At 39.0% G+C, this 57,671-nt stretch carries 49 protein-coding genes (2 of these 49 cut by a window edge); 33 read left to right on the top strand and 16 right to left on the bottom strand.

Going from position 1 to position 57,671, the window contains the following annotated elements:
- From gyrA to IE080_RS00445, 6 genes are all read left to right on the top strand, one after another.
- Positions 1-872, top strand: the final stretch of a protein-coding gene (gene gyrA / locus IE080_RS00470; RefSeq protein ID WP_189578333.1) for a DNA gyrase subunit A. 1,636 nt of this gene lie to the left of the window's left edge; the window shows 872 of its 2,508 coding nt (coding positions 1,637-2,508); its start codon lies beyond the left edge, outside the window; the stop codon is at positions 870-872.
- 45 nt (positions 873-917) lie between these two features.
- Positions 918-2,129: a tetratricopeptide repeat protein gene (locus tag IE080_RS00465; protein WP_189578331.1), complete on the top strand. Its 1,212-nt coding sequence runs from the start codon at positions 918-920 to the stop codon at positions 2,127-2,129.
- Between the two features lie 224 nt (positions 2,130-2,353).
- Complete coding sequence (locus IE080_RS00460) at positions 2,354-3,886, top strand: M20/M25/M40 family metallo-hydrolase (protein ID WP_189578329.1); 1,533 nt, start codon at positions 2,354-2,356, stop codon at positions 3,884-3,886.
- Positions 3,887-4,066: 180 nt separating this feature from the next.
- Positions 4,067-5,224, top strand: a complete 1,158-nt coding sequence (locus IE080_RS00455; protein ID WP_189578327.1) for an acyl-CoA dehydrogenase family protein — start codon at positions 4,067-4,069, stop codon at positions 5,222-5,224.
- 670 nt (positions 5,225-5,894) lie between these two features.
- On the top strand, positions 5,895-7,574 hold the full coding sequence (locus IE080_RS00450; RefSeq protein WP_189578325.1) for an AMP-binding protein: 1,680 nt from the start codon (positions 5,895-5,897) through the stop codon (positions 7,572-7,574).
- A 338-nt stretch (positions 7,575-7,912) separates the two neighbouring features.
- Complete coding sequence (locus IE080_RS00445) at positions 7,913-9,514, top strand: GMC family oxidoreductase (RefSeq protein WP_189578323.1); 1,602 nt, start codon at positions 7,913-7,915, stop codon at positions 9,512-9,514.
- A gap of 214 nt (positions 9,515-9,728) precedes the next feature.
- Here IE080_RS00445 and IE080_RS00440 read toward each other — a convergent pair whose 3' ends face one another.
- Complete coding sequence (locus tag IE080_RS00440; RefSeq protein WP_189578698.1) at positions 9,729-10,190, bottom strand: hypothetical protein; 462 nt, start codon at positions 10,188-10,190, stop codon at positions 9,729-9,731.
- Between the two features lie 129 nt (positions 10,191-10,319).
- Between IE080_RS00440 and IE080_RS00435 the strand changes: the two genes are divergently transcribed.
- Together IE080_RS00435 and IE080_RS00430 are read left to right on the top strand one after the other, a co-directional pair.
- Positions 10,320-11,072 carry a DUF2490 domain-containing protein gene (locus IE080_RS00435; protein WP_189578321.1) on the top strand — a complete coding sequence of 251 codons (753 nt, stop codon included), beginning with the start codon at positions 10,320-10,322 and terminating at the stop codon, positions 11,070-11,072.
- Positions 11,073-11,193: 121 nt separating this feature from the next.
- The gene (locus tag IE080_RS00430) at positions 11,194-13,710 is read left to right on the top strand and encodes a glycogen/starch/alpha-glucan phosphorylase (protein WP_189578319.1); all 2,517 of its coding nucleotides are present in this window, start codon (positions 11,194-11,196) and stop codon (positions 13,708-13,710) included.
- A gap of 26 nt (positions 13,711-13,736) precedes the next feature.
- On the opposite strand, the gene IE080_RS00425 is transcribed toward IE080_RS00430, so the two are convergent.
- The 11 genes from IE080_RS00425 to IE080_RS00375 form a co-directional block, all read right to left on the bottom strand.
- A complete protein-coding gene (locus tag IE080_RS00425) occupies positions 13,737-14,282 on the bottom strand; it encodes a hypothetical protein (RefSeq protein ID WP_189578317.1) in 546 nt (181 codons plus the stop codon).
- Positions 14,283-14,537: 255 nt separating this feature from the next.
- The gene (locus IE080_RS00420; RefSeq protein WP_189578315.1) at positions 14,538-15,221 is read right to left on the bottom strand and encodes a LytR/AlgR family response regulator transcription factor; all 684 of its coding nucleotides are present in this window, start codon (positions 15,219-15,221) and stop codon (positions 14,538-14,540) included.
- Between the two features lie 15 nt (positions 15,222-15,236).
- Positions 15,237-16,667: a sensor histidine kinase gene (locus tag IE080_RS00415; protein WP_189578313.1), complete on the bottom strand. Its 1,431-nt coding sequence runs from the start codon at positions 16,665-16,667 to the stop codon at positions 15,237-15,239.
- A 94-nt stretch (positions 16,668-16,761) separates the two neighbouring features.
- A complete protein-coding gene (locus IE080_RS00410; RefSeq protein WP_189578311.1) occupies positions 16,762-17,565 on the bottom strand; it encodes a queuosine precursor transporter in 804 nt (267 codons plus the stop codon).
- Positions 17,566-17,583: 18 nt separating this feature from the next.
- Positions 17,584-18,501: a ribonuclease Z gene (locus IE080_RS00405; RefSeq protein ID WP_189578309.1), complete on the bottom strand. Its 918-nt coding sequence runs from the start codon at positions 18,499-18,501 to the stop codon at positions 17,584-17,586.
- Positions 18,502-18,503: 2 nt separating this feature from the next.
- Positions 18,504-18,884: an STAS domain-containing protein gene (locus IE080_RS00400; RefSeq protein WP_189578307.1), complete on the bottom strand. Its 381-nt coding sequence runs from the start codon at positions 18,882-18,884 to the stop codon at positions 18,504-18,506.
- Between the two features lie 7 nt (positions 18,885-18,891).
- On the bottom strand, positions 18,892-19,845 hold the full coding sequence (locus IE080_RS00395; protein WP_189578305.1) for a phosphoribosylaminoimidazolesuccinocarboxamide synthase: 954 nt from the start codon (positions 19,843-19,845) through the stop codon (positions 18,892-18,894).
- A gap of 39 nt (positions 19,846-19,884) precedes the next feature.
- The gene (locus IE080_RS00390) at positions 19,885-20,982 is read right to left on the bottom strand and encodes a toxin-antitoxin system YwqK family antitoxin (RefSeq protein ID WP_189578303.1); all 1,098 of its coding nucleotides are present in this window, start codon (positions 20,980-20,982) and stop codon (positions 19,885-19,887) included.
- A gap of 29 nt (positions 20,983-21,011) precedes the next feature.
- Entirely contained in the window at positions 21,012-22,190 is a 1,179-nt protein-coding gene (locus IE080_RS00385; RefSeq protein WP_189578302.1) for an acetyl-CoA C-acyltransferase, read from the bottom strand.
- Between the two features lie 32 nt (positions 22,191-22,222).
- Positions 22,223-23,068 (bottom strand): hypothetical protein, encoded by an 846-nt coding sequence (locus IE080_RS00380; protein WP_189578300.1) that lies wholly within the window; start codon positions 23,066-23,068, stop codon positions 22,223-22,225.
- A 3-nt stretch (positions 23,069-23,071) separates the two neighbouring features.
- Positions 23,072-24,037, bottom strand: coding sequence for a VWA domain-containing protein (locus IE080_RS00375; protein ID WP_189578298.1), 966 nt, complete (start codon positions 24,035-24,037; stop codon positions 23,072-23,074).
- Positions 24,038-24,154: 117 nt separating this feature from the next.
- Here IE080_RS00375 and IE080_RS00370 point away from each other — a divergent pair, with 117 nt between their 5' ends.
- From IE080_RS00370 to IE080_RS00355, 4 genes are all read left to right on the top strand, one after another.
- Positions 24,155-26,533: a TonB-dependent receptor gene (locus IE080_RS00370; RefSeq protein ID WP_189578296.1), complete on the top strand. Its 2,379-nt coding sequence runs from the start codon at positions 24,155-24,157 to the stop codon at positions 26,531-26,533.
- A 1-nt stretch (position 26,534) separates the two neighbouring features.
- Positions 26,535-27,377 (top strand): DUF4249 family protein, encoded by an 843-nt coding sequence (locus IE080_RS00365; RefSeq protein WP_189578294.1) that lies wholly within the window; start codon positions 26,535-26,537, stop codon positions 27,375-27,377.
- 26 nt (positions 27,378-27,403) lie between these two features.
- Positions 27,404-28,567 (top strand): THUMP domain-containing class I SAM-dependent RNA methyltransferase, encoded by a 1,164-nt coding sequence (locus tag IE080_RS00360; protein WP_189578292.1) that lies wholly within the window; start codon positions 27,404-27,406, stop codon positions 28,565-28,567.
- Between the two features lie 79 nt (positions 28,568-28,646).
- On the top strand, positions 28,647-29,855 hold the full coding sequence (locus IE080_RS00355) for a hypothetical protein (RefSeq protein ID WP_189578290.1): 1,209 nt from the start codon (positions 28,647-28,649) through the stop codon (positions 29,853-29,855).
- Positions 29,856-29,952: 97 nt separating this feature from the next.
- On the opposite strand, the gene IE080_RS00350 is transcribed toward IE080_RS00355, so the two are convergent.
- The gene (locus tag IE080_RS00350; RefSeq protein ID WP_189578288.1) at positions 29,953-32,052 is read right to left on the bottom strand and encodes a M28 family metallopeptidase; all 2,100 of its coding nucleotides are present in this window, start codon (positions 32,050-32,052) and stop codon (positions 29,953-29,955) included.
- A gap of 178 nt (positions 32,053-32,230) precedes the next feature.
- Here IE080_RS00350 and IE080_RS00345 point away from each other — a divergent pair, with 178 nt between their 5' ends.
- A complete protein-coding gene (locus IE080_RS00345; RefSeq protein ID WP_189578286.1) occupies positions 32,231-33,049 on the top strand; it encodes a hypothetical protein in 819 nt (272 codons plus the stop codon).
- A 262-nt stretch (positions 33,050-33,311) separates the two neighbouring features.
- Here IE080_RS00345 and IE080_RS00340 read toward each other — a convergent pair whose 3' ends face one another.
- From IE080_RS00340 to IE080_RS00330, 3 genes are read right to left on the bottom strand one after another with little or no spacing between them, the layout of a single operon-like run.
- Positions 33,312-34,064: a LytR/AlgR family response regulator transcription factor gene (locus tag IE080_RS00340; RefSeq protein ID WP_189578284.1), complete on the bottom strand. Its 753-nt coding sequence runs from the start codon at positions 34,062-34,064 to the stop codon at positions 33,312-33,314.
- Positions 34,061-34,882 (bottom strand): sensor histidine kinase, encoded by an 822-nt coding sequence (locus IE080_RS00335; RefSeq protein WP_189578282.1) that lies wholly within the window; start codon positions 34,880-34,882, stop codon positions 34,061-34,063. The genes IE080_RS00340 and IE080_RS00335 overlap by 4 nt, the downstream gene beginning before the upstream one ends.
- A gap of 11 nt (positions 34,883-34,893) precedes the next feature.
- The gene (locus IE080_RS00330; RefSeq protein ID WP_189578280.1) at positions 34,894-37,053 is read right to left on the bottom strand and encodes a TonB-dependent receptor; all 2,160 of its coding nucleotides are present in this window, start codon (positions 37,051-37,053) and stop codon (positions 34,894-34,896) included.
- Between the two features lie 289 nt (positions 37,054-37,342).
- On the opposite strand from IE080_RS00330, the gene IE080_RS00325 reads away from it, so the two are divergent.
- From IE080_RS00325 to IE080_RS00230, 20 genes are all read left to right on the top strand, one after another.
- Positions 37,343-38,326 (top strand): TlpA family protein disulfide reductase, encoded by a 984-nt coding sequence (locus tag IE080_RS00325; protein WP_189578278.1) that lies wholly within the window; start codon positions 37,343-37,345, stop codon positions 38,324-38,326.
- Between the two features lie 13 nt (positions 38,327-38,339).
- Complete coding sequence (locus IE080_RS00320) at positions 38,340-38,804, top strand: hypothetical protein (protein WP_189578276.1); 465 nt, start codon at positions 38,340-38,342, stop codon at positions 38,802-38,804.
- Between the two features lie 493 nt (positions 38,805-39,297).
- Positions 39,298-39,801 (top strand): winged helix-turn-helix domain-containing protein, encoded by a 504-nt coding sequence (locus IE080_RS00315; RefSeq protein WP_189578274.1) that lies wholly within the window; start codon positions 39,298-39,300, stop codon positions 39,799-39,801.
- 138 nt (positions 39,802-39,939) lie between these two features.
- Positions 39,940-40,716: an ABC transporter permease gene (locus IE080_RS00310; protein ID WP_189578697.1), complete on the top strand. Its 777-nt coding sequence runs from the start codon at positions 39,940-39,942 to the stop codon at positions 40,714-40,716.
- A gap of 256 nt (positions 40,717-40,972) precedes the next feature.
- The gene (locus IE080_RS00305; RefSeq protein ID WP_189578272.1) at positions 40,973-42,187 is read left to right on the top strand and encodes an ATP-binding protein; all 1,215 of its coding nucleotides are present in this window, start codon (positions 40,973-40,975) and stop codon (positions 42,185-42,187) included.
- Positions 42,188-43,536: 1,349 nt separating this feature from the next.
- On the top strand, positions 43,537-44,286 hold the full coding sequence (locus tag IE080_RS00300; protein WP_229800434.1) for an FkbM family methyltransferase: 750 nt from the start codon (positions 43,537-43,539) through the stop codon (positions 44,284-44,286).
- Between the two features lie 9 nt (positions 44,287-44,295).
- Positions 44,296-45,798, top strand: a complete 1,503-nt coding sequence (locus IE080_RS00295) for an MBOAT family O-acyltransferase (RefSeq protein ID WP_189578269.1) — start codon at positions 44,296-44,298, stop codon at positions 45,796-45,798.
- A 2-nt stretch (positions 45,799-45,800) separates the two neighbouring features.
- Positions 45,801-46,844 (top strand): alginate O-acetyltransferase AlgX-related protein, encoded by a 1,044-nt coding sequence (locus IE080_RS00290; protein ID WP_189578267.1) that lies wholly within the window; start codon positions 45,801-45,803, stop codon positions 46,842-46,844.
- Positions 46,845-46,938: 94 nt separating this feature from the next.
- The gene (locus IE080_RS00285) at positions 46,939-48,171 is read left to right on the top strand and encodes a glycosyltransferase family protein (RefSeq protein ID WP_189578265.1); all 1,233 of its coding nucleotides are present in this window, start codon (positions 46,939-46,941) and stop codon (positions 48,169-48,171) included.
- Positions 48,172-48,203: 32 nt separating this feature from the next.
- Entirely contained in the window at positions 48,204-49,442 is a 1,239-nt protein-coding gene (locus tag IE080_RS00280; protein ID WP_189578263.1) for an ABC transporter ATP-binding protein, read from the top strand.
- A complete protein-coding gene (locus IE080_RS00275; protein WP_189578261.1) occupies positions 49,439-50,176 on the top strand; it encodes a class I SAM-dependent methyltransferase in 738 nt (245 codons plus the stop codon). The genes IE080_RS00280 and IE080_RS00275 overlap by 4 nt, the downstream gene beginning before the upstream one ends.
- Positions 50,173-50,970, top strand: coding sequence for a glycosyltransferase family 2 protein (locus tag IE080_RS00270; RefSeq protein WP_189578259.1), 798 nt, complete (start codon positions 50,173-50,175; stop codon positions 50,968-50,970). Before IE080_RS00275 ends, IE080_RS00270 begins: the two co-directional genes overlap by 4 nt.
- Positions 50,971-50,994: 24 nt before the next feature.
- Positions 50,995-51,885 carry a glycosyltransferase family A protein gene (locus tag IE080_RS00265; RefSeq protein WP_189578257.1) on the top strand — a complete coding sequence of 297 codons (891 nt, stop codon included), beginning with the start codon at positions 50,995-50,997 and terminating at the stop codon, positions 51,883-51,885.
- Complete coding sequence (locus IE080_RS00260; protein ID WP_189578255.1) at positions 51,882-52,871, top strand: glycosyltransferase family 61 protein; 990 nt, start codon at positions 51,882-51,884, stop codon at positions 52,869-52,871. The genes IE080_RS00265 and IE080_RS00260 overlap by 4 nt, the downstream gene beginning before the upstream one ends.
- A 4-nt stretch (positions 52,872-52,875) precedes the next feature.
- Positions 52,876-53,550 carry an FkbM family methyltransferase gene (locus tag IE080_RS00255; RefSeq protein ID WP_189578253.1) on the top strand — a complete coding sequence of 225 codons (675 nt, stop codon included), beginning with the start codon at positions 52,876-52,878 and terminating at the stop codon, positions 53,548-53,550.
- A gap of 19 nt (positions 53,551-53,569) precedes the next feature.
- Positions 53,570-54,559: a hypothetical protein gene (locus IE080_RS00250; RefSeq protein WP_189578251.1), complete on the top strand. Its 990-nt coding sequence runs from the start codon at positions 53,570-53,572 to the stop codon at positions 54,557-54,559.
- Complete coding sequence (locus IE080_RS00245) at positions 54,560-55,543, top strand: glycosyltransferase (protein WP_189578249.1); 984 nt, start codon at positions 54,560-54,562, stop codon at positions 55,541-55,543.
- The gene (locus IE080_RS00240; RefSeq protein WP_189578247.1) at positions 55,533-56,390 is read left to right on the top strand and encodes a glycosyltransferase family 2 protein; all 858 of its coding nucleotides are present in this window, start codon (positions 55,533-55,535) and stop codon (positions 56,388-56,390) included. Before IE080_RS00245 ends, IE080_RS00240 begins: the two co-directional genes overlap by 11 nt.
- Complete coding sequence (gene wecB, locus IE080_RS00235) at positions 56,387-57,508, top strand: non-hydrolyzing UDP-N-acetylglucosamine 2-epimerase (protein WP_189578245.1); 1,122 nt, start codon at positions 56,387-56,389, stop codon at positions 57,506-57,508. Before IE080_RS00240 ends, wecB begins: the two co-directional genes overlap by 4 nt.
- A protein-coding gene (locus IE080_RS00230) for a glycosyltransferase (protein WP_189578243.1) crosses the window boundary here: on the top strand, positions 57,498-57,671 show its beginning. It continues 957 nt past the right edge of the window; the window shows 174 of its 1,131 coding nt (coding positions 1-174); the start codon lies at positions 57,498-57,500; the stop codon falls past the right edge of the window. Before wecB ends, IE080_RS00230 begins: the two co-directional genes overlap by 11 nt.

Here is a 57,671-nt window from a genome sequence, read left to right as displayed (position 1 = left end):
ATTTGTTTACAGCTTCTACCCACAATTACCTCTTGATCTTCACAGATCATGGGAAATTATTCTGGTTGAAAACCTATGCGATTCCAGAAGGTTCTAAAACTTCTAAAGGTAGGCCTATCCAAAATTTGATCAACATTGAATCAGATGATAAGATACGTTCTATCATTCAGGTTGCCGATCTAGGTGACGAGGATTATATCAATAACAATTACTTGGTGATGGTAACCAAGCAAGGTATCATCAAAAAAACGACACTTGAACAATATTCAAGACCACGTACCAATGGTATCATTGCCTTGAATATCAGAGAGGATGATCAGCTACTAGCAGTCGATATGACTGATGGAAACTCTCATATTATCATTGCTGCTAAGTCAGGTAGAGCGATACATTTCCCAGAATCCACGGTAAGACCGATGGGTAGGACTGCTACCGGGGTAAAAGCCATTACGTTAACAGATGTTAATGATGAAGTGATTGGCATGGTATGTGCCTCCAGAGAAGATGCAAACCTATTAGTAGTATCAGAAAATGGTTATGGCAAACGTTCTCCAATTGATGCATACAGAATTACCAATCGCGGTGGTAAAGGTGTCCGTGCAATGAATGTGACGGAAAAGACAGGTTTGTTAGTTGCAATCAAAGAAGTGGTGGATACCGACGATTTGATGATTATCAACAAATCAGGAATCACCATCCGCACACCTGTTTCCGAATTAAGAGTCATGGGCAGAGCCACACAAGGAGTGCGCTTGATCAAACTGAGTGAAGGGGATGCCATTTCTTCTGTTGAGAAAATCAAAAAAGAAGAAGAGGAGGAAACAGAAGGTGGAGAAGCTTCTGCTCCAACAGAACAACAACCGACGGAATAATTTGAACTTAATCAGAACCAAACAATTTAGCAAATCAGTAATCAAATGAAAAAGTTAATCTTATCATTGGCACTTGTGGTTTTCGCTACCACTGCCTTTGCCCAAAAGAAAGTAGTTAGATCCGCTAACTCCAATTTCAAGAAAGGAAATCTTGAAGTTGCCTTGGAAGAGGTTAATACAGCCTTGACCGATGCAGAAACCCAAGATGATCCTTCTACTATGGTTTTAAAAGGCCAGATTGAGACAAAAATGTTTACCCAAGATGAAGACCTTGCCTCATCAACAGTTGCTATTGGAAGGTCTGCCTTCAATTCATTTACAAAAGCCATGGAAATGGCAGGGGGTGATGTAAATAGCAAAATTGGAAAGGATGTATGGAAAGAAGAAATTCCAGGAATGCCAGAAAACTTGAGACCTTATTCCATGGTATCATTAAAATTAGCATCTTTCGATAAAGCTATCAGATCTTATGAAGATGAGGATTTTGCTATGTCTTATGAGTTCTTTAACTTGGTTTCTGATATTGACCCAAAAGATACAACCGCTAACTTTAATGCTGGCTATTTGGCGTATACTGAGATGGGGAATGTAGAGGCTGCCAAAAAGCACTTTTATAGATTGTTAGAGATTCCTGAATATGACAAATTGAACACATATTATTTTTTGATCCAAATAGCTTCATCTGAAGAAAAGGATGCCGAAGCTGCATATAAATATGTAACGATGGCTAAAAAAGATTTCCCAGATGACAAAACTTTGTCAGAATTTGAGGTTCAGTTGTTACTTCAGATGGATAAAATGGAAGAGGCAATGATTTCAGTTCAAACTGCGCTAAAAGATGATCCACAAAATGCTGGACTTTTATTAAGATATGGATATTTGCTTGAACAGTCTGGTAATATTGATGGCGCATTGGAACAGTATAAAAAAACAACTCAAGCTGATCCTGAATTTTTTGAAGGGAACTATTATACTGGAGCAATCTATTTAGATAGAGCGAGAGCTATTTTAGCAGAAGTGAATAATTTGTCAGATGAAGAATGGGAAAAAAGAGCTTCTTCCATGAGTGCTGAGGCTGATGGTCTATACAAGGACGCTGTGCCGTATTTTACTAAAGCATCAGAATTGAGACCTGATAACACTGAAATAATGGAAATCCTTTTCCAAATCCATACTCGTTTAAAAAACACTTCAGAAGCTGAAAAATACAATCAAAAACTAATTGCAATTCTTGGAGAGGGTTGGATGGAAAGATAGTATTATGACGTTTGTATAGTAATTATTAAATGAATATTCGTTTAATCAATTACTACGACTATAATATCTAGCGTTGGATAGTTTTTCAACGGTTAGGCTTGATAGTTAAAACCTGGTTTTATAGCCAGGTTTTTTTATTTTCATACCAGAGTTTTACATCATTGGTTAACTCTCAATCCATATTTTTCGACAATTTTGGAATTGAAAATAAAAATCAACAGCTTATGAATTACAAAACCAAGATATCAAGCCTGATTTTGGTATGGCTTCTAGCCATGGGGCAGGTATTTGCCCAAGAGACGGTGAATCTCGAAATGATGCATCGCATCAAAAATGAAGGAATGAGGAATTCCCAAATTCAAGATCTTTCCTTTCATCTAACAGACTTCCTTGGTCCGCGTTTGTCTGGGTCTACTAATCTTCGCAATGCTAGAAACTGGACTGCGGAAAAATTCAAGGAATGGGGTTTGAGCAATGTGAAAATTGATACTTATGGCGAGTTTGGACGGGGATGGGATGTGAAGAAAGCCTATATCGCTATGAAAGAGCCTTATTATGCGCAGATCATTGGATATCCAAAAGCTTGGACAGATGGAACCAATGGTCTGGTTTCTGATGAAGTGATGTTGATAGAAATTTCTTCGGATGCAGACTTTGATAAGTATAGAGGCAAATTGAAAGGGAAAGTTGTGATGACCCCTGCAAATTTGACCGTTAATCCAGCATTTGAAGCTGAAGCTAGACGTTGGACAGATGAAGAGTTGGAAAACAGAAAAACCATTCCTGTAGGCAATATGCCATCGAGATGGACGCCGGAGCAAATGGCCCAAATGAGAACTGCACGTGAATTGGATGCGAAATTGAATGCTTTCTTATTAGAAGAGCAAGTAGGTCTTCGTTTGACAGGTACCCGTGGTAGTTTCGGTACAGTATTCCATACCCGCTCAGGTTCATTTTCTACAGATAAAAAAGTAACTGTACCTGAAATGGAAATTGCTGCAGAGCACTATGGCCGTATTTATCGCTTAATCAAAAACGGTAAAAAAGTAAGTATAGAAGCTGAAATCGATGTGCAATGGTTGGATGATGACTATGCAGGATACAATGTTATTGCAGAAATTCCAGGAACAGACAGAACGCTTAAGCCTGAGATTGTCATGTTAGGTGGTCACTTAGATAGCTGGCATGCTGGTACTGGCGCTAATGACAATGCTGCCGGTGTAGTCGTTATGATGGAAGCTATCCGTATATTGAAAGCCTTGGATGTTCAACCAAAAAGAACCATTCGCATTGCACTGTGGGGCGAAGAGGAGCAGGGTTTGTATGGTTCTAGAGGGTATGTTCAGAAATATGTAGCTGATAGAGCTACCAAAGAGAAAAAAGGAGAGTGGGATAAAATTTCTGCTTATTACAACCTAGATAATGGTTCTGGTAAAATCAGAGGTATTTATTTGGAAGGTAACGATATGTTGGTTCCTATTTTTGAAAAATGGTTTGAGCCATTCCACGAGATGGGCGCAAATACCATTACTAGAAGAAGCACAGGTTCCACGGATCACGTAGCATTTGATGCAGTTGGTGTTCCTGGCTTTCAGTTTATCCAAGACCCAATTGATTATGGGAAAGGCTACCATACGAATATGGATGTGTATGAGCGTATGCAATTTGGAGATATGACCCAAGCTGCCATCATCATTGCGGCAATGGTATATAATACCTCTGAAAGAGCAGAGAAACTACCAAGAAAACCTTGGTAAATTTTAGCAACTATTTAATGAAAGCTATGAACAATTCGTTCATAGCTTTTTTTATGGCATTTATACAGAATGCCAAATTTTGATTGGTTAAACAGGGTTATTTTTTTAACTTTCGGGAGATTTCTATCGTTTACTTAAGAATAGTTTTTCTAAAATTTTGAAATATAAACCCAAAAAGATATGTATAATGTCCCAAGAATGATTTTTACGGAGGAGCACGAACTCTTTCGCCAATCCGTAAGAGACTTTATTGCTAAAGAAATTGCTCCCAACAATGCTGATTGGGAAAAAAATAAAATGGTTACCCGTGAGTCCTGGAAGAAACTTGGAGAAAACGGTTTTCTATGTATGCAGGCCCCCGAGGAGTTTGGAGGGTTGGGTTTATCTGATTTTCGTTACAATGCTATTTTTACAGAAGAGTTGGGGCTTTCTGGTTGTTCAGGTCCAGCGATTGGCTATCCTTTGCATTCGGACATTGTGTTTCCTTACCTCATGCATTATGGAACGGATGCTGCTAAAGCCAAGTATATTCCGGGAATGATTGCAGGAGACTTGATTGCTGCTGTAGCTATGACGGAACCGGGTGCAGGCTCCGATTTGCAAGCTATTCGTTCCACAGCCGAGGATAAAGGAGATCATTACCTGATCAATGGTTCCAAGACTTTTATTACCAATGGATACCTCTGTGATGTAGTAGTGGTAGCGGCAAAAACCGATCCTAGTTTAGGAGCCAAAGGAATCAGTTTATTCATTGTTGACAAAGATATGGCTGGTTTTTCCAAAGGGGTGCCTTTTGAAAAAGTTGGATTGCATGCACAGGATACCTGCGAATTATTTTTTGAAGACGTTAAGGTTCCAAAGGAAAATTTATTGGGTAAAGTAGGAGAGGGCTTTAAGTATTTGATGACCGAATTGGCTCAAGAGCGATTGGTGGTGGGTTTGGCAGCTATTGCATTGGCTGAATCTGCCTTTTTGAGCACAGTGGATTATGTGAAAAACAGACCTGCTTTCGGAAAAATGGTTTCAGACTTCCAAAATACCCGTTTCAAAATCGCAGAGATGGCAGCTAAGTTGGAACAAGGAAGAATTTACGTAGATCAATTGGTCTCTCTCCACAACGAAGGAAAGCTGGACTCTGCGATGGCCTCTGCGGCCAAGTATTTGTTGACTGAATTGCAATGTTGGGTTTCTGATGAGTGTGTGCAGTTGCATGGTGGCTATGGATACATGTGGGAATACTCCGTTGCACGTGCTTTTGCCGATGCCCGTGTACAGCGTATCTATGCAGGTACCAATGAAATTATGAAAGAATTGATTGCAAGGAAGATATTGAAGTAAATAACCCTATTCAAGATTTTAAGCCAATCCATCCAACGGGTTGGCTTTTTTGTGGAAAATAAAATTCCCCAAGGAATTCAACTCCTTCTGGAGTTGGAATAATCGATTCTTCATATCCTTTCTTAAACCCCGAGTAGCAACTCGGGGCTAATACCCTTCGGGATTGAACTCCATCTGGAGTTTTTAATATCAATTAAAATCTGTTAAATGAAATTTCCCATATTTTTTTTCTGCGAATTCCGAGTTTTCCGCGAGCTACCATTTTCGGGATTGAACTCCATCCGGAGTTCTTTCAAACCATTAAAACCTGTTATATAGAGATTTTTATAATTTTTTGCGTATTCAGCGCCTTCTGCGAGCTACCATCTTCGGGATTGAACTCCTTTCGGAGATTATTCTACAGGTGGAATCTGATAAATAAAATCATATATTCTGATCAAACCCATTATCTATTTTTTCATTAGAACAATTCAAAAAAATGGAACTTACTAATCAACTAAGAATTAATGATAAATTGAATTCAGTGGTTTCAGCGCTTTCTGAGAGAAACCTTAAGCAAAAAATTCTGCGTATTCCGGACCTTCTGCGAGACATTTTTTGTGGCTTTAAAACTTTTATGCTTTATATTTAGTCCTTCTAATGTTGTAAACCCAAAATCAAAAAACTACTTATGCATAATTTCCCGTGGTTTAAATTTTATCCATCAGCAGTAGATACCGAGGTAAACGTCACCCAATACAGTTCGGTCGTCAACTTGTTTGAAGAGAGTGTGAAGAAATTTGGAAACGCCATTGCTTATGAATGCATGGGCAAAACAATTACTTTTAACGAGGTAGATGAGCTTTCCAAAAAGTTTGCCTCCTATCTTCAAAATGATTTAAATATGAAAAAGGGGGACCGTGTGGCCATTCAGATGCCCAACTGTCTCCAATACCCTGTAGCTCTTTTTGGTACCTTGCGGGCAGGAATGGTCGTTGTTAATACCAATCCTTTGTATACCGCACCAGAAATGAAACATCAATTTCAGGATGCAGGAGTCGAAGCCATCGTAATAGTTGCCAATTTTGCTTCTAATCTTGAGAAAATCCGTCATGAGCTAAATGCTAAACATTTCATTGTCACTGAATTGGGTGATATGTTAGGTGGCCTGAAAGGCACGATTGTAAATTTCGTTGTGAAGCATGTCAAAAAAATGGTTCCTGCTTTCAACCTTCCTCGAGCTATCCGTTGGAAAACTATGATGGGCAAGGCGGATGCATCCAAATTTAAGCGTCAGGAAATGACTTTGGCGGACACCGCTTTTTTGCAATATACAGGAGGTACTACAGGGGTGTCTAAGGGTGCTGAATTGACCCATGGAAACATCGTAGCAAACATGCAGCAAATTTCTGCTTGGATGAAGCCAAAGTTGGTGGAAAAAGAAGAAATTGTCATCACTGCTTTGCCTTTGTATCACATTTTTGCTTTGACTGTTAATTGTTTGGCAATGATGAAAATTGGTGCACATAATGTGTTGATTACCAATCCTCGGGATATGCCTAGTTTTATCAAAGAGTTAAGTAAAAAGAAATTTACGGTGATGACTGGTGTGAATACCTTATTCAATGGTTTGTTGAATCAGGAAGCTTTTACCAAACTGGACTTCTCTTCTCTTAAGATTTCCGTAGGTGGCGGAATGGCCGTGCAGCAGGCCACAGCTGAAAAGTGGGAGAAAGTAACAGGAACTCCTCTTGCTGAAGGCTATGGACTAACTGAAACCTCACCTGTGGCTACCTGTAATCCAATTGATGGTACGGAAAGAATAGGAACTATTGGGATTCCACTTCCCAATACAGATGTAAAAATTATTGATGATAACGGAGCAGATCTTCCTGTTGGAGAGCGTGGTGAATTATGCATCAAGGGACCTCAAGTAATGAAAGGCTATTGGAACAGACCTGAGGAAACCGAAAAAGTCATGGAAGGTGCTTGGTTTAAAACGGGTGATATTGCAGTGATTGATAAAGATGGTTTTGTGAAAATCGTTGATCGAAAGAAAGAAATGATCTTAGTGTCAGGTTTCAATGTCTATCCAAATGAGGTAGAAAATGCAATTGCCTTACATCCAAAAGTATTAGAAACCGGAGTAATTGGCATGCCGGATGATAAGTCTACAGAGAAAGTCGTTGCTTATGTAGTTGCTAAAGATAAGTCCTTGACTTCTGGAGAAGTTATTGCGCACTGCCGTGAAAATTTGACCAATTATAAAGTCCCTCGTGAAGTGTACTTTGCAGATGAACTTCCTAAGACAAACGTAGGAAAAATCCTACGTAGAAAAATCAAGGAAATGCACGAGAAGAAGGGGGTATAGAGGGTATTAAAAGTGAGCAGTTGACAGTGTATAGTGAACAGTTAGTGAGTGGAAGACCCGGCAGTTTTTGAAAACTGCTGGGTTTCTTTTTTGGGGATATCCGAGACTTGGGGTTTAAAAAACTCTGACGAAAAACTTTTCCAAAGTTTCGAACTTAGGAAAAGTTACTCTTGATGGTATAAAAGTGCCTACTTTTTTTATATAGAACTTACCTTATGGTTTATTGTACTTGAAACTTAATACAATATAGAACTCCTTTTTAGATATCTCATTAAAAAATACTTGCACAAACATCTCTTTTTTCCTAATTTTTATCGCTTATTAACTCAAAATACCAAATGATTTTTGATTACATCATCGTAGGAGCAGGTTCGGCAGGCTGTGTCTTAGCCAATCGCTTATCTGAGAATCCACGCAACCAAGTTTTACTCCTTGAAGCAGGAGGTCCCGATAGCCAAACAGATATTCACATTCCTGGCGCCTACAGTCAATTGAACCGTACGGCTGTAGATTGGTCATTTTGGACCGAACCACAAGCCCATGTAGATGGCAGAAAAATTTATATTCCAAGAGGAAAGGTTTTGGGAGGAAGTAGTAGTACCAATGCCATGGCTTATGTACGAGGCAATCCAAAAGACTTTGACGAATGGGCATCCTTAGGGAATGAAGGTTGGAGTTATCAGGATGTATTGCCCTACTTCAAAAAATCAGAATATAATGAAAATTTTTCAGGAGACTTTTATGGAAATAAAGGTCCTCTGCATGTAGCCCACAGTCATCAACCCCATTCTTTGGGAAAGCACTTCATCAAAGCTTGTGTACAGACGGGTATTCCCGAAAACCCTGAATACAACGCAGGACAACAGGAAGGGGCATCCATGCTTCAGTTTACAATTAAAAATAATGAGCGCCACAGTACCGTAACGGCTTTTTTGAAACCTGCCATGAAGCGAAGTAATTTGACTGTCATGACGCGTATACATGTGACAAAAATCATCCTAGAAAATAAGGTAGCCAAAGGTGTACAGGCGATTAATGGAGATGGGAAATTACGGGAAATATTTTGTTCTAAGGAGGTCATCCTTAGTGCGGGAGCCTTTCAAAGTCCTCAGATATTACTACTTTCTGGAATTGGAGGTGCGGCGTATTTAAACACTTTTGGGATTGTTTGTCAACATGAATTGAAGGGAGTAGGACAAAATTTGCTTGAGCATGTATGGTCAGGTGTTTCTGCCAAGTCCACTGTCCCAACAAACAACGATACCCTAAAACCTTTGGTAAAATTCCGTGAATTGGCGAATTATATCTTATTCAAAAAAGGAGTTTTGGGCAATAGTCCTCTGACTGCAAATGCCTTTATCAAAACCGAACAAACATTAGACAGACCGGATATTCAATTTCATTTTGCACCGACAGGAGTAAACAAAGATTATAGCACGGATCTCTATGATGTCACTACTTTTCCTAAGGAGTCAGGCTTTTCAATCATGTGTATATTGGTAAGACCCAAAAGTAAAGGATATGTAGGCTTAAATTCGTCTAATCCCTTGGATCCACCCAAAATCCAACCAAATATCTTTTCACATCCAGATGACTTGGAAACACTCAAAAAAGGTATGCTTGTAGCCAAACAAGTCATGGAAACCAAAGAATTACAATCCTTTCAAAAAGATGGGATTTACCTTCCTTCAAGTTTTGACGACGAAACCTTGGAAAAGCATATGAAGCGTAGTTTGGAAACCCTTTATCATCCCGTGGGCACCTGCAAAATGGGTAAAGACGAAATGGCCGTAGTGGATGATCAACTTCGTGTTCATGGTATTCAAAAGCTGCGTATTGCCGACGCTTCCATCATGCCTACCATCATCACGGGCAACACCAACGCTGCTTGTATCATGATAGGGGAGAAAGCCGCGGATTTAGTGTTGGGAAAGGGTTAGTCAAGTGATTGATAGATTTTGTGATTTTTGAACAGTATGTTTCGGTAGTGGTAGAATAACGATCATTACTTTTTATTCCCTTATATCATAGCATAAAATTTTAACCTCAAAAAAATATAGCTGAGGCCCTCTTGTTTAACGCTTGCTTGACTTTTAGTCAATTAAATAATTTAAAAAGGCTTGTAAAAAAACCGCTTAAAAAGCGGTTTTACTCTCAATAAATAGCTTTCACAAGAATAGATTTTCCTCTAAAATCAGAAGATTCTCCCTTTTTCCTGCCCCATAAGGCCTGTACTAAAGGAGAGTCTTGGGATACTAATTGATAATCTTTTCCATCCAATGTGAGTTTTCCATAAGGAATAGACACCCAAATATTACCCATCATAACTTCGAAAATACTCCCCTCTTGAATAGTATCAGTTGGTTTTACAGATACAGCATTTAACTGAGCCAACATAATTTTGGATGTTGCCAATCTTTTTTGCAGGATATCCCGATTTTGATTAAGCATTTCCTGATGGGTCTCATATTTATCACCCGCAGAGCTTTTTTCTTCTATTTCGGAAGATTCCTGCAGATCGCTAAGCTGTTGTTGGATGTCTGTGATTTGTACTTTCAGCGCTTCCTGACCAGCCGCTAACAACTTTATTTTGATTGGATGTTCTATTACTGTCATGGCTGCAAAATTCATATTTTTTTATGGATATTTATATGCGGAAGCATAGATAAATTATACAGTTAGCGCATAATTTTGGGATTGAAAATTAGTTATTTTCCAGTGTGAAGATTACTTTTAAGTTTTGGTATGAAAAAATTAGTCGTAATAGGTTTTTTAGTATTGTTGGGCAGAACTTCCTTTGCACAACGTGAGACAGTAATCAATACGGAAGTTTGGTATGGATTAATGACTTCTGGTCAGTTAGCAAAAAACTGGTCTCTTTGGTTAGATTCTCACTATGTTCCAGAGCTTTTTTTAATCGTAAGAGGAGGTATGACCTATCATACTAACAATCAGCAATGGGCCATGACCGCAGGCTATGCGGGATTAGGTTTGACCACTCCATTTTCAGAGGGTGGCTTAATCCGTGAGGAAAGAAGGCCATGGGGACAAGTAGTTTTTCGTCCGCAGAGTAAATCCAATCTTTCTGCTTCTTTTCGCTATCGTCACGATATGCGTTATCGTCAGCAATTTTCTAGTACGGAGCTGTTGGATAGTTTTCAGTTGAATCACAGAGCAAGATTCAACATGAGTTTACGGTATAATTGGAAGGATTTATTAAGTCCTCATTTCAATTTTGCTACTACCTTATTCAATGAATCCTTATTCACCGTGGGTCCTGCACCTGCGGATAATCCTTTTGAGCACAGGGTATTTATGCTGTTTTCATTTCAGAAAAACTCAGTAGTAGTCTCTCCTGGATACCATATCCGTATAGCTACTCCAAACCCTGAGACTTTACGTATCAATCATGGGTTATTTTTGTGGGTGAATATCAACTACCGAGTAAAAGATTTTAGAAGAAGTAGGGTCAAGATATATCCTGAGGACAGAATTTAAAATTATTTTTTTTCCGCAATCGTTTGATTTTGAATTGCTTTTTTGATTCGCCTACGAATTCCGTAACTTTCTGCTCTTAATAGTAGTCTTTTATCAAATTGAGCTATCAGAAATTAACGATATGAAATCAAGCACCAAGGATACTGAAAGTATCTTAACTAGAGAAGAAACTAGAACGGGTTTAGGTCCTGAAACTTTAAAAAGGGCTATTTTGAACCATCTTTTTTATAATCAGGGAAAGTTTCCTGAGATTGCTACCCGAAATGATTATTACATGGCCATGTCTTTTGCTGTCCGTGATCGCTTACTGCAGCGTTGGGTAGCATCCGTTAAAAAATATTTAAATGCTGACCAAAAGATCGTTTCCTATTTATCCGCAGAATACCTCTTGGGTCCTCATTTGGCCAATAATCTGATCAATTTGGGGATATATGAAAATATGGAAAAAGCTTCCAATTCCCTTGGAATGAATTTGGACTGGTTAATTGCAAAAGAGCAAGAACCGGGCCTAGGGAATGGAGGATTAGGTCGTTTGGCAGCTTGCTATATGGATTCATTGGCAACCTTGGAAATCCCTGCGATTGGTTACGGTATCCGCTATCAGTTTGGGATTTTTGAGCAAGATATTAAAGATGGTTGGCAGATTGAAGACACAGACAACTGGCTTAGAAGAGGGAATCCATGGGAAATCGCCAAGCGGGAATTGGGATATGATGTGAAATTGGGTGGCTATGTTCAGCATTACACCGATATCAATGGTAAGTTTAAAGCCAATTGGATACCGGGAATGATTGTTAAAGGGATTGCTTATGACACCCCGATTTTGGGCTATCGTGTCAATACCTGTAATACCTTACGCCTATGGAAATCTGAAGCACCTAAATCATTTGATTTTCAAACTTTTAATCAAGGATTATATTCTGGCGCTGTAAGTGATAAAACAGTATGTGAGAACATTTCCAAAGTACTTTATCCTAACGATGAGCAGCGAGAGGGTAAAATCCTCCGACTGCAACAGCAGTATTTCTTTGTTAGCTGTTCCCTGCAGGATATGATCGCAATTCACTTAAGTCAGGGAGGGAAAATTGAAAGGTTCTATGATAAGTTTGTTGTTCAATTGAATGATACTCACCCTGCCATTGGTGTAGCAGAAATGATGCGCTTGTTGGTGGATGTCTACGAAGTAGAGTGGGACTTGGCTTGGGATATCACCAAAAAGAGTTTTGCATACACTAATCATACACTTCTTCCAGAAGCTTTGGAAACATGGGATCAAGACTTATTCCAATCGGTTCTTCCAAGACATTTAGAAATCATACAGGAGATCAATAGAAGATTTTTGGATGAGGTAACTATACGTACTTATGGAGATCAAGACTTAATCAGCAGTCTATCCATTATCTCAGATGGCCCGTGGAAAAAAATCCGGATGGCTAATTTGGCTTGTGCAGGTTCTTTTGCAATCAATGGGGTTGCAGCCTTACACTCCGAATTATTGAAAAAAACTGTTTTGAAAGATTGGTATCAATTATGGCCAGAAAAGTTTTCTAATAAAACGAATGGGGTGACTCCTAGAAGATGGATGGTTCTAAGTAATCCTAAACTTTCTTCTTTGATCAGTTCTAAAATTGGAGAAGGCTGGATCAAAAATTTGGATGAACTGACAGGCTTAGAACAATACGCAGATGACCCTAGCTTCCAGCAGGAGTGGATGGTTGTGAAACATGAGATGAAGAAAGATTTGGCAAAACGAATCCTTCAGCGTACAAAAATCAAAGTAGATCCTTCGTCAATTTTTGATGTTCATGTGAAGCGTATTCACGAGTACAAACGTCAGCATTTGAACATTTTACATGTCATCGCATTATACAACCGCATCAAACAAAATCCGGATGCGGAAGTAGTGCCGAGAACATTTATTTTTGCTGGTAAAGCTGCTCCAGGTTATCATTTGGCTAAATTGATGATCAAATTGATTACTTCCGTAGCAGATGTAGTCAATCAAGATCCAATTGTCAAGGATCGTATCAAGGTGGTGTTTTACCCGAATTACAACGTAACCAATGCACAGCGGATTTATCCTGCGGCAGATGTTTCAGAACAAATTTCCACTGCTGGTAAAGAGGCCTCAGGTACAGGGAATATGAAGCTTTCCATGAATGGAGCACTTACCATCGGAACCTTGGATGGAGCCAATGTTGAAATAAGGGATTGTGTAGGAGCAGAGAACTTCTTCTTATTTGGACTGACAGAGGAAGAGGTGCAGCAGAAGAAAAGTGAAGGTTATAATCCATTTGATTATTATATGGCTAATCCTGAATTGAAATTAGCAATTGATCAAATCAATAGTGGTTATTTCTCTCACATGAATGGCTCTGTATTCAAAGACTTGATCAACTCCTTGCTATATCATGATCAGTATCTGGTACTTGCTGATTTTGAGTCATATGTAGCCGAACAAGAACGAGTAGCTGAAGCTTATAAAGACAAGCAGCGATGGGCAAAGATGTCTATCTTAAATGCTGCACGAATGGGTAAGTTTTCATCTGATAGAAGTATCAAGGATTATTGTGATGATATCTGGAAAGTAGGTCCTTCTCCTGTGGAGTTGGTTGATTTCCATCAAAAAACACAATAAGTTCAACTTGATTTAAAATTGCTTTTTTAATACCTCCAAGTCCCTAAAGCAAAAAATAGACCTACGTGGAATATTGGGCGACTCATAAAATTTGTCACTTGATTAGATGATGAATCTATGAATAGACTAAGACTTGGAGGTGCAATTTCTTCAAACCTTTGAGGACCCGTTCGAATAGATTGTCTTTGATAGCTTATCGTTTGGATTGATAAATTTACTCCAATAGATTGTGTAATTAGATAACCAATTCCCAAGTCGAAGCCTGTAGTTACATGAATATCTCTCACAGATCGTTTTGAAATGTTTTGATTCAAGCCATTAGTTAAATCCAATGCATCACTTATAAATTCCCCATTACCTTGTTCAAGATTAATACCTGCTGATAATATTAAATATATTTTTTCACTAAAGCTGATATATTGAGTTGCAAATGGTCCCATACCCCATAAAATATTCTCAATTCGTTGTTCATACTGCTGTAGAGGTTGAGACTCGATGTTGATTGCTGTTCTTTCCTCATATTTTCTAATGCTTGAGTTTATTCCAATAAACAAGTTGCCAAATGTCCGCATACCAGCACGAGACCTGATTGAATAACTAGAAGAAAGGGACGGAGAATTAAAAATCCTGAATTTATCTACTGGAAATGAAGGACTGAATTCGGTACTGAGAACAATCCTTGAGTGGTAATCCTGTGCAAATATTGATATCGGAATAAAAAAAAGGAATAAACAGATTAACTTTCTGATCTTTGATGGGTGCTCCATATAACCTAACTAGCGCTCAAATTTAGCTAGATAAAAGCAATCAGCAAGAAGTTTAATTACTTATCTTTTAATTTGTAAATAGAATTCTTCTGAATAGTTATTTCCTATTGGTATCGTTCGGCCTTTAACGGTTACCAGCTGTTTTTCTACTTTTTCTATTAAAATCGAATTAATTATAAAAGAACGGTGGCATTTCAAGAATTGAGTTGGTAAGATACTTTCTGCCTCTTTAAATGTCATACGACTGATAAATGAACCATGGATTAGTTCAAAATGCACATAATTACCTTTAGCCTCACAGAAAACCAATTCATCAAACTTCACACGAATCTCTTCATTGCCTGATTTGATAAAGACATGTTCAAAAGATGTTTTTATAGGATTCTTTAGCCGATAAGTTTCCAATGCTTTATCACATGCCTTTATAAACCTGCTTAGACTAAAAGGCTTCAACAGATAATCCAGTGCTTCCAATTCAAATCCAATAACAGCATGCTCTGAGTAGGCCGTAGTAAAGATCACCATGATATCCTTGGATAGTAGAGATTTCAGCTCCAATCCATTAAGGTCAGGCATCTTGATATCCAAAAACAAGATATCTACGGAGTTGGATTTTAAATATTCCAAACCTTCCAAAGGATTGGTGAAGGTTTGGAGCAGGTTGAGATAGGAAACCTTTTGAGCGTGAGATTTGATTACCTCAAGGGCCAAGGATTCATCATCTATAGCGATAGCTCTGAGCATAGTACTTGTCAAAAATTAAATCGTACGAAGTTGGATACTCAAATGTACAAAGTATTCGGATTCATTTTCCCGGATGACGAGGTCATGCCGATTAGGATAGAGCAATTTTAAGCGTTGCTTGACATTGCTTAGGCCTATTCCAGAATTTGGCTTCTCAGGGTCTGATTCATCGCTTCTGTAAATACTGTTATTCACATCCAAATGAATGGAGCCAGCTAAGCAGCGAAGGCTGATTTTTACCCATGATTTATGCTGCATGCTAATGCCATGTTTGAAGGCGTTTTCTACGAATGGAATCAATAACATGGGAGCAATTATTCCTTCACATGTATTTTCTGATTTATTAAAGGTGACTTCTACATGGTCCTGATTTTTTAATCTCAGCATCTGTAAGTCCACATAATTGATGAGGTATTCTTTTTCCCGCTCTATCAAAATGCGATCCTGATTGTTTTCATGGAGCATGAAGCGCATCATGTCTCCCAATTTTTGAATCCCTTCGGCAGTTTTCTCACTTTGTTCCATCAGGGCAGTGCCATATAAGGTATTCAGAGCATTGAAAAGAAAGTGAGGGTTAATCTGTGATTTGAGAAAATCAAGATTGGCATTTCCTTGATCTACTTGTAAGGTTAAAGTGTTGATCTGCCTGACATAGCCATCAAATTTGTTGAAAAAGAAATTGGATAGGGGAAGAAGAATGACAAGGATAACAAACAACGCAACAATTCCAGTCATGATCACTGAAAGTTCTTCATGTCGGCCTACTGTAATGGTGAAAAATATCGTCAATACAACCACAAGACCAATTAGGAAGTAGTACATACGCCAAGCCAGTTCTGTATTGCCGTTTTTGCGATTACTGTAGATAAAGAAAAAGTTATACAACACAACAGCCACAATCCCAGGAAGGAAAACAATAAATATAACTTGTATGCCATTACCAATAAATTGGAAGCTCTGAATCAAAAACAACACGATAAAAATGTATAGTGTCAACAATCGAATGCTATTATAAATCGTAAAATCACGGATTTTTGGTGGCAGGAGCCCCTGATTGTAAACATAAACGAAAATCATGTATCCAATATAAATGGAGAGGGTACCGAAATATTGAGGATTGAAGGGTGTGTTGTACCAATCTGTCATAAAGCCAAAAACACTTGACATAATCCAGCCTAGGAGTAATAATAAAAAGCTTTGAAAATAGAATTTTCCTGATTTTTGAGACTGTAGGTAAGAAGGTAACCAGCGGATATGGAATAAGTAAAACGAAAGGTAAAGCGTTAATGGTAGGAATATATTGGAAAAGTATCTTGCTAATCGGACATCATTGTGCTTGAATTGAAAAACACTCGTGTCTAAAATATTGCCTAGAAGAATAATTGTAAAAAGAACGGTGACCGTCCACCATTCGATTTGCTTAAAGGGAAGTTTTTTATTTTTCATAGTTGCATAGTTGATGCAACAAGGTTAAGAGATTTCATTTTTTTCCACAAAATCTTGTGACTAATCCAAGGGTTTTAGGGATGGAAAGCTGATTTTATAAAAATGAAGTGTCTGAAGAAGCTTCCTGCGTCATTTGTTGGGCTACTTCTTTTCCTAAATATTGATCAATCAAATGATGTCCTAAATAAAGCAATGGAGTCAATAAAATAGCCACTCCAAACTTATAGATATAATTGATGATACCTACAGAGACTACCTGTGCCCAAGACCAATTGCCAAAAATATAGAAAGCAATCCCTAATACTACAAAGGAGTCAATGAATTGCGATACCAAGGTGGAACCTGTTGCCCGTAACCATATCATTTTGGCACCTGTGATTTTTCTTAGCTTTTGGAAGACATAGACGTCCACTAATTGTCCTAAAAGGAATGCAATCAAGGAACCTATGATAATGCCTAATCCTTGTCTAAAGATTACGTTGAAAGCATAATTAATATCAAAAGCATTTCCATTAGGGTCAGGGGTGTTGACATCCAACCAAAAGGCAGCCGGAGGTAAAACCGTCACCATGGAAATCACAATAAACATATAGACTATAAAGAAGGCCGTGATGAAGCTGATTTTCCGAACTCCTTTCTTACCGTAATACTCGTTGATGATATCTGTAGTGATAAATACAATGGGCCAAATAACTGCACCCGCTGTCAGGTTAAAGTCCAAGATGTATTCACCGAAGAAGGTCCAACCAGCAGGCTCTAAGCCGATGGTTTTTTCTCCTGAGAATATTTTAACTCCAATGATTTCAGCTAAGATGGCGTTTGTAAGAAAAATCCCAGCCAAAATGATGAACAAATTCGTCTTTTTGGACTGATAGGTTTTACTGTCTACGATGCTCATAGGTGATTTGGCGGTGTTTTAGCTAATAGGGTAGGTAATTCCCTCTTCACTCAAAAAGACGGAAGGAAAATGTTCTTTGGCCTGTTCCAATAAAGGAGTAAGGTCTAGGTATCGGGTGGAGTAATGTCCTAACATTAATTGGTTGACTGATGCTAACTTTGCGATTTTCCCTGCTTGTGCGGCTGTACTATGAAACGTAACAGCAGCCCTATCAGCCTCATCTTCTCCAAAGGTAGCCTCGTGATATAATAAACTCACCTTCTCTATGTATTGTTTAATGCTAGGATCGTAGATAGTATCCGAGCAGTAGGCGTAAGATCGGGCTTTTTTTACAGGGTGGGTATATTCTTTTACTAAAAATATTTTTCCGCTCTCTTCATCCGTATAATCTCTGCCCTCCCGTAAGGAATTGATAGCAGCAAGGGGAAGTTTTTGTTCTTGTAGTTTTTCTTTTATCAAGCTGCGGAAAGCAATTTTTTCCTCTATTCTAAAGCCTGTACATGGCAAGCGGTGCTTTAACGGGAAACTAAAAACACGGAAGTTTTTCTCTTCCAAAATGAGCTGTTGATTTTCTGGATCTGTCTGAACAAATCTTAGAGGGAAATTTAATTTCGAGTTGCTGTGCTTTAGCTGTACCGTTATAATTTCATCCAAGCCAGCTGGACCAAAGATGGTTAAAAGTCTTGAGCGTTTGGCTAGGTGAAAACTGGAGATCAAACCCATTAAGCCTAGGTAATGATCTCCATGAAGATGTGATATGAAAATAAAATCAATTTTGGAAAACTTGAGCTTAAATTTTCGAAGCTGGATCTGGGTAGCTTCTCCACAATCCAATAGCAAACTGCTATGTCCAATCGTAACCAATTGGGCTGATTGGTTCCTGCCATGGGCTGGAATAGCTGAATTGCTTCCCAGAATTGTTACTTCAAACTCCAAAATCAGTCTTCCTCTTCTTCGCTATCAACTGAATCAATGGTGTGCATGAATACTGCCTCAGCAGCTTCTTCCAGTGTATTTACGATGGTAAACACTTTATCAAGCATAGAAATTTTGATCAACTTCATCACGTGATCCTGAGGATTCATTACAATGAAGATTCCTCCATTTCTGCTAAACTCACGATTTCCTACCAATAAAGCTGAAAGACCACTGGAATCGGCATACTTCACATTGCTCATGTCAATCACAAGCTTGTCATAACCTTCCGCATGTACGGTCAATAACTCTGACTTCAATTTTGGTGAAAGAAGCGTATCTAACTTTTCTTCCATGGGTGTGAACACCACGTACTGTTCTTTTTTATCTACAGTGTATTTCATACAATGTTTATGGTTGGTTTAATTTTGTTAAATACTCATTAACTGCTTTTTCGATATCCTCAGACAAGTGATTGCTGGTATTTTTTGTAAAGCGATCACCCGTGATTTTCTCGAAGAGCTCAATATACCTATCAGAAATTTCTTCTACAAATTCCTGTGGAATTTCAGGGATTCGCTGACCTTCTTTTCCTTGAAAATCATTAGCAATTAGCCACTGTCGTACAAACTCTTTTGATAATTGTTTTTGTGGCTCCCCTTTTTCTTGTCTAGCTTCATAGCCATCTGCATAGAAGTATCGGGAAGAATCAGGTGTATGGATTTCGTCTATCAATAAAATTTCTTCACCAAATTTCCCAAACTCATACTTGGTGTCTACCAAGATCAATCCTTTTTGCTTGGCCATTTCAGTGCCTTTTTGGAAAAGTGCATGGGTGTATTGTTCCAAGACAGCATAATCATCTGCACTTACGATCCCTTTTGCTAGGATATCTTCCTTGGAGATATCTTCATCATGTCCTTCGGAGGCTTTGGTTGTAGGAGTGATGATAGGGAAGGGGAGTGGGTCGTTTTCTTTTAGGCCTTCGGGGAGACTGACGCCACAAATACTGCGTTTGCCTGCCTTATACTCTCTTGCCGCATGTCCAGCCAAGTAGCCTCTGATGACCATTTCAACTTTGAACGGCTCACATTTTTTTCCGATGGTAACCTGGGGATGTGGAACATCCAAAACCCAATTTGGAACAATATCAGCAGTCGCTGCCAAAAATTTAGCTGCGATTTGGTTCAATACCTGTCCTTTGTACGGAATTGGCTTGGGCAGTACCACGTCGAAAGCTGAGATTCGATCACTTGCAATGACAACAAGTAATTCCGGGAAATGATAAACATCCCTGACCTTACCCTTATAAAAACCGGTTTGACCGGGAAATTGAAAGGCTGTTTCTTTGATTGCTTGATTCATGATTGGATGAGTTCTTACAAAAGTAAGAAAAGTATTGATTTAATTTTCGATGTCTTTGCTCCCCAAGAGTCTTCCATCTTTGAAATATCGCTCCATCAATAGCACACCGGATTCATCAAAGACTTGTTGCGTGCCATTGAGTCTCCCCCTCCTATAGTGCCATGTTTCTTTGACCTGACCATTTTGATGATACATAGTCGATACTCCATCTTCTAAGCCACTAAGAAAGAATACATCTCTTGCTAGTGCTCCTGTAGGATAGTATTCAAGAAGTTCGGCTATTTGGCCAAATTTGTTGTAGGTACTTTTTTCTTTAAGATTCCCATTTTCGTCGTATGCGAGAATACTACCTTTTGGGCGTCCTTTTTTATAACTAGCAGTTTCTGCTATTGCGCCATTCGGATGATAGGTAACAAAGTCACCTGTAGGGTCTCCATTTTTATATTTTCCTTTTCTAAACAATTGCCCATTTTCAAAAAAGCTTTCCATTGGACCATGCTGATAACCATTTTTGTAGGTAAAGCGGGATTTTAAATTGCCATTTGGGTAAAAGCTTTTTGATTCTCCGTTGAGAATTCCGTTTTTATAAGTAGCAAAAGACAACAGTGCTCCATCGGAGTAAAACTCCTCTTTTTTACCGTCGATAAATCCGTCTTTAAAGAATGCCTTTTCTAGTAAAACTCCCGTAGAATCGTACTCAAAGGTAAATCCATCCGGTCTGTTTTGTCTGAAGGTTGCCTTTCTCATCAGGGTTCCGTCTTCATAAAAGGTTTCTATCTCGCCTTCGATTTCGTTGGACACATAATAGACTTTCTGGGAAATATTGCCATTTTCAAAATAGGAAATGGAAGGTCCTTGTCTGAGGTTGTTTACAAAAGTTGTGGTACGAAGTGTATCTGATGTGCCTGGATAGAAGTCAACGAAAAGTCCCTCTTTTTGTCCCTTGATTAGTGTGCCTGTGACAGCAAGACCACCGTCTTCATAATAAAGACGGTAGTCACCTTCTGCCACATCATTGATTGTAGTGTATACCTCCTTCAATTTCAATTGCTGTTCATCGTAATACGTTCTTACCTGCTTTTGAGCATGAACATGACTTACGATCAATAGAAAAAATAATAAAGCAAAGAATTTCAAGGGTATAGTGTTTATGTTTTAAAGTTTATTTAAACCTTTTCAATGACGATTGCCGATGCTCCACCACCGCCATTGCAGATCCCTGCCACTCCAATCTTGCCGTCTTTTTGATGTAAAACGGAGTTCAATGTAGCGATAATTCTAGCACCGGAAGCACCAAGTGGATGTCCTAAAGACACGGCTCCACCATATACATTCAGACGCTCACCATCCAAGTTCAATTCTTTTTGGTTGGCTAAAGCAACAGCAGAGAATGCTTCATTGATTTCGTAGTAATCTACATCTGCCTCTGTAATTCCTGCATTTTTGATTGCTTTTGGAATCGCCAAAGCAGGGGCAGTGGTAAACCATAATGGATCTTGAGCCGCATCTGCAAAGCCTCTGATTTTTGCAATCGGAGTTAAGCCAAGCTCTTCTACTTTTTCTTTGGAGGCCAAAATCAAGGCAGAAGCTCCATCATTCATGGTAGAAGCATTGGCAGCAGTCACCGTTCCATCTTTTTCAAACACTGGACGAAGACCTGGGATTTTGTCAAACATGACATTTTTGTATTCCTCATCTTCATCGATGATGATGGTTTCGCCTTTTCTGCCTTTGAGCTCTACAGCTACTACCTCGTCTTTAAATGCGCCGGATTTCCATGCGTCAGCTGCACGTGTGTAGGATTGGATAGCGTAAGCATCCTGCTCTTCACGGCTGATATTCATTTCACGAGCAGTATTGTCTGCACAGTTACCCATTGGGAACTTATAGTATGCTTCAAATAAGCCGTCTTTTACAAGACCATCTACAAATTCTGCATTCCCATATTTATAACCGAATCGTGCTTTAGGGACATAATAAGGTACATTTGACATAGACTCCATACCACCTGCTACTACCAAATCATTTTGACCGGTCATGATGGATTGTGCGGCAAACATTACAGCTTTCATGCCTGACGAACATACCTTGTTAATGGTCGTACATGGGACATTGTAGCCTATGCCTGCACCTATGGCAGCCTGACGTGCCGGAGCCTGACCAAGGTTAGCTGAGATTACATTGCCCATCATTACTTCCTGTACTTCTTTCGGATCTACTCCTGCCTTTTCTAAGGCGCCTTTGATAGCAAAACTTCCAAGTTCTACAGCTGTCAAGCCACTTAATTTACCACCAAAGCTTCCTAAAGGAGTTCTTACAGCGGATACAATAAATACTTCTTTCATTGGGTTTATATTATATGTTTATTGAATATTGATTACCACTCCGGCAAACCTCGATTCGGTCGCTGTGTGGCTTTCTTTCGGTTTTGTTGGATAAAGCGTAATTCGGCCGCATTCATGGCTTCCAAAATCTGAGCAGCCTGCTCGGGAGTTAGATTCATTTCCTGCAAACGCTCGCGCATTTTTTCCATGGCTTTTTCCCGATCACTTAGATCGCTTTCCATGTCGGAAGCTTCGTCAGAATCACGCTCTTCCTGTGACTTATCTCCAGATTTATCATCTTTCTTTTCGGACTCAGAGGCGTTATCTTCTTCACTTTTTTCATCGCCTTCGCCATCTTTACTGTCTTTGGAATCTTTTTGTTGATCTTGATTTTCCTGATTTTGATCCTCGTCTTGATTTTCCTGGTCTTCACCCTCGGAATCATCTTGATTTTCCTGATCCGGATTTTCTTGCAGCCACCTGCTCAATAATTCATAATTGTAACGAGCTTCCTCATTTCTTGGATCCTTGATTAAGGAAAACTTGAATGACTCTAAGGCTTCTTGGTATTTTTTCTGGGACGTTTGGATAACGCCTACCTGATTACTGGCAAAAGAAGCAATGGTTTTATTGGCATCACTGAAAAGGCTTGAATAGGTGCGCTGTGCTTCTTCCAGCTGATTATTGTAATGATAGCTGAGAGCCAAATTAAACGTGAGATTGGCTTCATTAATGTTGAATTCTGTACTCAATCGGAGGTGTTTTTCCACAGAACTCTCATAATCAGCAGTTGCATAAGCCTTATTAGCTTCTCGGATGGCTGTATTTTTTCTACCAATTTCTGACCAAGAACTTGGAAATATCAGTAATATAAGCCAAAACAAACGTATCAATAGCATAGCTTACAGTTTTATGGTTCTTAGTGGTAAAATCATGTCTACAATAGCCAACCCCAATGCTGCTAGCAGAAAGTAGAAAAACTTATTTGCAGAAGCTTCTATCATTCTTGAGCCTGTCAGGGTTCCTTCCTGTCTTTCAATGGCGGCGATTAAGTCAGGTATTTCTTGTACTTCATCACTTAATTCGAAATACTCCCCATTTGTTTGGTTAGCAATCAGCTTGAGGTTATTACTTTCTAATCGTGTAATGGCAGGTTGGTTGGTAGAGGGGTCGATTATTACAGAGTTTCCGCGAGGAATGGTACTCCCTTGGGAAGTTCCCACACCCAGACTAAAAACCTTAATACCTTCATTGGACATTTTGGAGGTTGTTTCCTTAAAATTGTCGGCAAAATCTTCTCCATCGGAGATAAGAATGACAGATTTAGATTTCATTTCTAGACTTTCATCTTCAGAAAATTTTGTCAAAGCCATGGCCAAAGGAGCATTCAAATCTGTTCCTTGGTTAGGTACTAAACCTGTATTAAGCCCATCAATATGTAACTGCAACACATTTTGATCAAAGGTCAACGGGCATTGAATAAATGCTTCCGATGAAAAAATAATTAAACCAATACGGTCACCAGAAAAGGTTCTTACCAAGTTTTTGAGCTCAAATTTTGTCCGCTGCAATCTGCTAGGACCAATATCCGTAGCATTCATAGATTGAGAAAGGTCTATCGCGATGAAAATATCTTTGCCCTCTTCTTTGATTTCTTTCATGGATGTACCTATCGAAGGACCTGCCATAGCTATCAAAAATAAAACAAAGTAACTGGTCCTTAGCAACATTTTCATCAGTAACCGATGCTTGCTGACGTCCAGCTTTTTGTTTATTCTATAAAACCTGTAAAGATAACCAATGTAAAGCAGCCCAAAACCTATGGCAAGCCAAGTGTATAACGTAATATCCGGATATGCCCAAATCATGGCCTGAAATTACTAATTATCGGACAAAAGAAAAGTAATTGAAGTTTAATCATAGAATTTTTAACAGTTATCGGAAAATATACGTTATTGAAATGAATTTCATAAGAGCTATTTGTTTTGTCACGACTGATTCTCCTTTTCCTGCTTTCTATCCCTGTTGTTTTACGAGCCCAAAATGCCAAAGTTTTGGAAGGATACGTATTTGAGCTTCCATCAGAGGCCTCACTTCCCGGTGCTAATATTTACTGGAAATCCAATCCTCAGAGCGGAGTGGTTTCTGATATCAATGGAAAGTTCAGTATTCCGGTAATTTCCCTTCCTGCTACGTTAATAGTGTCATTTGTAGGTTTTGAGCCTGCGAGTAGACAAATAACAGCCAAAGATGTGGAGAACTCGGTACGCTTTTTTCTGAGAGCGGAAGAACTTTCTCTCGAGGAGATTATTGTAAGAGAACGAGCACCTGATCAAAACATTCGAGGTTTGGAAATGGGAAAATCTTCTGTTCCCATAGAAACGATAAAAAACATTCCCGCACTATTTGGGGAGGTGGATTTATTAAGAAGCTTACAGCTACTTCCCGGTGTACAGACGGCTGGTGAAGGAACAACGGGCTTGTTTGTGCGTGGTGGCTCTGCCGACCAAAATTTGGTGCAACTGGATGGAGCACCCATCTATAATCCATCCCATTTCTTTGGGTTTTTCTCGGTATTTAATCCGGATGCCTTGTCGGGTGTTGATTTCTACAAAGGAAATATCCCCGCTAATTTGGGTGGGAGGATATCATCTGTCATTGATATAGGCCTGAAGGAAGGAAATTATCAAAAGATCAAGGGCGAAGGAGGAATTGGGACTATCAGTTCCCGATTAACAGTTGATGGTCCACTTTTTTCAGATAAATCCTCCTTTGTCGTTTCAGGAAGAAGAACGTATGCAGATTTATTTTTAAAACTTTCCAGTGATGAAAATATCCGGAACAACTCACTATACTTTTATGATCTGAGCGGAAAATTTACCTTCAAGCTAAGCGATAAAGATAAACTGTCTGTATCGAGCTATTTCGGTAGAGACTTCTTAGGAATATCTGAGCAATTTGGTTTTGGATGGGATAATTGGATTACATCAATCACATGGAATAGGGCGATTCGTGATGATTTCTTTTTGGATGTCAATGGTTACCATAGCTATTACAAGTATTTGGTATCCTTCGAAGATCCAGATTCGGGTTTTCTCTGGGATAATATATTGGAGGAAACTGGCTTGAAAGCCACTTGGACTTGGTTGCCTAATCAAGCTTCTAGTTTGGTATGGGGCTTCCATTCACAATTGTATCGGTTTGCACCTATTTCTTTGAAACCCGAACCGGGCTCCGTGATTGAACCAATAGCAACAAATCCCCGCAATGGCCTTCAAAATAACTTCTTTGTCTCGTATGCACGTGAGCTTACTGATAGGATTTCTTTGGAGGCGGGACTTCGTGCCAATACCTACAATCAAGTAGGGAGGGGTGTGAAATATATTTATGAAAATGATATTCCAGCGCCAGAGTCCCAACTATTAGATACGCTGAGTTTTGGTGCTTTTGAGAGCATGAAGTTTTTCTCAGGCTTAGAGCCTCGGGTGGCTTTCAGGTATTTGATAGACCCTATGACTTCTTTAAAAGCTTCCTATAATCGAACCAATCAGTACATTCAAGTAGCCAGTAATTCTTCTGCAGGTTTGCCATTGGACAGGTGGATTCCAGCAGGATTTTACATACCTCCGATTATTGGTGATCAGTTTTCTCTAGGAATTTTTAAGAACCTTCAAAACAATACTTGGGAATTGTCTTTAGAAGGCTATTACAAAAACTTTCAAAATATTATAGATTTAAGACAAGGGGCTTCCATCATTTTTACAGATAATGTAGAAACTGAAATTCTTGCCGGAAGAGGCTACGCTTATGGAGCAGAGTTTTTGTTGAGGAAAAATGTGGGAAAGACCACCGGATGGTTGTCATATACGTATTCCAGAACATGGAGAGTGATTGAAGGTATTAGCGAAAACCTGCCATTCAATCCGCGCTTTGATCGACCACATGATATTGCCTTGGTGGCGAATCATCAGTTTGACAAACGATGGTCAGCAGCCTTGACTTTTATATACACTACGGGACAAGCGGTTACTTTTCCCATTGGAACTTACATGGTAGATAATCAGCGCTTGCCTTTGTATGGACCATTAAGAAACGAAGATAGGTTCCCAGATTATCATCGTATGGACGCCTCTGTTACCTGGAAAAATAGAGATCAGGGGAAAAAATGGAGAGGAAGCTGGAATTTGAGTGTTTATAATCTGTATGGAAGGAAAAATCCATTCTCGTATCAGTTTACTGAAATTTTGAATGAAGATATTCGATTTGATCCTAATACTGGTCCTGTCACCTCTAGAAGGCCAGGAGTGGTAATGACTTATCTCTTTACTTTCTTACCAGCATTAACTTATAATTTTGAATTTTAACATGCATAGATTCATTTGGATATTTCTTTCGATTGGCTTTTTTTCCTGCCAGGAGGAGGTCTTTTTAGATCTCCGCACCACGGAGCCAATACCTGTCATTGAGGCTGTATGGACAAATAACTCGCAAATGAATTTTGTTCAACTATCCCGTTCGAGAGACTTTTTCGATGCAGAGCCTAATGATTTTATCAAAGATGCGCAGGTGTATATCCGAAATAAGCGCACCAATGCTCGCTTGAATTTTAGGTTTTCAGAACAGTTGGGATTGTACCTGCCTGTCAACAACTTTGTGGGCTCGATTAATGAAAGCTACGAGTTAAATGTTCGGATCGGAGAGAATGAATATCAAGCGGATGGCACAATTTTACCACCACCTACACTTGATAGTATTCGGGTTGAATTTAGAGATCAGCGGTTTTTCCGAAGCGAGGGCTACTATCTGACATTATTTGGAGATATCCCATTTACAGAGGATAACAATTACAGAATTCGGATTATCCGAAATGATACCTTGCTGAACAGTAGAACAGACTATCTATTGTTTGATGATACCTTTGGTACCAATATCCTGAATCAGGGATTTGAACTGAATGTTCCCTTTCGTGCCAATGACCGGGTGCGATTAGAATTATTTCGTCTGAATCAAGATGCATTTGATTATATGAATCAATTGGTAAGCTTACTTTTTAATGATGGCGGACTGTTTTCACCTCCTCCGCAAAATCCTGTTTCGAATATTCGACAAATAAGAGGGTCGGGAATGTTTGCTGGTTATTTTAAAGCAAGTCCCGTGTTGGTGGAAACTGTTCTTATAACCCCTATTGAACAAGTAGGGGATGAATAGCCATTTTATTTGACTACCTTTGCCCCATGTTGAATTATGATGAAAAAGGTAAAATAGTCATTACCTGTAAAGATCGTTTCTCCGCCTATTTGGAAGAAGAAGTGATATCCTTGGGCTTCAAACCTGTACGTGTAGAACGTACCTATGTGGAGATTTTTGGTTCATTAAATGATTGCATTGACTTGAATCTTCATTTAAGAACTGCCAGTCATGTCTTGTATGAAATTAAATCTTTCTATTTGCATAAAGCAGATGATATTTATAGAAGGGTAAAAGCACTTCCTTGGGAGGATTATTTGGAACCTGATACCTATTTTTCTGTCATTTCAACAGTGGATAATCCAACGGTAACCAATCCTCTTTTTGTCAATGTACGTGTCAAAGATGCGATTGTGGACCGTTTTCGGGAGAAGTTTAATAGAAGGCCAGATTCAGGTTCGGACTTAGATGGTGCTGTGTTGCAATTGTTTTGGAAAGACACCCAAGCTACCTTGTATATCAATACCTCTGGAGAAACTTTAGCCAAACATGGCTATAGAAAAATTCCAGGACATGCCCCTATGTTGGAAGCCTTAGCATCAGCGACGATTTTAGCTTCTGGTTGGGATATGATGTCTCCTTTTGTGAATCCTATGTGTGGTTCTGGAACCTTAGCTATTGAGGCTGCGATGATGGCGACTGGAAGATATCCAGGACTGCATCGGGATCATTATAGTTTTATGTACTTCAAAGGTTACGATGAGGCTGTTTACCAGAAGATAAAAGCCAAAATGGAGCGGAAAGTATTCAGAGCACCTAATTTGAAAATCATTGCTTCGGATATTTCAGAGCAGGCGGTTTTATTTGCCCGGGAAAATGCAGCAACTGCTGGGGTAGAAGATCTCATTGACTTTCAGGTGTGTGATTTTAGAGAGACAGTAGTGCCAGAAACTGGAGAAGGAGCCGTATTTTTCAATCCTGAGTACGGAGAGCGACTAGGAGAAGAAGGTGATCTGGGTGAGATTTATAAAGCTATGGGGGATTTCATGAAACAAAAATGTCCGGGATACACGGGTTTGATTTTTACAGGGAATATGGTTTTGGCAAAGAGAGTAGGATTACGTACTTCCCAACGAATTGAGTTTTATAATGGGACGATTGATTGTAGACTATTGAAATATGAGTTGTTTCAAGGAAAAAAAGTCGGTTAAATTTACCGATTTTTTTTCTTAGAAGGTTTACCTAGAGGAAGTATGTGGATTAAGTAGTATAACTTAACCATATCGATCCATGAAATACACTATTTTAATTCTTAGCTTTTTTCTTCATATAACTCATAGTTCGGCGCAATTTTCTATCGATGGAATTTGGACCAACAATGTAAAGCATTCAAATGGGAGTTTTGTTGTGGCAAGTAGACTCCAGATTACCAATAATCAAGGATTGCGAGCAGGGCAATTTAACAATTTAAACTTTGAATGGCTCCGGATTATTGGAAGTGATTGGAGTTATCCAAGTGGGATTAATTTTGGAGCCAATGGTTTATTGCAATGGAATTCAACAGCCACACGTCACACCTTTGATGCACCAAACAACAGACATATTTTAGCTATTCCAACAGGGACGAGAACATATGTAAAACCTGGGATCAACAGGCAAGTAAGAGAAACTTGGTATGTACTGTTCGCATTTTATAAGTTGCCATTCAATAATCAATTGCTTCCTGTAGCCATGAGAGAGACAAGCACTTTTGCTACAGTAAGCGGTACGCCACAAATACAAGAGATAAGTAATCCATTGCTTTTATGGAATGCTATTCAAACAGTCAAAAGGGACTCTGTCCAATTCATCGCATCTGGAACTGCAAATACAGGTCCAAATAGCAACTTTCAAAATGCCAGTGTAGATTGGAAAGGTTCTTTGCCACAGGATGTAACTGTAAACCGTCCAATTAATGTGCCTTCAAACTTGTCTATGCCCCCCTTAAAACTTGATCAAACCAAAAATACTGTCACTATTCAATTTACCGGCATCCAAACGTTGACGGTAGATCAAGAAAGTTGTAATGGTCAGCAAGTTACAGCTTATAGGCAAAGTGCTGAATACGTTGGGATATTAGAAACTTGGATGGCTACTAGCACCTCTTGTGCACGACCAAGTGGAGCTTTATTCGGCGGTATTCTTTTAAATAGGCCTGGAAATCAAGGGCTTTCAGGGGTTTTGCAACTTACGATGAATCAGCAGTTTCTAATCAATCAAACAAAAACATACACTATTCCAAATGGTCAATTCCAAAACGCCAGAATTGTAATTGGGGGGAGTTGGTCAGAAGTGAATCCGTGTACTTCTTTAGAGCAGGCTTTTTCCATTAAGAGTACTCTTTTACAGTCAAATACCTGTAGGTCAATCTTCATAAAAGACCTCACATTAGGAGATAACACGATAGAAATTGGAAACAATACAGATAGAGTGAGGCTACATTTTAAAGTGAGTCAATAGTAAAATCCCCACAGATTGCGCCCTTGTAACCTGTGGGGATTTTAATATCAATTCATAGTTGAGACTATCTAATACTTTTATTTTCCTATAAATCAACTTACAAAAGAGCAGCAACCTTTTCGATACGCTGTTGTAAATCCTTGATCGCATTGGCGTAGCGGGTATCCCACTCTTCTAATCTTTCGGATGATTTGAGTTCAATCTCATATTGAATACCAGGCAGAATCCAGGAAGCATACCCACTAAACGGATCATTAGCAGCATATAAAGAACGATACCAACTGCCAAAATACATGCCTTTTGGATCAATAAAAGCCTTTTCCAAGGCGAGCATGGCTTGATTGATGCGTTGGGCTTTCTTGTTATCCAATTGATTGGAGATCAATGCTGCTGCAAGCTGCTGATCCAAAGATTCAGCAGCATTTTTCATAGAAGCTATTGCGGCGCGGGATTGTTCAAAGCCTAAAAATGTTGGATTGAAGTTTTTCACTCCTCTTTCCGAAGATGTAAAGTGCCCATCCAAATCTTTGGCATAACGTGATACCTGATAAGGAATGATATCTGCATTTGCCAAGCGTAAACTCATGATTCCTACCAATTGCTCAACTGTTCCTCCCATTTTAAAACTAGGGTCAGCGAATTTTTCATAGAAATGAAGATTGTCATAGTTGGTATGATACAAGGTTGGTCCCGAAGCTCCTCCACTAATGGAAGGAACACCCACATGCATGTAAAAAGCAATATGGTCTGAACCGCCTCCTAGATTACCAATCGTAGGTTCATCCCTTCTGCCAGACCATACTTCATATACCGTTTTAGCTGAGTCAGGGAAGCTAACTGCTTTGGCTGCATCCATGATTACTTTTTTCAAGGTAGGAGAGGAGGAAGCTCCAAAGTTTCTTCCAGATACAGCTGCATCCAAATTGATATAGGCGACGGCTTTAGCTTTCAAGTCTTCTCTAAATTGCTCAACCCATTCAGTCGAGCCAATGACTCCATGTTCTTCAGCATCCCAATGGGCTATCATGATAGAACGGGATGGCTTGTAACCTTCCGCTACCATTTTTCCCAAGGTTTCACTCAAAGAAAGTAACATGGCTGTGCCTGAATTGGGATCTGTTGAACCAAAACTCCAAGCATCGTAATGACATCCCAAAATCACCCACTCATCAGGGAACTCGCTGCCTTTAACAGTTCCAATAACATTGTTGGCACGGACAAAGCCTTTATCTTGGTGTACTTTCAATCGAACTTGAAGATCTGGGCCTCCTTCCAATCTGTACGTGTAAGGCAGTCCCCCTTGCCAGCCTGCTGGAACTGGTCTGCCTGTCATGCGCCCGATGATTTCTTTGGCAGAACCATAGGAAATTGGCGTGACTGGAATGGTATGTAATCCAACTTCTTCAGGCTTCAGACGATTTACTTTGGTTTTGCTATCCAAAGGCAAAGCCGGTTCAAAGGGAGTCAAAGCATCACCTGTCCAATCAACTGTAAGGAGTGAACCTCTTTGAATAGAACTTTCATTGTAAAAAATTCCATCTGGGTAGACCAAGCCTCTCATGTAGCCCGAATCTCCAGGGTCGGTGAAAATAATCAATCCGGCGGCCCCATGCTGTTCCGCAAACTTAGCTTTGAATCCACGGAAATTTCCTCCGTATCTAGCCAAGACGATTTTCCCTTTCACGTCTATTCCTAATTCCTTGAGTCGCTCAAAATCAGCTTTTGTCCCATAGTTGGCATAGACTACCTCGGCGGTTATATCACCATTGCCTGTAAAGGCATTCCAACCTTTCCATAAGTCTTTATGAGCTGAATATGGATCTTCTGCTAAAATATTTTCTTGCTGATTGAGTGGCATGCGGATTGGAGTTACCAATTCAATCAGGGATTCTCCGGCTCCAATGGGTAAGTAGACATCGTATGGATAGACTTTGACATCTAAACCAGCTTTTTTCATTGTCTCTACCATATAGTCTTTGACCTTTTCATTGGCCACTGTACCAGCAGGGTGGGGATCTGAAGTGATTTTCTCTAAGTGCTTGCGAAAAGCCGAAAAGTCAACAGTCTGAAGGAATTTAGTTTCCATAAGTTGCTGCTTTTCTAAAGAGGATTGCTTAAATCCATCCAAGCTTTGTGCATGCAATGAGCCAAAGGAAAAAAATCCAGCGAGTAGTAATGGGTAAAGTTGTTTCTTCATAGATGGGTAAATAAGATTTTAATCTTGGTAAGTAAACAAATATACTTTTCTCAAACGGAGGAAGTGCAATTTTTTTTAAACGGGGGATGTGATTGACAAATAGATTTAACAAAACCCTTTTTGACTTTGTGACGTTAGTTTTATAAATTAATCCAACATTTTAAGATTCTACTGTTTTATGAAGAAGTTGCCTATTTATCTTTTGTGCTTATTGGTTTTGGGTTCATGTATGAATGCTAAGCCAAATAAGATTTACGCGTATAATCCTGATGAAGAGTTAGGGGTGGAAGCCAATGAGGCTGTATTGTCCAAAGTTGCCTTGGATGATAAAAGCGCTGAAATACGTCTCATGGCAGTGGATCAGTTGAGTAATCAGTCTGTTCTTGCAACTGTTGCCTTGAATGATCGGGATGCAAATGTACGTATGGCAGCTGTCAGAAGACTGAGCAAAGAGTCTATATTGGCAGCGGTTGCACTTAATGATAAAAATCAAGAAGTGCGCAAATTGGCAGTAGAACGCTTGGACAATGAAAACGCACTTTGCTCGGTAGCTATGCAAGACAAAGATGCAGATGTCAGGAAACTAGCTTTGCGAAGAATTACCAATGAATCTGTGATTGCTTCAGCAGCATTAAATGACCGTAGTGATGATGTAAGGAAATTGGCTGTCGAGTTGCTTTCTAATGAATCAGTACTGGGACAGGTAGCATTGCAAGACCGGGATGCAGATATCCGGAGAAAAGCACTGAGAAAAATTTCCAACGAGTCAGTTATTGCAACAGCAGCCTTACAAGATAAGGATCAGGAAGTTAGAAAATTAGCCGTAGAAAAACTCTCAAATCAGTCAACCTTAGCTACTGTGGCATTGCAAGATAGAAATGCTGATGTACGTAGACAGGCAGTTAGAAAAGTGACCAATCCATCGGTACTCTCCAATATCGCTATCAATGATACAAATGAAGAAGTACGTAAAGAAGCATTGAGGCTATTACAATAAATATATTATTTATCCCGGAGTGGTCTTCTCCTTTTCTGGAGGCTGCTCAAGGCTTTTAAACTCTGTTCAAAACCAAGTTTATAGCTCTGATGAATGCCACAGCTGTAAACTTGGTTTGTTTTTTGGTCTTTGGTAAAAGTTGGTTTAGCTATCATCGTATTAAGATTTAATAGAATAAATTTCTGCAATTCGTTCAAAAAAATGAAAATAGCTATCCTAAAAATCGTTAATCAGATTCTTAATTTTCTTTAAAATTTTCTACTTATGAATCTAACCAGTTTTTAAAGTCCACGACTTTTTCTCTGCTGATAAGAATATCCTGATCGGAACTACCTTTCAGCTTGATTTTCAGTCTACTATTGGAATAAGTAATGATCTCTTCCACAGCTTTGATACTAGTGAAATATTTTCTGTTAAGTCGAAAAAAGTCATTGGGGTTGAGTTGATCCTCCAATTGTTCCAAAGTGTAATCCAAAATATGGCGTTTACCATTAAAAGTTACCGCAAAAGTAATCCGCTCTTCGCTGAAAAAGTATAAAATGTCACCTACCTCAAGGGCACTGATTTTTTCTCCGACTTTTACCATAAATCTTGTTTTATAGGTTTTTTGAGATTGCAGGAGCAATTGCTGGATTTGAGCAAAATCAATGCTTGGTTTTAGTTGAAGTTTATGGAACTTATCCATTGCTTGAGCCAATTCATTTGGATCGATAGGTTTGAGAAGGTAATCGATAGCATTGACTTTAAAGGCTTGTATGGCATATTGATCATATGCCGTAGTAAATATTAACGGACAATCTACCGTAACCTGCCTGAAAATCTCAAAACTTAAGCCATCGGCTAACTGAATGTCACAAAAAATCAAGTCTGGGTGGGGATGTTTTTCAAAATATGCCAATGCACTTTTGATGCTATCCAAACGTCCTTGAATGCTTGCCGAGGAAACTTGCTCTAGAATAAGCTTTTCTAATCGCTTCGCAGCTGGTGCTTCATCTTCTATAATGAGGATTTTCATAAGATGGAAATTCGAAGTAGGGGTAAGGTAACGGTAAACTCGGTTGCAGTTGAAAGGATTTGTGGTCTTTTATCGCTGAGCAATTGATACCTCCTGTCAATATTGCGTAAGCCAATCCTAGTTGAACCCTGTTCAATGGAAGTTTTTGGTTGCAAATTGTTGCTAACTACCAAAGCCTCATTCTCTAAATAAATATGAATATTCAGCGGCTGTTCTTGGGATGCAATATTGTGTTTCAGGGCATTTTCCAGCAATAATTGCAGGGATAATGGAGGAATGTAAGCTTGGGGGATAGAAGGGATATCGATTTGGTAGGTAAAGTTATCTTCCAATCGGATTTTTTGCAGGCTTAAGAAGCTGCTGGCAAACTCCAATTCCCTTTTCAATAGCACCAATTCTTCTGCCTGCACATCCAGCACATAGCGGTAAATTTTCGCCAATTGCTGGATAAAGGCCGCTGACTTATCAGGACTTTCATAAACTAAATTGGAAAGCACATTAAGGGAATTGAACAAAAAATGGGGATTGAGCTGATCTTTGAGTGATTGGAATTGAGAGGAAACGTTCTCTGTTTTAAGGCGTTCTGCCTCCAAAGCCGCATGCCTCCATTCGTACAACCAAGACCGGGCTATGAAAATACTGATGACGATGATCGCTACGATGATAGGGTAGAAGGTGTTGTTGAGGACGAGCATCCAATTGATATTTCCAAGATGCACCTCATCCACAGTGATTAGTATGTATCCCGAAATCAAGACAAAGCTTAGATTCCATGTGAAAATCATGAGGATGGCGGAAAGGGAAAGGTACGTTTTCATAGGTGTTTAGATTATAAGTTATTTAATTGATTTGCTGATTTGTCTTTACTAAGGGTGATAAATATGCCTAGAAACAGGAATCTAGGGGCTGTTTGTCTGATGGGGAGTCGGTCAAATTGGCCAGCCTCATTTGGTGTTGGACTGAAATTGTATCCGAAAATATTATCTCTCCCTAGGATATTGGAACAAGCTAAATGGATGATCAAATGCGGCTTGGGGAGGTAACTCCAGCTCAGACTCAGGTCTTGAAATCCCCGAGTTTTGCTATTCATTTCACCGGGAAAATTGGGGTCTGTGTAGGTATAGCCATCATTCATACTCCAAGATGTGCCTAGTTGGGATTTTAATGAGGGAATGAAATGTTTGACCACCACCGCAAGGGTGTGTTTGGGAGCAAATCCCGGTTGCACCTGTGATTGGAATGTGTAGAATTGCCGTTGGCTATCGACAAAGCTATAAGTGACCCAATAGTCTGTATTCTCAAAAGTTTGTCGGTCACGGAAGAAGAGGTCAAATCCTCTGGCAAATCCTGACCCATTTTGTTGGATATTCTGATAGGCAAATCGACCTCCATCGTAAGTGATCAAGCCATCATAGGTTTTGTAAAAACTCTCTGCTCGAATGGTACGTCCATTTTTACTCAGGAAGTAATTGAGTATGTAGTGACAAGCTTCTGTGTTTTGCAAATTGGTCTGGTTTACACGGATTTCCTCTACGGGCATTTGGCTGTATTTTCCGGCAGCTATGGAGAGTTGGCCTTCGTGTTCAAATTTGTAGGCAAAGGATACCCTTGGATCTATCCATGTTTGGGAGGCAAGTGCGCTATACCCAGTCCGTAAGCCAATTCGGAAAATCAGGCGATTGCTGAGGTAAAGGTCTGCTTCTGAGAATAGCGCTAACTGCTGATCTTCGAAACTTCGCTCCATTCCTTCCAAGGGTAAGGCTTCGCTATAGTCAAATCTAAAATGCTCCAATCCCGATTTCAGGGAAAATTGCTCAGAAAAATCTTTGATGGCCACCCCTTTGGCGTGAAAAACCCGGTTCGTATTGCGGATACTTAATTGATCAACTGTAAGGAAGTCGCTATTGGTGGAGAAAGACATCCCCCCGTACATACTCCAGTCTTTTTTCCCTGTATGCTTAGCAGACACCTGTGCAAAGGAATATCGGTTGTCTACGCCTAATAGGATGCCGCGCTCCTGCGGTATGCCGGGTTGGGCTTGCCAGATTTTCATGGTGCCTCGTTCGGTGCGGGCATATGCTTTGAGCAGGGTGTTGCTCCCTAATTTTTGCCTACCGAGAATTTCCGCATCCCAACTCGCAGGTGCTTGTTCCCAATCGAAGTTTTGTCGGACCATGTTTTGATAGGGACCAAGGTTCATATAGTTTGCACCAGCAGTTAAGCTGTTTTTTGTACCAACTAAGGTCTGATTATATCCAGCACCGATACCCATGATGCTGATATCTCCTTGACTTCTGAGGGGCATATCTACTGAATTTAGCGAAAGGGCAGAGGAGAGGGCATTCCCAAATTCGGCCGAGTATCCACCAGTGCTGAAAAAGGAGCCTTTGAAAAGGTTAGGGTTGAAGCGGGTACGTGTAGGCACATTGCTGGCTGTAGTACCAAAAGCATTGCCCACTTGTAGCCCATCGATAAAAATGGCTGTTTCGCTGGCATCCCCACCGCGCACAAATAAGCGTCCATCGTTGCCTACAGTGGCAGTTCCCGGAAGGGTTTGAAATGCTCCAATGATATCCCCCATGGCGGCAGGAACAGTGACAATATCCAAAGGCCGGAGTACCACTGCCTTTTTTTCATCCGAAGCTTCCAAGGCCCCTGCTGTAATGGTGACCGCTGTCATTTCGTTGATTGCATCTTTGAGTGTGATGGATAATTCCATTGTTACTTGTCCCTGCTGAACAGGAATTTCCTGTGTTCGGAATCCCAAAGCCTGAAAAATCAGAACAAAACCCTCATTTCCTTCCACCACCAATTCATAAGTTCCATCCAATTCCGAGCTAGTGCCTGTATAGGTTCCTTTGATGTAGATATTTACGCCGGGGATGGTTTCTCCCTGTTGGTTGTGGACTGTTCCTCGGACAGTCATTTGGGCCCAGGCACCTTGGGAGAATAGCAATAGTAAGAGTAATAATAGTTGGTAAGCTTTCATAGCCTTTGATTTTATCCAAAGGTGATGCATAGAAACGAGCTAGGAAAAAATACCTGACTGAGGTGTAGGATGAACTGACTGAAGTGTAAAGATTGCGTATTGAGTTTTTGGTGAGAAAGGGGAATAAGAGAGTAGAAATACCCAATTTTGGGTATTTATATAGTTGGTATGAATGAGTAGCTTTAAAAAAATATTTCCGTTATGCTGAAGGGAAACATTCCCAAAAAAGATGCGTTTTGACATTAAGGAAAGGAAAACTATTTTTAGTAGTTAAAAAATCACAGACAAAATGAAGAAAGTACTTTTATTACTTACCTTGTGTTCAGTACTATTTCAGGCCAAGGCTCAAAATAATGTTAATTTCAGTGGAGAAATTAGAAATTTGAATCCGGGAGAGTTAATCTATTTAGGCTTAGATGGTTTTATTTTGCCCTTAAAAATATCAGAAAATGGGGCTTTTTCGGTGAACGGAAATATTTCGCAAACGCCTTCTTTTGCGTATGTTGCGAAAATTTCAAAACGTGGTAAAATAGAAAAGCAGACTCCGTTGATTTGGTTTGAAAGTGATAGTCTTAACTTAACCTTAGATTGGGCTGACAAATCTTTCCAAGTTCTTGATTTGTTGCCATTTCAATCCATTTCCGAAAATATTGAGAATTTAAAAGGGAAATCACAAATCGAGTTCCTGCTGAAAAACCCTAACACTATACCTAGTTTATATTTTGCTGAAATGAATAAAGAAAATATGTCAATTTCAGACTTGAAAATGTTTTCTCAAGGAGTCAGTGAAGAAAATAAACAGACTATTTATTACAAGAGAATTTATAATTATTTGTCTGCGAAAAATCTTGGGGCATTAAAGAAAGGTCAAAAAGTTGAAGACTTTACATTACCAAATAAGGAGGGAAAACATGTTTCAGTTACAAATGGGAATACTAACAAAAGAATTATCAGCTTATTTTCCTCGGGATGCTTATTCTCTATTGCCAGTATTGACTTACTTGAACAACTCTCTCAAATGAATAATGATACAATAGAACTGATTACAATTTGGGAAGATCCAACCAAAGAAACATGGCTTAATACATATCAAGACCCTAAAGAAAAAATCACTTGGACAAACCTATGGGATGAATATGGATTTGCATCAACTTACTTGAATAGAACCATGTGGCCAATGTTTTTTGTCATCAATGAAGAGGGGCAATTGACCGAAATTATTAAAGGTTACAATAAAAAGTCAGCGAAAAAATTGAAAAAAATAGTAGAATAATGGACAGGAATTTATGGAAATCAAAGACATAAATGATTTTTCTAAAAGTTGGTCTGACGAGAAGCCAGCCAAGGTTTATATGCAATTTGTAGAGCTTCTAAGTGAGCTAAAGGCAAGAGATTTACCTGATCACCTTATTAGTTTTATAAACCTTAGTGTAGATAAAATCAATGCTTCAACAACTGAGGGTATACAATTGATAAAGCTGATCAAACAGGAGCAAAATCTCATTCTAAAGCAACTTGAAAAAAAAATGAAAATTGTCCCCATCAATTATTACCGTAATTTATGGTTAGTTTTAGGAATGACAGTGTATGGATTGCCTCTTGGGGTTTCGATTGGTATAAGCATTGGAAATATTGCACTTTTGGGGATAGGGCTACCCATTGGGATGGTAATCGGAATGGCTGTTGGTCTCAGTTTGGATAAAAAAGCACTCCAAGAGGGGAGGCAATTGAGTTTTGAAGTAAAAGATTAAAAAAACACCCTTGTAAAATGGACCTTAGCACATAGCTTATTCCAAAAAGTCTCATATGAAGCTATAGAAGCAATCGTTCGTCGTATCCTAACATATGACTCAGGATGCCTGAAAAAAATATGTTCCCCAACTGGAGGCAAAATAAATTGAGTAGGGCAAAGGATCTCCTTTCCAAAATAACAGTCTTTTGAAACAGTCAAATAAGATTAAAAAAAATTTGTTATCATCTTTCGAACATATAATTTTGTTTTAATGAGTAAAAAAATTACTCAATTCAATAGTGCTAAGTTTGGGACTGAGAGGGCGAAGCTGTAGTAAATTAAGCATGTGGAATTAAGAATGATCTGAAGTAATTTTTGCTTATCCATTAATTCTACCAATCCTCAGTTTTACGTGCCTTTTTTGCAGCAAATTCTTTGTAATTAAAAATAATATCTATAAAGCTGTTCCGGATTCTTAATACTTCATTTATAATTCCTAATTCTTCATTCCATTGCTCGATAGTCTAGTAACCTCCAAAACCCGGATTAAGCTTTTGCTGAAGTTGTTTTCGAACAATAATTCAGGCTATTTACGGTCTTTGGCAAAGGATTTTGATGAATCTACTAACTCGGTAAGGGTTGAATTAAATCGATTGACAGAAGCAGGCTTGCTTACCGCAGAAGATGAAGGCAAAACAAAGGTGTATAAAGCCAATCAGAAGCATCCGTTTTATGAGGAAATTTCACGGATGGTATCTAAATTTCTGGGTTTGGATGAGTTGCTCGGTCAAGTAGTCCGTCGCATGGGACCAGTGGAACGGGCCTATATTGTGGGTGATTATGCGATGGGAATAGATTCTGGGACTATTGAGTTAATCCTTATTGGCAAGGATTTGGATCTTAAATACATGGATTATTTGAAAAATAAAACCTATGAAAAACTCAATAGGCAGGTTAATGTACAAGTGTTAGACGCTGATCCAGGAAATATCGGCGGTATCCTCGTATTTGGATAATTATCTAATATCATCTAATCACCAATCACTAATCACCAATAACTAATCACCCAATAACTAATCACCAATCACTAATCACTTAATAACTAATCACTCTTGTCTCATTATAAACTCATCGAGCCTTCTTCAGGATGGAAGATGGTGGATTTAAAAGAACTCTGGAAATATAAGGATCTCTTATATTTTTTGACGCTTCGGGGTATTAAAGCCCGGTATGCCCAATCAGTATTGGGAGTATCTTGGGCGATCATTCAGCCTTTGTTTACGACCATCGTATTTACGATTGTTTTTGGAGGCTTGGCAAAAGTAGATTCTGATGGGATGCCATACCTGCTGTTCAGTTATTTGGCTTTATGGCCATGGAATTATTTTTCGGGTACCTTGACTGAATCAGCCAATTCCTTGATCCAAAATGCCAATATGATCACTAAGGTATATTTCCCACGGATGGTTTTACCTCTATCGTCTGTTTTGTCTAAGTTGTTGGATTTTATCATTTCCTTTGTTGTCGTCATCGGCATGCTTATTTATTTCAAGCAAATGCCCGGTTGGGGGATCATGGTACTGCCTATCCTAACCCTGCAATTGCTGATGTGCAGTCTTGGAGTAGGCATGGTCTTATCTGCAATGGCCGTCAAATACCGGGATGTCAAACATGCCCTTACATTTGTTGTTCAGATTTTATTGTATGCAGCGCCGGTAGTCTACAGTACCTCTGCTATTCCGGAAGCATACCTTGATTGGTATATCCTAAATCCTATGGTTGGAGTTATCGAAGGTTATCGCGCAGCTTTCCTAGATCGGCCTATGCCTTGGGAGTGGATTTGGCCAGGAAGTCTTGTGTCCATTGTGTTATTTGTTTTTGGAATGTTTTATTTCCGAAAAATGGAGCGAACCTTTGCTGATGTAGCGTAATTGTCAGCTTCGCGTTGTCGGCGCTGTGTGCTTTGGTTGTCATGGTTGTCTGCTTCGCGTTGTCATGGTTGGGTAGCACTTTGAGCTGGAGAACCACAACAAACCCGACAACCAAGAAAACCTTATAATCCCCGACAATCCTATAACATTAACAAAGACAAGTAGATAAAACAATTAAGTTCTAAAGTATTTTGGGTTACAACAATAAAAAAACAATTTTAATGAAATATATTTACGGTTATAACCCTAAATAATTATGGTAAGTCGTACCGTTTATATCGAAAAATTAAAAACACTCATTGGCAAACCCCAGATCAAAATCATAACAGGTATAAGAAGATCTGGGAAATCAACCGTATTAAAATTATTGACAAACGAAATAATTAAAACAGGTGTTAATGTATCTGAGATTATATATTTTAACTTTGAAAGTTTTGCGAATTCTCATTTGACTTCGGCAAAGGGCTTGTACGAAGCGGTAAAAAATAAAATCAAATCAACAAAAAAATATTACTTACTTTTCGATGAAATTCAGGAAGTACATCTTTGGGAAAAGGCAGTAAATTCATTCTTAGTTGATTTTGATGTTGATATCTATCTTACTGGTTCAAATTCCCATTTACTTTCATCTGAACTCTCTACACTATTGGCTGGGAGGTATGTTGAAATTCCAATATACACACTCTCGTTTGGTGAATTTTTAGATTTCCAAAAAACCTATTTAGAAAAGTCCAAAAATAAGCACTCGCTTTTTGTAGATTACCTTAGAAAAGGAGGGTTTCCTGTTATTCATACGTTGGAATATGACGAAGAAACAGCTTACCAAGTTGTAAGTGATATTTATGACTCTGTAATACTTAGAGATACAGTTCAACGGCATAAAATCAGAGATATAGAACTACTGAATAGGGTGATACAATACGCTTTCGATAACTTGGGAAATACATTTTCAGGTAAAAACGTAGCTGATTATTTTAAAAGCCAACAACGTAAAATAGACATCAACACTGTCTATAATTATTTGTCCGCTTTAGAAGGTGCCTTCATCCTTTACCGTGTTTCCAGATATGACCTAAAAGGGAAAGAAATCTTAAAAACCCAAGAAAAATTCTTCTTAGCTGACATATCTCTACTCTATGCTACAATGGGATTTAAAGATAGAATGATCTCCGGTGTCTTGGAGAATATTGTTTTTCTAGAGCTTAAAAGAAGAGGGTTTAAGGTTTTTATTGGGAAACTCGACAATAAGGAAATTGATTTTGTTGCAGAAAGAAAAAATCACAAAATATACATACAAGTTGCATATAAATTGGAAAGTCAACAAACGATAGACAGAGAGTTTTCACCCCTCATTGCAATTAGTGATCACTATCCAAAATATGTAGTATCAATGGATGACTTTTTTACAGATACTATAGATGGAGTAAAGCATGTGTTCATCAGTGATTTTCTTCTGTCAAACGAACTCTAACAATTAAATTAGCTTCGCGTTGTTGGCGCTGCGCGCTATGGTTGTCAAAGTTGTCAGCTTCGCGTTGTCGTGGTTGGGTTGCGTGTAGTAGAGGGGATTTGATTTTAGAATGAAGTGGATGCTGGGAGGGTTGTCTGCTTCGCGTTGTCAGCGCTGTGCGCATTGGTTGTCATGGTTTTCTGCTGGGCGTTGTCATGGTTGGGTAGCACTTTGAGCTGGAGAACCTCGATAACAAAGACAGCCACGATAACCCTGAGAACTTTACAACCCGACAACCCTGAGAACCCCGACAACCAATAGCTAGGAAATAGGATTCATTAGACAAAAAACGAGTGCTGCTAGATTTATAAAATCTAAAGGGTATTGTTACTTACTTTTAAAGTCGTTAATCGGTAATTACAAGTGTGCAATCAAACCGTCATAGCATAAGTGCACGACGGCATCTCTCAGTTTCAAAAAAATATCATGAAAATTAACTTTCTTTTCCTTATTTCCGGCCTTCTTTTATGTAGTTGTGCGAGTACTTTTCAATACCCAAGGCAGGAGAAACCTATTATATCAAGCAACGGGTGAAAGTGGGCTATGCTACCGTAAGGTCGGGTTTGGAGTACCTGGATGAAATCGAGGCTAAGAATATACTTAAAAAGGTCAAAACACCTAAAGTAAGGTCGGTGGAATAGGTTAAACTATCTATTGCCTCCTCTCTTTCGCTAACATCCCAAACCCGCAGATCAAGTTGTTTTTGGGTGATACCACTTGAATCAGCAAAGATCATTTTGCAGTTAATTTCAAATTTTCAAGATAAATTCATGAATCCCTTTGAATCTTACTATTCACTGAGTAATTTTATTACTCAATAAATGCTAAGTTTTGGGACTGAAAGGGCGGAGCATTAATAAACTTTCCATAAAGGTGTTGTCGTAACAAAAATCTGAAGATTTTTTTAATTTTATCTATGCTTGCTTTCCTGCTATTTTTAGGTACTTTTTATTGGATGGATGGTTTTTGGAAAAGGCATAAAATTTTTCATTCTGGTTTTTTTGTTTCACAAATAAGATAGTGGCTTTTCAGTTATGGGAAGTATATGGGAATTCTTCAATCTTTGGATTTTGAAAAGGTTTAGCCTTGTTGGTTCTTGATTGAAATATAGAACTTGGATTTATTTAATGTCTCTTAAAATCCGTTGGTTAATTTATTAACTTCTAAGGGTTATAGCATAAAGTCAAAAAGTTTGAATACAGTTTTTTTGGTAAACCAGAGTAACTCTTAAACAAGAAGAAGTAATGTTTGTCAAATCAAGTAAAAGCAATAAGATATATTCTTACTTTTCTTCAAAGCGATTTACATGGATGGGACGTTTCATTTTTTCATTCGCGCATAACATCTTAGAAATATTAGAAAATAAAAACAATAACCATTATACAAATGGTGAATTTTGGTTAATTAATCAGGTTAAAAAGTATAACCCTAAAATTGTTTTTGATGTTGGCGCCAATAAAGGTGACTGGACTATATTCCTTAAAAAAAGTATTCCTGACGCCTATATCTATTCTTTCGAGCCTATTACTTCTACATTTCGAGAACTTGAGAATAATACAAAGGTCATTAGTGGCGTATGTTGTAATCAGCTTGCACTTTCGGATAGAACAGGAAAACTCGAAATGAATTATTTTAAAGATAATTCACTTTTCAGTTCAATTTATAAGCATCCTTCATTAAGCGATGATTATGAACTTGAGATTGTCGAAATGATGACTGGCGATGAGTTTTGTATCACTAAAAACATAGAGTTTATTGATTTTTTAAAAATAGATGTAGAAGGAAGTGAATTCAAAGTTTTGCAAGGGTTTAGTTTTTTTTTAAAAGAAAAAAGGATTCGATTAATTCAATTTGAATACGGCCAATTTAGTCTAGAAAGTAAAGTTTTGCTGAAGGACTATTATGAATTCTTTGAAAATCTTGGATATGTAGTAGGAAAAATCTTCCCAACTTATATTGATTTTTCTCCTTATTCAGTCAAAAAGGAAAATTTTTTAACAGCCAACTTTATTGCTTTAGCATTTGGTGATTCTTTAACTAAATCATTTAAAGGTAAATAGGAATTACCCTTGATCTTTACATCAGTCGAATTTCTGATTTTCTTACCCTTAGTCTTCTTGGCTTATTGGTTTGTCTTTCAGAAAAATCTTAAATTTCAAAACGCATTCATCCTCCTAGCAAGCTATGTCTTTTATGGCTGGTGGGATTGGCGGTTTTTAGGATTGATTATTGCCAGTTCAGTAGTGGATTATTGGTGCGGGCTTAAAATTGTAAGTAGTAAAAAGTTAGAGGTAAGTGATGAAGAATCGCTCAACCCTACTCACAACTTACCACTAACCACTTACATAAGTTGGTTCAAGAATCCTAAATTTTACCTTACCCTTAGCCTTGTCTTCAACCTCGGCTTACTTGGTTTCTTCAAATACTTCAACTTCTTTATCGATTCGGCCACAGACTTGCTCACTCTTTTGGGTTTTCAGGCTCATTCCGGTACACTCAACATAATTCTTCCCGTAGGAATCAGTTTCTATACCTTTCAGACGCTGAGCTATACCATCGATGTGTATCGGGGTAAGATGAAACCTACCCAGGCCCCCGTTGCTTTCTTCGCATATGTGTCTTTCTTTCCTCAGCTGGTAGCAGGCCCGATCGAGCGAGCCTCTCATTTACTTCCTCAGTTCTTTAAAAAGAGGGAATTTGATTACCAGCAAGGCTCGGATGGGATGAAACTTATCCTTTGGGGATTTTTCAAAAAGGTGGTGATTGCTGACAACTGCGCTTTGGTAGTCAATCCCATCTTCGATAACTATCAGTCCGCCTCGGGGATTGAACTGATTATTGGAGCTGTCCTTTTCGCCTTTCAGATCTACGGGGACTTCTCCGGCTACTCGGATATTGCCATCGGTACGGCAAAACTCTTTGGTTTTGACCTGATGACCAATTTCCGAACGCCTTATTTCAGCAGGGATATTGCAGAATTTTGGCGTAGATGGCATATTTCCCTTTCCACTTGGTTTCGAGATTATGTCTATATCCCCCTTGGAGGGAGCCAAGTTTCCAAAGCTAAGGCCATCCGTAATATCTTTATTGTCTTCTTGGTCTCCGGATTTTGGCATGGGGCCAATTGGACCTTTATCGCCTGGGGAGGGATTCATGCGACCATGTTTATTCCTCTGTTTATATTCGGGAAAAACAGGACCTTTCTCAATTCAGGACGTCACCTGATTCCTAATTTTGGAGAAGTCTTTCAAATCATGTTTACTTTTTTTTTGGTGACAGTGGCTTGGGTCTTTTTTAGATCATCCAACATCACTGAAGCTATAGACTATCTGACTGGCGTGTTCAATCAGCCATTTTTCCCCAAATCGTTTGCTTTCTTTCCCTATGATCTGAGAGGAGCCTTAATCTTGTTTCTGGTATTGGATTGGTTGGGTAGAGGGGAAGCGACTAGACCTTTGAATTTTGTAGCCTACCAGAAGCCTCTTATTCGGTATTCGTTTTATTATTCTCTGATAGGACTGATATTTTGGATGGGCGGACAAGAAAATCAGTTTATCTATTTCCAGTTTTAGCCATGTTCAAATTCCTGTTAAAATCCGGCTTATTTATCTTTCCGATACTCATCCTTCAGGTTTTGACTTGGGTGTTTTATACTCCAAACAAAGGGGATCTCTTGAGAATTGGATACGTCGCCGATTGGTATCCGGAATATAGAAGCCAGTTTGCTAAAGAATATCAAAAAGAAAATGGCACTCTTTCGATAACTGACTTAGAAAAAGATCAAATGTATGATCTGCTAACAATTGGGGATTCCTTTTCCGAACAGGGAAACACCGGGTATCAAAATTACCTTGCAACAGATTTTGGTTTGGATGTGGTACATATTGATCGGAAATATCATACCAATCAAATCCAAACTTTGGTTGCTCTGGCTAGCTCGGATTTTTTTGAGCTGTATCGGTTCAGATTTGCACTTCTTCAATTTGTGGAAGCCGGAACTCATGGTGCTGCCCCCTTGATTCAGGAAGATTCCATCTTAGGACAAAGGGAGTTATCTGAGCGCGAATTGGAAAAGGCAGATCGGTATACGGATCCATTTGTATTTCCTTCTGACCGGGTGTTGAAATTCCCCTATTATACCCTAAAAAGAACCCTTTTTCCATCCCTCGGCTGCAATCAGGTTTACATGGTCAACTTGAACGCAAGTCCTTTTTCTATTCCCAATCAGCAGCTGTACTTTCACGCCTCTAATCCGAATTGGATAAATAATAATGACGAAAAGGATATCTCGGACTTGAATGAGCTTTTAAACCGTCTATCTAAAAAATTGGAGTCCAAAGGTGTCCAACTGATGGTGCTTCCTGTACCGGATAAGTTGGATTTTTATCATGAAGACCTGAAAGAACAGGATCGCTGGGAGTGCACTCGATTTTTTGAAATTCTGGGAACATTGAAAAATGAGTACCATTGGATCAATACCTTGGAGCAATTGAAACAAAGCAGCGTTGGATTAAAAGATGTATATTATTTCGATGACACCCATTGGTCACCGGTAGGTGCCAAGCTGATTGCTAAGATCATCGCTTCGAAAATCAAGATTATGGATAATGGAAGGTGATATTCTGAATTCGAATTTGGTTAAACTAAGCATTCGAAATAGAACTCTCTTTCTCTCAAAATTATATTTCACTAATTAAGGTAAGATCAATTCTTTGAAACTTTTACAAATACTGAAGTCTGCAACTTGGATAGCCTTGGCAACTGCCATTGTTAGATTGCTAATTCACCGATGGAAACATTACCTCTCCATTCCATACCCTATCAAAGATGAGATTCAGTTTGTCAACAAATTCAATTTCTTTTTGGAAAACGGATGGGTAGATAGTATAGTCTCTGGTACAAGCCCCGTTTTCAACGCCATAGTATTTGCTGTAGATGTGTTCATCCAAAATCCATTTATAAGTATGAAGGTGGTGAATGTGCTGAGTATGTTGGGAATCATAGGGATTTGGACGGTATATCTGTTCAAAGTGGTTAATCTTTCCCGTCCCTACCGGCTGCTTGCTTTCTTGGTGATTACCTACCTGACAGTTGTTTACAATTCGTTTTTCTCGGCCTGCAATGATAGCCTGTTTCTGTTTTGGATTTCTTTGGGTATTTATCACCTTTTGATTTTGATTCGCGGATATTCTAAAACTTCAATAACTATCGCAAGTGTAGCCTTTGCCCTAGCATTGGGAACCCGCGAACTCTTGGTTTTCTATCTTCCGGGTATCCTATTTGTTTTGGGGGCATTAGTGATGGAAAAAAAACTTAAGTTGGGAAACCTAGCCTTCTCTTTTGGGGTCTTCATTGGACTGACAGGACTGATTTACCTACCATCATTGGTACAAAAGGGTACTCTCGCTTTCCATGATAAAAATGAGGGAATATATGATGGCTATTGGCAAGAGAAGAACTACCTCCAATTGATGCTCGGAAAAGAGGGCCTGTCTCGGGCAGAAGTAGAAGCCTACAAGGAGGCAAACCCTTCCGTAGCGCTACCCAAATCCTATGCTGCAGGTATCTTGATGAATCCTACTTTGACTCTAAAAAATGCGATCCGACAATTGATATTGATTAACAAAGCCACCTTATGGAAGTTGGGCTTGGTCTATGTATTTTTTCTGACCATAGTATGGAAAAGCCTTTGGAACAGGGATTTTTTATCCCCTTCCCTACTTGTATTTTTGATGTTTGGAAGTTTTTCATTGGCCTTCGCCTTATTGCCCATCAGCAGAGTCGAATACCGCTGGTTTATCTTATTTCCGCTGTTGATATTTGTGTACAGTATGGAACAATTGAACCTTCAAAATGTGAAAAAATCCAGCTTTTTGGAATTTGCTCTGTATGCTAATTTCTTGATCATAGGTGTGGTTCATTCTTTATTGATTGGCATTTGGTAATCAAGTAAAGGACTTGAAAATGAAAGATAAAATTGAGTAAGTCAGTTATTAAGGTAGATCAGCTATCCAAAAGGTATCGCCTGGGATTAAAGGAAAAGCAATCCGATACCTTACTCGGTCAGATATCTCAGGCCATCCAGTCTCCTTGGAAAAACCTAAAACAATTACGGGCACTGAATCGGTTTGGTCAGGAGGATGATTCTGTTTTTTGGGCCTTAAAAGATATCTCGTTTGAAGTGAAGGGAGGGGAGGTATTGGGAATCATTGGGAAGAATGGGGCAGGCAAATCAACCTTGCTGAAAATCCTGTCCCAAATTACCGAACCCACTTCCGGTAAAATTGAAATTCATGGCAGAGTTGCTTCTCTCTTAGAAGTAGGAACCGGCTTCCATCCCGAGCTTAGCGGAAGAGAAAATATCTACATGAACGGAACAATCTTGGGCATGACTCGAAGAGAGATTGATTCCAAACTGGATGAAATCATTGATTTCTCTGGAGTTGAGAAGTTTATCGATACCCCTGTGAAGTTTTATTCCTCCGGGATGAAAGTCCGCTTAGGGTTTTCGGTGGCTGCGCATCTCGATCCAGAAATTTTAATCATTGATGAGGTGTTGGCTGTAGGGGATTATGAGTTCCAAAAAAAGTGCTTGGGTAAAATGGAAGATGTGAGTAAGAATCAGGGAAGAACGGTATTGTTTGTGTCCCATCAGATGGATGCGATAAAAAATCTTTGTCAAAAAGGATTAATCCTAAAGAATGGGACTATTGTTTCAAGTGGATTGATAGAAAAAGTAATTTCCGAGTACTTAGATAGCGATATAGTAAATAAAAAATTACAGGCAAATGGTAATGATACTTTCATTTCGAAAATTGATCTTGATTTAGAGCTTTTAAAATCAGGTGTATTTGAAATAAATTTTGAATTTTTCTCAAATAAACCCATTCAAAATCCAATTTTTGGTTTTGTTGTTTACAATCAGTTAGGCTCTCCTGTTTTTGGGTCAAATCCTAGATTCCACACAATTAATTATTTGTCAATAAAAAATAAAGAAGGAAAATTTAAAGCAAGATTGGAAGATTTAAGAATTCATTCAGGAGTATATAAGATTTCAGTTTGGTTTAGTAACGGATCAATTGATCTTGAAAAAATTGATAATGCTATAACTTTTGAATTTATTTCTTTATCTGTTTACAATGATCTTCCTAATCCTTTATATATAGGTGCATATAATCCAGCCGTGATTTGGGAAATAAATAAAACAATTGAATGAACTATATACACTCAGAAAATATACACAATACTAGTTCGGCAAACTTAATTATTCCAATTGTAAATCAAATTATCAATCCTGATTCTGTCTTAGATATTGGGTGTGGAATTGGGACGTGGCTCTCTGTTTTTAAAGAGTATGGAGTAAATGAGGTTCTTGGTGTTGACGGTGATTATGTCAGTAAAAGTTTGTTATCTAAATATCTTTCAGAGGAAGAGTTTATTTCTCATGACTTAAATATTCCATTAAATCTTAATAGGAAATTTGATCTTGCGCTTTGTCTGGAGGTTGCAGAACATATAAGTGAAAAGTCCTCTGAGGTGTTAGTCAAGACTTTAATTAACCATAGTGATATTATTCTATTTTCTGCTGCAATACCAGGGCAAGGAGGGCAACATCATGTTAATGAAAAATGGCCTGAATATTGGCAGAAGTTATTTTTAATTCAAGACTTTTATTTTTATGATATAATTAGACCTCAGGTTTGGAATGATGAAAGAATTGAATTCTGGTATAAACAAAATATTTTTCTAGTTGTTAGAAAGGGAGTTTATGTTAAGGAATTTAATTTAAGTAGTCCGTTATCTATTGTTCATCCTGATTTGCTTTTTTTTAAAAATAATGAATTATTGAAGGCACATGAAAAACTCGGGAATATTTTTTCAGGTAACGAATCTCTTAAATTTTATTTTAGTCTTTTGAAAAAAAGATTTTTTAAAATTATAAAAAATTGATTTCCGTTATAATTCCATCTTATAATTCTAGGAAATATCTTTTAGAAGCTATAGATAGTGTTCTGAAGATAAATGATTTTGAATTAGAGGTTATTGTTGTTAATGATGGGTCAATTTTTGAACTCACCTTGGATTTATATAAAAAAATATCTGATCCTAGAGTAACTATTATTCATCAATCAAATATGGGATTGGCTTCTGCTAGAAATAATGGAGTTAGCTTATCCAAAGGTGAGTATATTTTGTTTTTGGATGATGATAATCTTATTCGTAGAAATTATTTTGAATATTCAATTAATGCGTTTGAAATGGATCAAAAAATAGGTATTGTTTATGGGCTCCCTCATTTTTTTGGAGCTACTTCCGATACCCCGAGGTTTAAAACCATTCCTTACAGCTTTGATGCGCTGCTAGCCGGAAATTATATTGATGCATGCGTGTTTATCAGACGAAGTGCTTTTGAAGAAGTTGGTGGTTTTCATGTACATCCTGATTTGGCAGGTTGGGAAGATGCTGATCTTTGGCTCCGTCTTTCCCAGACTCAATGGAAATTTCATTTCCTAAATCAAGTGGTATTCGACTACAGGGTAAGAGAAGATTCGATGATGGGAGTGGTTGATCAGGAAAGAAGAGAGCGGATGCTTCAATACTTTGGAGCTAAATATGGGTATTTGTACCATAAAAAATATCGGCAATACTTTCGCGTCTTGGACAATATTCAGAAGAATCCATTTTCCTACTTTTTAAGAATCCTTTACTATAAGTACATTTTGCGTAAGCCTTTTATTAAGTAAGTCGGCCATTTGATCCATTCGAATTTGAATCTATTCTCCACCATCCTTAAAAAATCTAGGTATTGGAAGTTTATTCTGAAGAATCCATTGGATTTTATTCCAATTTCTCCGGAATCTGATTCTGAATTTCTAATTCTCACCATTGCATTTAACGAGGCTTCACTGATCGAGCGGCAAATCGTTTTGCTAAAAAATAACCTGCAAGATCCGTTTGATCATATCATCGTAGACAATTCTTCTGATCTAGACGTTCGAAAGTCTATTCGGGACATTTGCCTTAGGCATGGAGTCGGCTACGCAGGAGTACCGCATTCAAATCCTTATCGGGAAAACAAATCCCATGCAGCAGCGATGCATTGGGCTTATTATCAGTTGGTCAGAAAATCGAATGCAAAGGTTTTTGGTTTTTTGGATCATGATATTTTTCCACTTAAACCTTATTCTAGTTTGGCTAAGATCAATAATGGAATCTATGGTCGGGTCTTGCATGCCTACTCCAAAGACTCCTACCAAAAAAAGATAAGTGAAGAAGTACCCTATTGGTCACTATGGGCAGGATTTTGCTTTTTTGAGAAGAATTTGGTCAAGGGATTTTTTCCTTGGAGCTTGAATTTTTTCTCTAAGCATTTTCTGGATGGTTTTTTTCTCGATACAGGAGGAGGATTATGGAATAAACTTTACTCCAAAATGGCATATCCAGGACCTTTGGCATCCTATGAAGTCAAGCAGATTTCTGACAATGGAGAAGGAATTCAAAATCAGAGTTTCGAGATTTTAGACGATGCCTGGATTCACTTTGTCAGTTTATCCAATTGGCGGTCGATCAACGATATAGAAGGAAAGAAAGCAAAATTGGAAGAGATCCTTACCCAAGCAAAAAATCAAGGAGTACAAACCAACCAAGAGATTGGATGAGAATCAAAGAGGTTCGCAAGGCTTATTCTTATAGTCGGGCTCTCCCCGTTAATTATACAGAAGCAGAACAGGTTCGTTTCGAATCCATTCGGGAATGTCTAGTCAGTGAGGCCTTTTTAGAAGAGCTCAGGGAAGTCTCCGTATCCCAGTATTATATTTTCTCCGGTACCAAGCTATTCGAAGATTTTTGCCTTCCTATTCAGAAAAGGGGACAGGTTCAGGTTTGGAAACAATGGTTGAAGTCCAAGGTATTTCCGGAAACTCATATTCAAGAAGCTATTTGGATTACCGATTCATGGGCCAGGAATTATTTTCACTGGATTTTAGAATGTCTACCCCGATTATTTGCCTTGCAAGCTCATGGAATTAAAGCAGCACTCTTGATCCCTGAGCATATCTATAGAGCTCATTATGTCAAGGAAAGTTTAGCAGATCTTCAGGTGGAAGTCATCACCTTCAATTTCCGTCAAACCGTCAAGGTGAATTCCCTCTACGTGGCTAGTCATGATTCCCCCTGTGCCTTTGATCCTTTATACCTTAAGAATGTGATTTTTAAATTTCAAGAATTGGATTTGTCTCAAACCAAGGAAGCAACTAGAAGGATCTATATATCAAGAAAAGAAGCTGGAAAACGAAAAGTGGAGAATGAGACGGAATTGATCCCTATGCTCCAAGAGCATGGATTTGAAATCATGCAAATGGAGAAATTGAGTTTTCGGGAGCAACGGGAACTGATGAGGGAAACCAAGATTTTGATGTCTATTCATGGGGCAGGATTGGCCAACTTGATTTTTATGCCTCAAGATGCTAAAGTGATAGAATTGCATCCCGATGTAGAGCGATATAATTCCTGTTTCTATCACCTTGCCGCTGCCCTCAATCTGGAGTATTACTATAGTTTTGAAAAAGCCGATCACCCTAACCCCCAAGAAGCAAATATTACAGTCGATTTGGAAAGGTTGGATAATTTATTAATGACTATTTAACCTTATGCTTCATTTACTCAAACCTTATTTCTATCGTCGTTTTAAAACTTCCTTTTCCAAATCAGGGGAAGATATTCAGTTGTGGCAGCTGCTGAAAAAAAGTCATGGTACGTATGTCGATGTAGGGGGGCATCATCCGATTTTCAGTTCCAATTCGTATTATTTTTATATCCGAGGTTGGCGTGGAATTGTCGTAGAACCAAATCCGGCATTTGAGATTTTGCATAAACGAATCAGGCCAAATGATTTCTTTTTTTCTGGAGGTATGGCAGGTCAGGAAGGTGAAATGGAATATTTTATGTTGGATAGTGATGAGCGAAATTCATTCTTAGAAAAACATCTTGAAAATTCGGATTTGAATAATCGAATCACTTCCAAAAAATCTATTTCAGTTCGGACTCTTTCTCAAATATGTAGTCAGTTTTTAGGTAATGACCCGTCAATTGACTTTATGACGATAGATGTCGAGGGAATGGAAAAGGAGGTTTTAGTAGGAAATGATTGGAGCAAATTCAGGCCAAAGTATATTCTGCTAGAATCACATTTACCCATCGAGCAAGAATTAAATGGAGAGTTATCTGATATCATGGCTGACAGAAAGTATCATCTAATAGGTAAAACATTACAAGGCCATTATTTGGGTACTTTGTGGTTTAGAGCGAATGAAGTGCATTTTTGAACTTCTTTAAAATTAAATAATGACCATCCTTTATTTCACCCTCTGCTCCAATAATTACCTGCCTTTTGCCCTCTCTTTGGGTAAGTCACTGAAGGAAATTGAACCAGCAGCCGAGTTCGTAATCGGTTTGGTCGATCAATTAGATCCCCAAATCGATTATTCGACTTGGAAAGAGTTTGAGTTTTTACCCTGCTTTGACTTGGGCTATCCGGAGTTTTATTCTATGCTTGCCCGATACAATATCATTGAGTTTAATACGGCGGTAAAGCCCTTTTATTTTGAATACCTCTTTGCCAAGTATCCCGAAGTAGATAGGATCTACTACCTTGATCCGGATTTATACTTTTACCAATCGCCCAAGGTCATGGATAAAGAATGGGACGAAGCAGAAATCCTGCTAACTCCCAATTTGATTTATACTACTGCTAAACCCAGTACTGGGGAGTTGGCTTCCTTACGGCATGGGATGTATAATTTGGGCTTTATCGGGCTGAAAAGGCGAGAGGAATCTTTCCGCCTAATTCAATGGTGGAAAGAACGCTTGAAAGAACACTGCCGAATTGACAAGTGCTATGGCATCTTTGTAGACCAAAAATGGATGGATTTGGCACCCTTGTTTTTTGATAAAATCAAATCGGTTAAACATCCTGGTTGGAATATGGCTTGGTGGAACTTCAGCGAGCGGAAACTCTTGAAAATCCCTAAAGGATATGCTGTCAATCAAGCCGATATACCTTTAGTATTTTTTCATTTTAGTGGCTTCAACCCAGAAAAATCTCATCTTACCGAGCGCCTCCTGACGGAGGAATTTAAAGAGGCGGAAAATACAGCTTTGGCAGAACTCTACGAATCGTACAGGAACCAGCTGCTGACAAATAACTATGAGATGCTTTCGAAAATCAAACCCGGCCTGCGCTTTAAAGAAGCTCCAAATTTTATATGGAATAGGTTTGGGAGAATGCTCAAGTCCAAGATGACCAATGCGATTTATCGAATATTCGGAGTCTAGATGATCAGCATTGTCGTCTGTACGCACAATGGAAGGACACGAATCGGACCTTGTTTGGCTTCGCTGATTGCCCAAGAACATCCCCCTGAATACGAAATTCTTGTAGTGGACAATGCTTCCTCGGATGGGACAGGGGAAATGGTTCGTACACAGTTAAGTTCTTCTTTTCCTTCTGGAGTTTGGAGAGTTATTCACGAAGAAAAACCCGGTTTGCTTTATGCTCGCTTGGCAGGGCTTCAGGCTGCCCGTTACGAGTGGGTGCTATTTTGTGATGATGACAATGTCCTCTTTTCGGATTTCCTTCTCCAATGCCCGCAAGTGCTTTCCCAAAATTCAAGAATTGGAGTATTGGGAAGTTTGGGGATTCCCGAATTTTTGGGACCAAAGCCGGATTGGTTTGATCGTTATTCCTCAAGCTATGCTGTTGGACCTCAATTAAGAGATGATCTAGGAGGGAAGTACTTGGTGTATGTCTATGGGGCCTGCTCGATTTATCGAAAGAAACCCTTATTGGAACTGTTTCAAAAAGGATTTAAACCTGTCCTCAGTGGGAGAAAAGGCAAGGAAATGAGTGCGGGAGATGATGTGGAATGGTGTTGGCTGATGCAGTTGATGGGTTATCAAGTGGGCTATTCTTCCAAGCTGCAATTTACCCATAAGCTTCCTGCATCTCGCTTGACTTGGGAATACTATGTCCGATTGAAAAAAGGGATTTCCGGAAGTGCCGGTTTATTAAGCTCCTACACTTTTTACTTTTCAGCTTCTTTTAGATCGATTGTGAGTTTCGCCTTTCATTATTTTTTCAAAACGCTTAAGTCGGTTTTGTTATACATCAAATACTGGCTGCGATGGATGGGTAAACCCTCCAAACCCGAGAACCAAGTATCATTTGCCATTTTGGAATCCCAGATGTGGGCTTATTTCAGTCAGGGAAAATCAGCCCTTATCCATTTCCGCCAGTTAAAAAAACACTTTGGAGCCTAGATTTTCTGTGATTATTCCAAGCTATAATCGAGCTGTTACCTTGGGTAGGGCGATTGAGTCGGTTCTTCAACAGAGTTGCCCTGCATTTGAAATCATCGTGGTGGATGATGGTTCTACCGATCAAACCCGACAGGTGGTGGAAAAATATCCTACTGTCAGCTATTGCTACCAGTTAAACCAAGGCGTATCCGCAGCCAGAAATCGGGGTGCAGAAATGGCAACAGGGGATTGGCTGATTTTTTTGGATTCGGATGATGAACTTTTACCCCATGCTTTGGAAGAGTTTGCGGAGGCGATAATCAATAGCGCGGAGTATCAACTGTTTTTATCAGGCTTTCAGCTTATGAAAGGAAATAATGGGAATAGTGTAGATTTTCCTGCTTCTCCCAAGGCCTATTCTCCAGCGCTTTCCGGTACGTTTACTGTAGCCAAAAGGACTTTTTTGAGTATCGGTGGGTATGATTCCAGCTTGGGTTATGCAGAGAACATGGAATTGTTTCTTAGGCTTTCCCAAGCAAGTGAATCTCCCAAAATCCTTGAATCGATGAGCTTGGGGTATTATGAATCCGATGGAGGAGGAAGTAAAAACCTTCTCAAAATGGACGAAGCCATAAGAAGAATCCTTTTGATACATGAAAAGAAAATGGCTCCAAAAGATCTTTGGAACCTTAACCAGACTTTAGGAGTGATTCAATTGAGACGTGGAAAATTTGCGGTTGCCCGCCAATCTCTAGGTAAAGCCATTCGATTTCGGCCTTCAGTGCTATCCACCTATGTCCGATTTTTGATTGCCTGTTTTCCTTTCCTTTCTCGCAAAATCTATAAATCAGATTCTTTTATCTTATGAGGATTGACATCATCTACGGTACACGACCAGAGTTCATCAAGTTGGCAATGCTTATCCACAAGTTAAGGGAATATGGGCAGGAGGTGCGGGTGATCTCTACTGGGCAGCACAAGGAGATGTTGAAGGGTTTGGAAGAGTGGTTTAATATCACTCCTGACATCACTTTGGAGGTCATGCGGGAGGGGCAGTCGATTGCACAGTTATCCGCTGCTTTGTTGGGAGAATTATCCTGTCTCTATTCTGAAGAAAAACCTCATTGGGTGGTGGTTCAGGGAGATACACAAACCGCGTTTGTAGGAGCACAGGCTGCATTTTACCATGGAATCAAAATCGCTCATGTGGAAGCTGGACTTCGCACCTATGATAAAAGAGCGCCTTTTCCAGAAGAGATCAATCGGCAGATGATCAGTAAGTTGGCTGATCTACATTTTTGTCCTGCTGTCAGTTCCAGTCAGAATTTGTTGGAAGAAAAAGTGCAAGAACATTTAATAGAAGTGGTTGGGAATACCGTTTTGGATGCGTTGGAGTATTCACGGGAGAAAATAAAGGCTGAAAACCTGTTTCCACTGGAACTGGAAAGGTACTTCTCAGGAGAAAAACAGACCTCCAGGATGGTTCTGATTACGACGCACCGAAGGGAGAATTTTGGGGAAGGGTTGGAGCAAATCTGCAAAGCTATCCTTCACTTGGCAGCGGCAAATCTTGAGGTGGATTTTTTGGTTCTCCTTCATCCGAATCCTCAGGTGAAAAAGACGCTACTCGATTATTTGGAAAATAAATTTCCCAATGTGGACTTGATTTCTCCTTTGACCTATTCGGATTTTTTGGCTTTGCTTCAGCGAAGTTATTTTCTCTTGACCGATTCGGGTGGTTTGCAAGAGGAGGCTCCTAGTTTTGGAAAGCCGGTCTTGTTGCTTAGAGAATTGACAGAAAGGCCGGAAGGTGTAGTCGCAGGTTGTGTGAAAGTAGTGGGGACCTCTTTGGAAAACATCGTGTCCGAAGCTCAAAAATTACTGGATTCAGAAGCGGATTATAAGGCTATGCAAGTCGATCGTAACCCTTTTGGAGACGGGAAATCGGCCCAGTTCATCGTCAATCGATTAATCCATGAAGGATAAAAATAGGATTTCTATTTTTTATCGTGGCCCTCTGGAACGATCCCGTTTGGGCTTTCTATTGGAGCTTTTTGCTACTACAGGAAAACGGGTAAGACTTATTTGGCTATTGCCTCATCCTAAGTTCCAGAATGAGAATAATCGGGTGTTGGAACCCTTCATGGAA

This window comes from Mongoliitalea lutea, assembly GCF_014652135.1.
Classification (GTDB): Bacteria; Bacteroidota; Bacteroidia; order Cytophagales; family Cyclobacteriaceae; genus Mongoliitalea; species Mongoliitalea lutea.
Note: the sequence above shows the minus strand (reverse complement) of the source record. Positions and strands in the feature narration are given on the sequence as shown.

Excerpts from the sequence above, each read along its gene's own strand:
- IE080_RS00465 (WP_189578331.1), top strand. The coding sequence starts at position 918 with ATGAAAAAGTTAATCTTATCATTGGCACTTGTGGTTTTCGCTACCACT.
- IE080_RS00460 (WP_189578329.1), top strand. The coding sequence starts at position 2,354 with ATGAATTACAAAACCAAGATATCAAGCCTGATTTTGGTATGGCTTCTA.
- IE080_RS00455 (WP_189578327.1), top strand. The coding sequence starts at position 4,067 with ATGTATAATGTCCCAAGAATGATTTTTACGGAGGAGCACGAACTCTTT.
- IE080_RS00450 (WP_189578325.1), top strand. The coding sequence starts at position 5,895 with ATGCATAATTTCCCGTGGTTTAAATTTTATCCATCAGCAGTAGATACC.
- IE080_RS00445 (WP_189578323.1), top strand. The coding sequence starts at position 7,913 with ATGATTTTTGATTACATCATCGTAGGAGCAGGTTCGGCAGGCTGTGTC.
- IE080_RS00440 (WP_189578698.1), bottom strand. The coding sequence starts at position 10,190 with ATGACAGTAATAGAACATCCAATCAAAATAAAGTTGTTAGCGGCTGGT.
- IE080_RS00435 (WP_189578321.1), top strand. The coding sequence starts at position 10,320 with ATGAAAAAATTAGTCGTAATAGGTTTTTTAGTATTGTTGGGCAGAACT.
- IE080_RS00430 (WP_189578319.1), top strand. The coding sequence starts at position 11,194 with ATGAAATCAAGCACCAAGGATACTGAAAGTATCTTAACTAGAGAAGAA.
- IE080_RS00425 (WP_189578317.1), bottom strand. The coding sequence starts at position 14,282 with ATGCGGACATTTGGCAACTTGTTTATTGGAATAAACTCAAGCATTAGA.
- IE080_RS00420 (WP_189578315.1), bottom strand. The coding sequence starts at position 15,221 with ATGCTCAGAGCTATCGCTATAGATGATGAATCCTTGGCCCTTGAGGTA.
- IE080_RS00415 (WP_189578313.1), bottom strand. The coding sequence starts at position 16,667 with ATGAAAAATAAAAAACTTCCCTTTAAGCAAATCGAATGGTGGACGGTC.
- IE080_RS00410 (WP_189578311.1), bottom strand. The coding sequence starts at position 17,565 with ATGAGCATCGTAGACAGTAAAACCTATCAGTCCAAAAAGACGAATTTG.
- IE080_RS00400 (WP_189578307.1), bottom strand. The coding sequence starts at position 18,884 with ATGAAATACACTGTAGATAAAAAAGAACAGTACGTGGTGTTCACACCC.
- IE080_RS00395 (WP_189578305.1), bottom strand. The coding sequence starts at position 19,845 with ATGAATCAAGCAATCAAAGAAACAGCCTTTCAATTTCCCGGTCAAACC.
- IE080_RS00385 (WP_189578302.1), bottom strand. The coding sequence starts at position 22,190 with ATGAAAGAAGTATTTATTGTATCCGCTGTAAGAACTCCTTTAGGAAGC.
- IE080_RS00380 (WP_189578300.1), bottom strand. The coding sequence starts at position 23,068 with ATGCTATTGATACGTTTGTTTTGGCTTATATTACTGATATTTCCAAGT.
- IE080_RS00375 (WP_189578298.1), bottom strand. The coding sequence starts at position 24,037 with ATGATTTGGGCATATCCGGATATTACGTTATACACTTGGCTTGCCATA.
- IE080_RS00365 (WP_189578294.1), top strand. The coding sequence starts at position 26,535 with ATGCATAGATTCATTTGGATATTTCTTTCGATTGGCTTTTTTTCCTGC.
- IE080_RS00360 (WP_189578292.1), top strand. The coding sequence starts at position 27,404 with ATGTTGAATTATGATGAAAAAGGTAAAATAGTCATTACCTGTAAAGAT.
- IE080_RS00355 (WP_189578290.1), top strand. The coding sequence starts at position 28,647 with ATGAAATACACTATTTTAATTCTTAGCTTTTTTCTTCATATAACTCAT.
- IE080_RS00350 (WP_189578288.1), bottom strand. The coding sequence starts at position 32,052 with ATGAAGAAACAACTTTACCCATTACTACTCGCTGGATTTTTTTCCTTT.
- IE080_RS00345 (WP_189578286.1), top strand. The coding sequence starts at position 32,231 with ATGAAGAAGTTGCCTATTTATCTTTTGTGCTTATTGGTTTTGGGTTCA.
- IE080_RS00340 (WP_189578284.1), bottom strand. The coding sequence starts at position 34,064 with ATGAAAATCCTCATTATAGAAGATGAAGCACCAGCTGCGAAGCGATTA.
- IE080_RS00335 (WP_189578282.1), bottom strand. The coding sequence starts at position 34,882 with ATGAAAACGTACCTTTCCCTTTCCGCCATCCTCATGATTTTCACATGG.
- IE080_RS00330 (WP_189578280.1), bottom strand. The coding sequence starts at position 37,053 with ATGAAAGCTTACCAACTATTATTACTCTTACTATTGCTATTCTCCCAA.
- IE080_RS00325 (WP_189578278.1), top strand. The coding sequence starts at position 37,343 with ATGAAGAAAGTACTTTTATTACTTACCTTGTGTTCAGTACTATTTCAG.
- IE080_RS00320 (WP_189578276.1), top strand. The coding sequence starts at position 38,340 with ATGGAAATCAAAGACATAAATGATTTTTCTAAAAGTTGGTCTGACGAG.
- IE080_RS00310 (WP_189578697.1), top strand. The coding sequence starts at position 39,940 with ATGGTGGATTTAAAAGAACTCTGGAAATATAAGGATCTCTTATATTTT.
- IE080_RS00305 (WP_189578272.1), top strand. The coding sequence starts at position 40,973 with ATGGTAAGTCGTACCGTTTATATCGAAAAATTAAAAACACTCATTGGC.
- IE080_RS00300 (WP_229800434.1), top strand. The coding sequence starts at position 43,537 with ATGGGACGTTTCATTTTTTCATTCGCGCATAACATCTTAGAAATATTA.
- IE080_RS00290 (WP_189578267.1), top strand. The coding sequence starts at position 45,801 with ATGTTCAAATTCCTGTTAAAATCCGGCTTATTTATCTTTCCGATACTC.
- IE080_RS00275 (WP_189578261.1), top strand. The coding sequence starts at position 49,439 with ATGAACTATATACACTCAGAAAATATACACAATACTAGTTCGGCAAAC.
- IE080_RS00260 (WP_189578255.1), top strand. The coding sequence starts at position 51,882 with ATGAGAATCAAAGAGGTTCGCAAGGCTTATTCTTATAGTCGGGCTCTC.
- IE080_RS00255 (WP_189578253.1), top strand. The coding sequence starts at position 52,876 with ATGCTTCATTTACTCAAACCTTATTTCTATCGTCGTTTTAAAACTTCC.
- IE080_RS00250 (WP_189578251.1), top strand. The coding sequence starts at position 53,570 with ATGACCATCCTTTATTTCACCCTCTGCTCCAATAATTACCTGCCTTTT.
- IE080_RS00245 (WP_189578249.1), top strand. The coding sequence starts at position 54,560 with ATGATCAGCATTGTCGTCTGTACGCACAATGGAAGGACACGAATCGGA.
- wecB (WP_189578245.1), top strand. The coding sequence starts at position 56,387 with ATGAGGATTGACATCATCTACGGTACACGACCAGAGTTCATCAAGTTG.